Raw genomic sequence first — 55,542 nt, forward strand, 5'->3', positions numbered from 1 at the left:
TACGGCCCGCCCGCGTACACGTCCTCGACACCGGTCGGCGCGGCCCTCGAGCCGGGCGGCACGGGCAGCCGCCGGCTGCTGCTCACCGACTCGGACTCCGGCGTCCTGCACTACGCGCTGGTGACCAACGGGGCAACGTCACCGTCGGCGAGCCTGCTCGGCGCGGCCAAGTCGGAGCTGGCGACCTGGGCGGCGGCACACTTCTGACAGACGACACTCGGGCGGGCCTAACCGGGGATCTTCTCCGACACGTCCGCCCGAGGCTCGGCCTCGGCCTTGCGACCCGCGTCCCGCATGCGGCCGTACGCGTAGACGCAGCCGGCGAGCGCCAGGTCGGACAGGAGCATGAAGCCGATGGAGTAGGAGTCCTTGGCGCTGTACACGGCGCCCATCACCAGCGGCGGGACGAATCCGCCGAGGCCGCCCATCGCGCCGACGATGCCGGTCACGCTGCCCACCTGCGGCTGCGGGGTGACCCGGGCGACCAGGGCGAACACCGAGCCGCTGGCCGTGCCCAGGCCGGCGGCCATCACCAGCAGACAGATCGTCGCGGTGGGCGTGAGCGGCGGGTGGAAGGCCTGGACGATGGCCAGAAGTGCCACGACGCCCAGCGCCCAGGCGGTGACCACGGCCGGATGGATGCGGTCGGCGAGCCAGCCGCCGATCGGCCGGAACACGACGGTGATCAGCGCGAACCCGGCCGCCTTGGTGCCGGCGTCGGTGGCGCTCAGCCCGTACCAGGTCTTCAGATACGTGGGCAGATAGACGCCGAACGCGACGATGCCGCCGAAGCCGATGGCGTAGAGCGCGGACAGCTCCCAGGTCACGCGTAGTCGGCCCGCCTGGCCCAAGCGGTGCGTGAGCGGGGTGGACGGGATCGGGCGTCCGGGCTTGTCGTTGATCAGTACGGCGGCGAGCACGGCGTAGGCGGCGAGGGCCGCCGCGAGCACCAGGAAGGGGAGGTTCTCGCTGTGCTTGTACATGCGCGGCGTGAAGTACCCGGACAGCGCCACACCGCCCATGCCCATGCCGAAGACGCCCAGCGCCGCGCCCCGGTGGGCCGGCGGGAACCAGGCGTTGACCAGGGGGACGCCGATGGCGAAGGTCGTACCGCCGAGGCCGAGGACGAAGCCCACCGCGATCAGCGCGCCGTAGGAGCCCTTCGCCGGGATGAGCAGCAGTACCGGCACGATCGTCAGGGCGCTGACCAGCGGGAACATCAGCCGGGCGCCGTAGCGGTCGGTGAGGGCGCCGACCGGGACCCGACCCAGTGAGCCGACCAGGACCGGCACGGCGACCAGCAGGGACTGGGCGGAGGAGCTCAGGTGCAGCTTGTCGTCGAAGCTGCCGGCCAAGGGGGCGACGAGGTTCCAGGCCCAGAAGGTGAGGGTGAAGCCGAGCGTCGCCACCGCCAGGTTGCGCCAGGCCGCGGCGGAGGGTCTGTCCGTGACGGACGGCTGGCGGCTGGACGGACCGGTCATGGGCGCGCTCCCGGCTTCGACGTGCGGATCCCGGGGGCGGCGGTGACTCGGACGCGTCGGACCTCCGGCAACGCCTCTCATGATCGGCCGCCGCCGAGGCATCCGCATCCCGGAACCCGCCCGGCCGGCACCGGGCCGCAGGACGACGGCGCCGGACCTCGTCGTCCGGCGCCGTCGACGTCCACGGGGAGATCAGCCCGTGGGCGTACCCGACCAGTCGGCCTGCACATGCCCGAGCCGCACCCGCTGCGGATGGTCACCGACGGAGACGGACGTGACCTTCTGCCCGGTCGCGAAGTCGATCGCCGTGACCTGGTCGGCGCCGCTCTCGGAGACGATGCAGTCCTTGCCGTCGCCGCTGACCGTGGCCCAGTACGGCTTGGACGCGGTGACCAGCGGTCCCTCCTGGAGGGTGGCGCGGTCGACGACCGTCGCGTAGTCGTCCATCGTGCCCGCGACGCACAGCTTGGTGCCCGCCGGGTTCATCGAAATCCCGTGATGGCGCGAGTCGTTGACCCAGGTGGTGCGGTCCTCGCTGGTCGCCGGGTTCTTCGGCAGCGTCTTCACGCGGGTGATCTTGTCCGAGGCGACGTCGTACTCCAGGAAGCCGTTGAAGAAGGACACCTGGAAGTAGAGCTTGGACTCGTCCGGCGAGAAGACGGCCGGGCGGACGGCGTCGGAGAAGTCCGTCAGCCCGATGGCGTTCAGCCGGTCCCGCATGTCGATGACCTTGACCTGCTTGTACGTCGTCGCGTCCACGACCGTGATGCGCCGGTCGCCCTTCGTCCAGTCCCAGGCCGGGTCGTCGAGGGAGGTGTTGACGTCCCCGATGGCCATGTTCCAGATGTACTTGCCGTCCTTGGTGAAGATGTTCTCGTGCGGCTTGTCACCGGTCGCGAACGAGCCCAGCTGCTTGCCGGTGTTGATGTCCAGCACATGCACGGTGTTCGCGGTCGAGGCGGACACCGCGACCCGGGTGCCGTCGGGGGAGACCGCCATGTGGTCGGAGCGGTAACCCGACACGGGGAAGCGCCAGTTGATGCTGCCGGTGGCGAGGTCGATCGAGACCACGTCGGCGAAGCTCGGCCGGGAGACCACCACCGACTTGCCGTCCGGGGTGGTGTACATGTCGTCCACGAACTGGTCGTGGCCCTCGCCGACACCGTTGCGGATCGCCATGAAGTAGATCCACTTGATCGGGTCCGCGTTGATCTCCGCCATCCGCGCGGCCTTGTCCGGGATGACGTTGATCCGGCCGACCTTCGAGAAGTCGCCGGTGGACTTGATGACGTCCGCGGTCCCGTCCCAGTTGTTGCCGACGAACAGCACCTCGCGCAGGGCGGCGGCGGAGGAGTCCGTGGCTGCGGTGGCTGCGGTCGCGGCGGTGACGGTCAGGATGAGGGCGGCGGCTGCGGAGCAAAGGTGCCTGGGTCTGAAGGCAGGCATGAGTGCTCTCTCCTCTGTGGTGGTGGCGTGGGCATGCCAAGGCGGAAGGGCGCTGAATCCGAATCGCTGAATCTGAACAGGAGCGCGTTCAGATTGCTACTTACTGGAAAGTAAGGAAGAGGCGCCCTTCTCCACAAGACTGCGTACACGACAAAATTGACGGATCAGGCGACGGAGGAGGGTCAGTGGCGGGCAGGCTCAGGGCGCCGACCGGGCGGTACGGCGGTAAGACCGCCGCTCAGCGGCAGGCGGAGCGGCGCAGCAGATTCCTGGACGCCGCGCTCGAGCTGTTCGGCGCCGACCCCGGCTACCGGGCCACCACGGTCGCGGCACTGAGCGAGGCCGCCGGTCTGTCCACCCGTCAGTTCTACGAGGAGTTCCGCACCCTCGAGGATGTGCTGGCCGCCCTGCACCTGCAGGTCAACGACTGGGCCGAGGAAGCCGTGTTGACCGCGTTCGCTGAGGCGCGGGGGCTGCCGCTCGCCGCGCGCGTCACCGCGATCTTCCGGGCCTACGCCGCGAACGTCACCGGCGATCCGCGCCGGATCAGGATCACCTTCGTCGAGATCATCGGCGTGAGCGCCAGGCTTGAGGAACAGCGCCTGGCCCGCCGCTCCCGCTGGGTGGACCTCATCTGCGCCGAGGCCGAGACGGCCGCCTGCAACGGAGAGGCGGCCGCCCGTGACTACCGCATCGCCGCGACGGCCTTCATCGGCAGCGTCAACGGCCTGCTCCACGACTGGAGCGCGGGGTGGGTGAACGCGACGCTGGACGAGGTGGTGGACGAACTGGTCCGGCAACTGCTGGCGATACTGCGACCGCCGGGGTGGGTGGCGCCGGGCGAATGACGGACGGGTGCGGTTTTTTCGGGGGCAGTCGTGGTGTGCGCGGGTTCCGGGCGCTGAGCGGGCGGCCGGTGGGTGAGGTCAGTTGGAGGCAACAGCGCGTCTTGGCCGGCTCGAGCGGGGGCAGATGCGCGTGCCAGGGCCCGCGTCACCAACGTGCCCGAACAGCACACCTAGCCGCCCACCGTGTCCACCGCAGCCAGTACCGGAGCCACGCCGTCCTCGTCTCTGATCCGTGCCCCCAGCTTCGCCGCGCGGCGCGCGAACGCCGGGTCGCGGGTAGCCCGCAGCAGGGCCGAGGCCAGGGTGTCGGCGGTCAGCCGGCGCAGGGGCAGAGCGCGTGGGGCTACGCCCAGGGCGACCAGGCGGGCGGACCAGAAGCCCTCGTCGAACTGGATCGGGACCGGCACGGACGGCACGCCGGCGCGCAGGCCGGCCGCCGTCGTGCCCGCGCCCGCGTGGTGGACCACGGCGGCCGTGCGGGGGAAGAGGGCCGCGTGCGGAGCCTCGTCGATCGTCAGCATGTCCGCGCCGGAGGCCTCGAGGCCGGCCCAGCCCCGCTGGATCACGCCCCGCAGCCCGGCCCGGCGCAGGGCGCGTACGACAGCGGTGCTCAGCCGCTCGGGGTCGGGCACGGTCGCGCTGCCCAGGCCGACGTACACGGGTGGCGGCCCGGCGTCGAGGAAGTCCCGTAGCTCCGAGGGGAGTTGGGCCTCTCCGTCGTACGGCCACCAGTAGCCGGCCACGGTGAGGCCGGCCCGCCAGTCGTCCGGTCTCGGCACCACCAGCTCGCTGAAGCCGTGCAGCACAGGCCGCGTCTGCCGCTCCCGGGCCCGCCACGCCGCGGCGGCACTCATCCGGGGCAGCCCCAGCCGCTGCCGTACGGCGGGCAGCGCCCCGGCGAAGACCTGCTCCACGGCCAGGCCCACCCCGTGCCCGGCGATCCGGTTGCCCACCGCTCCCAGCGAGCGCACACCCAGCATCGGCGGCCCGAACTCCCTTGTGGGGGCGAGTGGTTGGAGCGGCACGTCCAGATACGGCAGGTGCAGGCCCTCGGCGATGGTGTGTCCGAGCGGGCCCACCGAGCCGGACAGCAACAGCAGATCGCTCGACCGGGCGGCCGCCACGAGGTCGTCCGTCATCCGCCCGACCAGCGCCCGCGCCATCGCCACCACCCGGACCAGCTTCACACCGGTCGCACTGCGATGCAGCCCGCGCCCGCGCGAGGACTCCAGCTCCGCCTGCGGATCCACCGGCAGCGGATGGAAACGGACCTCCGAGCCCGCCACCAGCGTCTCGAACCGGGCATGCGTGACCAGAGTGACCTCGTGCCCGGCGCGGGCGAGCCCGTCTCCGAGTCCGGTGTACGGGGCCACGTCGCCCCGGGATCCCGCCGTCATGATCGCTACGCGCACGACGGCCAGTATGGCGCCGCGGTACGCCATCGGCGACAACCACCGGTGCAGAACGGCCAGTTCACCCCTGTCACAGCCGTTGACTTCACTCTCCCGGTGGCTCTACCTTCGGCGCGCGACGCGTTCGGTTCACCGATCCTCGTTCGGTATCTCGAATAAGTGTCCTTGCCAGCCCGGGAGTTCCTCCCGCCGAAGGAGCCGCATGTATCCCCCACCGCGCACGTCCCCCGATGCTCTCGTACGACGCCTCAGAGCCGCCGCCGTACGCCTCCTCGCCCTCGCCCTGACCGCGGCCGCCGCGCTGCTCTTCGCCGCGCCCGGTCCGGCGCAGGCGGCGACGACCCGTCAGATAGCCGTGCCCACCGCGCCGATGGGCTGGGCGTCCTGGAACAGCTTCGCCGCCAAGATCGACTACAACGTCATCAAGCAGCAGGTCGACGCGTTCGTCGCGGCGGGGCTGCCGGCGGCCGGCTACAAGTACATCAACATCGACGAGGGCTGGTGGCAGGGCACGCGCGACAGTGCCGGCAACATCACCGTCGACACCAGTGAGTGGCCCGGCGGCATGAGCGCCATCGCCGACTACATCCACAGCAAGGGCCTCAAGGCCGGTATCTACACCGACGCCGGCAAGGACGGCTGCGGCTACTACTTCCCGACGGGCCGCCCCGCCGCGCCGGGCAGCGGCAGCGAGGGTCACTACGACCAGGACATGCTGCAGTTCTCCAAGTGGGGCTTCGACTTCGTGAAGGTCGACTGGTGCGGCGGTGACGCCGAGGGGCTCGACGCGGCGACGACGTACAAGTCGATCAGCGACTCGGTCGCGAAGGCGACGGCCACCACCGGCCGTCCGCTCACCCTGTCGATCTGCAACTGGGGCTACCAGAACCCCTGGAACTGGGCGCCGGGCCTGGCTCCGATGTACCGGACCAGCACCGACATCATCTACTACGGCAACAAGCCGTCGATGACGAACCTGCTGTCCAACTTCGACCAGACCCTGCACCCGACCGCGCAGCACACGGGCTACTACAACGACCCGGACATGCTGATGGTCGGCATGGACGGCTTCACCGCCGCCCAGAACCGCACCCATATGAACCTGTGGGCGATCTCCGGCGCCCCGCTCCTCGCCGGCAACGACCTGTCCACCATGACCTCCGAGACCGCCGGGATCCTCAAGAACCCCGAGGTGATCGGCGTCGACCAGGACCCGCGCGGACTGCAGGGCGTCAAGGTCGCCGAGGACACCACCGGACTGCAGGTGTACGGCAAGGTCCTCGCCGGCAGCGGCAACCGCGCCGTCGTGCTCCTCAACCGCACCTCGTCCGCGCAGAACATCACCGTGCGCTGGTCCGACCTCGGCCTGACCAACGCGTCCGCGACCGTGCGCGACCTGTGGGCGCGGGCCAACGTCGGCAGCTACGGCACGAGTTACACCACCAGCGTGCCTGCGGGCGGCTCGGTGATGCTGACGGTCACCGGGGGCACGGAGGCGTCGAGCAGCACGTACACCGGCACGTCGAGCTTCAGCGGCGTCGTCGCCGGGAGCACCGGCGTCAAGGTCGTCGACGTGTCGTACACGAACAACACGTCCAGCACCCGCGTCGGCACCGTCAAGGTCAACGGTCAGGGCACGACCGCCGTAGCCTTCCCGCCGACGGGTTCCAGCGCGGGCACCATCTCGCTGGAGGTCGGCCTGGCCAAGGGCTCGGCCAACTCGCTCACCTTCGCCGACGCCCCGACCCTCGACTCGATCACGGTCAGACCCCTGGCCGGCGCGAACGGCTCCCAGGTCGTCGGCAAGCAGTCCGGCCGTTGCCTGGACATCTACAACAACACGATCACCAACGGCACCCAGGCCGAACTGTGGGACTGCAACGGCGGCCAGAACCAGGCCTGGACGTACACCTCCCGCAAGGAACTCGTGGTGTACGGCAACAAGTGCCTGGACGCCTACAACCTCGGCACGACCAACGGCACCAAGGTCGTGATCTGGGACTGCAACGGCCAGAACAACCAGAAGTGGAACGTCAACAGCGACGGCACGATCACCAACGTCAACGCGGGCCTGTGCCTGGACGCCTACAACAACGGCACGGCCAACGGCACTTCAATGGTGCTGTGGTCCTGCGGTACGGGCGACAACCAGAAGTGGACGCTCAACTAGCGCCGTGACCGGGAGGACTCGCCGGGTCGCCCTCCGCGCCCCGGCGAGTCGGCCGCTCGGCACGGAGCCCGAGGGCGCCGCGACATTGGCGAACATCCGGCGGGCTCCCGCGTGAGCGGCTGTGCGTGGCGTCAGCGTGCGAACTTTTCGATGGCGGCCGGGGTGACGGGGGTGAAGAAGTTGACGAGGTTGCCGTCGGGGTCGCGGAACAGCAGCGACCGGTTGCCCCAGGGCATCGTGGTGGGCTCGGTGACGAAGTCGGTGACGAAGCCGGCCAGGTTCTGGTGAACGCGGTCCACGTCGTCGACGAGGAACTCGGTGATCACGCTGTGGTTGTCCGCCGGGCGGGCAGAGCCCGGGGCGAACAGCGGGACGGTGCGGGTGCCGGCGATCGCGAGGGTGGCGCCCGCGGTCTTGAGTTCGGCGAAGTCCTCGGTGGCCCACGTCGCCTGCGCCCCTGTGGCTCGCTCGTAGAACTCGACGAGGCGCGCTACGTCGCTGGTGATGATGCGGATCGAGACGAAGTCCATGGGGATCTCCTTGGCTGGGCTGGAGGCGAGGCGTGCACTGCGCAGGCTAGGAGAAATAGTGGACAGAATCGGTCCTCTATTCGCGTTAGGCTGCGGATATGCCTCGACCCACTGGCCGCGTGCTGACACTCCTGGAGCTGCTGCAGTCGGGCGGCACCCGGACGGTGGCCGAACTGGCCGGCCGGCTCGGCGTCGAAGGGCGCACCGTGCGGCGGTATGTGGACCAGCTGATCGACCTCGACGTGCCCGTGGAATCGGTGCGCGGCCGCTACGGCGGGTACCGGCTCGCCCCCGGGTACCGCTTGCCTCCGCTCATGCTCAGCGACGACGAGGCGCTGGCCGTGCTGCTCGGCCTGGTCGCCGGCCGCCGGGCAGGGCTGACGACGACGCAGCACACGGCAAACGAGACGGCATCGGCGAAGATCCGGCGGGTGCTGCCCAAGCACATCGCCCGCCGGCTCGACACACTCCTGGAATCCCTCGCCTTCACGGACCAGCCCGGAGAGTTCGACACCCCGGACGCCGGCGTCCTGCTCACCCTCGCCGATGCGGTGCGCCACCGCCGACCGGTCTCGATCCGCTACACCGACCGCGACGGACGGCGCAGCGAACGCACACTGCACGCGTACGGGATCGTCGCCCATTCGGGCCGGTGGTACGTCACGGGCCAGGACGCCCGGATCGGCGAGGACCGAACCCTCCGGCTCGATCGCATCGCGGACGCGCGGACCCTGCCGGGCTCATTCGAAGCGCCGGCGGGTCCCGGTCCGGCACAGCGCGTGTTGTCAGGCTTCGCCACGGCCGAGTACCGGCATGAGGTGACCTTGCGGATCCACGGGACGGTCGAGCAGATCCGCGCCCACCTTCCCGCCGGCGTCGCGAGCCTGGAGGAGCACGAGCCGGCGGCAGGCGAGGACCGGGCGGCCGAGCGCTGGATGCGCGTCGAGCTGCGGGCGGAGCGGCTCGACTGGTTGCCTCCGGTACTCGCCTCACTCGACCGGCCGTTCGTCATCGAGCGCCCGGATGAACTGCGCGACCTCGTCATCGCGCTCGCCGATCGCCTCGCGTCCCACGCCCGCCAAGCCTGACCGCGAGGAATCAATGTCATGAGATGGCACAGCTAAAGCAGTGGAAGCACCGCGAGCACCGTAGCCAGGAGCAGGGTGCAGCCCAGCAGGCAGACCGCCAGCAGCCGGTGGCGCAGTCGGGCGTAAGCCGCCTCGTACTCCTCGCGCAGCTGCCTGCTCCGCTCGGCCGTGCGCTGCCACGACGTGCGGGCGAGCGCGAGGTACTCGGCCTCGAACCGGCGCTCGACCTCTGCCCGTTGCCCCTCCGTCAGCCAGTCGAGCGAGGCGGTGAAACGCAGCGCGGCCGTGTGCCCCTGGTCGCGGACCGACGCGAGGAGCAGGTGCCCCTCGATCTCGTTGAGGAATGCCCGCATGTCCACGGGATGTTCGTCCATGGCGGTCACAGGGCCGTCAACTCCCTTTCCGGCGCCGGAGATCCGGGATGGTGGAGATCGAACGCAGGGGATTCGCTGCGGATCTGGGGGAGTGCGACGAAGTTGTGGCGCGGGGGCGGGCAGGAGGTCGCCCACTCCAGGGAGCGGCCGTAGCCCCACGGGTCGTCGACATCAACCTTCTCGCCGTATTTCGCGGTCTTCCAGATGTTGTAGAAGAAGGGCAACAAGGACATTCCGAGGAGGAACGAGAAGATCGTCGACACCGTGTTGAGCGTTGTGAGGCCCTCCACCGCCAGATAGTCCGGAATTCGGCGCTGCATTCCGTTCACGCCCAGCCAGTGCTGCACCAGGAAGGTGCCGTGGAAGCCGATGAACAGCGTCCAGAACGTGATCTTTCCCAGGCGCTCGTCGAGCATCTTGCCGGTGAACTTCGGCCACCAGAAGTGGAATCCGGAGAACATCGCGAAGACGACGGTGCCGAAGATGACGTAGTGGAAGTGGGCGACGACGAAGTAGGTGTCGGAGGTCGGGAAGTCCAGCGGCGGCGATGCGAGCATCACTCCGGTCAGGCCGCCGAAGACGAACGTGACCAGGAAGCCCGTCGCCCACAGCATCGGGGTCTCGAACGACAGCGACCCCTTCCACATCGTGCCGATCCAGTTGAAGAACTTCACGCCCGTCGGCACGGCGATGAGGAACGTCATGAAGGAGAAGAACGGCAGCAGTACGCCGCCGGTGACGTACATGTGATGGGCCCACACCGTGACGGACAGGCCCGCGATGGCGATCGTCGCACCGATCAGGCCCATGTAGCCGAACATCGGCTTTCGCGAGAAGACTGGAATCACTTCGCTGATGATTCCGAAGAACGGCAGTGCGATGATGTACACCTCCGGGTGGCCGAAGAACCAGAAGAGGTGCTGCCACAACAAGGCCCCGCCATTTGCCGCGTCGAAGACATGCGCACCGAACTTGCGGTCCGCCTCCAGCGCGAACAGGGCCGCGGCCAGCACCGGGAAGGCCAGCAGCACCAACACGCCCGTCAGCAAGACGTTCCAGGTGAAGATCGGCATGCGGAACATGGTCATGCCCGGCGCGCGCATACAGATGATGGTGGTGATGAAGTTGACCGCACCGAGGATGGTGCCGAAGCCGGAGAAGGCCAGACCCATGATCCACATGTCGGCGCCCACGCCTGGGGATCGGACAGCGTCCGACAGCGGGGAGTAGGCGAACCAGCCGAAGTCGGCCGCGCCTTGAGGGGTCAGAAAGCCGCCCACCGCAATCATGGAACCGAAGAGATACAGCCAGTAGGCCAGCATGTTCAGCCGCGGGAACGCCACGTCCGGCGCCCCGATCTGCAGCGGCATGATCCAGTTGGCGAAGCCGGCGAACAGCGGTGTCGCGAACATCAGCAGCATGATCGTGCCGTGCATCGTGAACGCCTGGTTGAACTGCTCGTTCGACATGATCTGCAGGCCCGGACGGGCCAGTTCGGCGCGCATGAGCAGCGCCATCACGCCACCGATGCAGAAGAACGAGAACGACGTGACCAGGTAGAGCGTCCCGATCGTCTTGTGGTCGGTGGTCGTCAGCCACTTGAGGTGCCTCATGCCCCGCCTGTGTCCGCTCCGGGCACGCCGGTCACACTCGAGTGACGCGACGAGAATCACGGAAACGGGTGTGACGATCCGGATGGTGCCGGACACGAACGGAACATGAGCAACGACGAGATCTTCGCCGCTGCCTATCGCGAGCACTACTGGTCGGTCAGCCGCTATGTCGCGCGGCGACTGGACGGGCGGGCCGGCGAGGTGGAGGAAGTGGTGGCGGAGGTGTTCACGGTCGCCTGGCGACGCCGGGCCGACCTTCCGGGGTCCCCGCTGCCCTGGCTGTACGGCGTGGCACGCAACTGCCTGTCGAACGCGGTACGCGGCTACGGACGGCGCAGGCGGCTGGTCGACCGCCTGGGCAACGACGAGACCGCGCACGGCCGGCACATCGTGGACAGCCCCGACACGGACACCCCCGGTGGCTGGGTGCACGAAGCGCTGGCCCGGCTGTCCGAGGCCGACCAGGAGGTGCTGCGCCTGACGGCATGGGAGGAACTGGGCATCGACGAGGTCGCCGTCGCCCTCGGCTGCGGCACACGGGCCGCGTCGATGCGGCTGCACCGCGCCCGGCGCCGGCTGAGAGCCGAGATAGACCGCGTGCGTCCCACCGCGACCTCCGCCGACGCGATCCCCTTGAAGGAACACGGCCATGGCTGACGAACTCGAACTCCTGCGCCGCGCCAACCCGGTGCCGGCCGACGGCCCCCACTTCGGCGAGGGCCCCCTGGACCACAACGCCGAGCGGCGGCTCGACCGGCTGCTGCACGACCGGCCCGGCCCCCGTCGCCGCACCCGGTTGGTCTGGGGCCTCGCTGCCACCGCCGTCGTCGCCGCGACCGCCCTGACGCTGACGCTCGGCGGTCCGAGCACCGCCCCGGCGGTCGCCGCACCCCGCGCACTGGTCGTCCAGGCCGACTCAACCCCCGTACCACTGGATCAACTGGCCGACCGGGCAGCACAGTTGGCTGCCAAGGAAGCCGCGTCGAAGCTGCGCAAGGGCACGCACGTGCAGTCCTGGAGCATGGGCATGAGCGATGACAAGCCCCCGGTCACCCTCCCCGAGGAGCGGGTCGTGCGCTGGAAGGCCGACGGCAGCCACACCGAACTCGTGGTCGCGACCGACCCGCGGCACCCGGGCCGGCCGGTCCTGCGCGACGACGGCGGCGATCCCCACCTGGTCGAGGACGGCCACGTCATCAGCCGGCAGACCTATCCGCCGAGCTGGAGCGACGCACCGCCCGAGTCCCCGCCGCCGCACGACACGGCACAGCTGCGGGCCTACCTGAAGGAGGCCACGTACACCCGCACGACGTTCGGCACCCCCGAACTCCTCGACGGTGTCCAGGTGTTGCTCGACCACTGGACCCTCGGCGCCCGCGAGTCCGCGACGCTCGCCCGGCTCCTGGCGGACACCGAGGGACTGCGCCCGGTCGGCCAGGTGACCGACCGGCTCGGCCGGCGCGGCCAGGCCTATGTGTACGAGGGCTCCGGCTTCCGGCGAATGCTGATCATGGACCCGTCCACCGGCGCCGTCCTCGGCCTGGAGACCGTCCTGACCGAGGCGGAGCCGGAGTACGGCGTCAAGGCCGGCGACGTCGAGGACTACAGCGCCTGGATGCGCTGATCACACCCCGAGCTGCCGGGCGGCGGCATCGACGGTCTGCTCGAGCAGCGTGGCGATCGTCATCGGACCGACCCCGCCCGGCACCGGAGTGATGAGCGAGGCCCTCTCCAACGCGGAGTCGAAGTCGACGTCGCCGACGTTGCCCGGGTTGTACCCGGCGTCGATCACGACGGCGCCGGGCTTGATGTCCTCGCCCCGGATCAGCCGCGGCCGCCCCACCGCGGCGACCACGATGTCCGCCTCCCGGACCACCGACGACAGGTCCCGGGTGCGGGAGTGGCAGTACGTCACCGTCGCGTCGCGGGCGAGCAGCAGCATGCCGACCGGCTTGCCGAGGATGGCGCTGCGGCCCACGACCACGGCCCGCTTTCCGGACGGGTCGACGTCGTACTCGTCGAGCAGCCGCATGATCCCGCCGGGGGTGCAGGAGACGAAGCCCGGCAGGCCGAAGCTCATCGTCGCGAAGGAGGCGAAGGTGACGCCGTCGACGTCCTTCTCGGGGGCGATCGCCTCGAACGCCGCCCGCTCGTCGATGTGCTCGCCCATCGGGTGCTGGAGCAGAATGCCGTGCACACCGGGGTCCTCCGACAACTCCCGCAGTTTTCCTAGGAGTTCTCCGGTGGTCGTGGCGGCGGGCAGCGCCACGTGCCGGGACTCGATGCCGGCCTTGCGGCAGCGGTTCTGCTTCATGCGGACGTACGTGACGGAGGCGGGGTCCTCGCCGACCAGCACCGTGGCCAGACAGGGGGTCGTGCCCGTGGTTTCCGTGAGGTCGGCCGCGCGCTTGGCGGTGTCCTCGACGATGCGCCGGGCGAGTGCGGTGCCGTCCATGAGCCGGGCCTGAGACATGATCCACTCCTGGGCTGGTGTGACGGGATCGCCCAGGCGCACGGCATCGACTCTGCGTGGCCGCTCCCCGGTGGTGCTCCACCTCAGCGCCAGTCACGGCCGCCACCAGCCTAACCGAGGCCGTGGATACGGCTCATCGACGCAGGATGCGCCGCCTGCGTCCACGGCCGGCATGCTGTGCCGGCGGAAGCGGGCGAGGTCGCACCGCCCGCAGCACCGACCGCAGCAGAGCGACGGACGCCAGCCCTTCCGCCGCGGAAACCCGTCCTGGCCGCCGAGGCCGGGCCGCACGCACTCGCCCCAGCGCCGCACGCGCCGAGAAGGTCCAGGTCAACCGGGTTGTGACCTGGACCCTCGCGGTTCTGCTTCCTACTCGTCCCATGCCTGGATCAGGACCTCATCTGTGATCTTCCCGTCGCGCAGCGTGATCATCGACTCGGCCAGGACACGCGTCCCGTCCGAGTACCGGCACGACTGGCTGTAGGCGGCATGGTCGCCCTGGACGATGCACTGGTCGACCTTGTGCGTCATGTCACGGCTGTAGATGTCCTCGAGAAGTGCCCCGATCTCCTCGCGACCGCGCAGGATCTTGGGCTGGCTGGGTTGGGTGTTGCGGTCCACGATGCGTATCTGCGCATCGTCCGCGTAGAGCGACAGAAGATCTGCCGCCGTGTGTGCTTCGACGCCCCGGCGCAGAGTGTCGGCGCTGAAGGCGGGCGTTGCCGCGGTGCCCATGGTGACCTCCTTCGAGGGCCGCGACCCGACAGGAGCCCGGGCCGCGAGGGGCTCACCTTCGAGACTCCTCCGCCCCGGCAGGCTCGGCAAGCGCAGCCGACCGCTGCGCCTGACGGGTGAGCGAAGCGGCACCCCCGTGTCCGCCGGGCGCCCGGTGCCGTTGCTGAATTCATGATCTCAACACGACGTATCGTCACCGCCGTTGGTCTCGCCGCAGGGCTCACCGGCCTCGTCGCGCCGCTGGCGCATGCGGACGAAGCGGCTGTCGCGAACGCGGCCGTCCCGGGCACCGACCTGCTCAACCCGATCACCACGGTCGACGCGCTCAGCGCCACCGCCGTGCCGGTGGAGCGCAAGGCACCCGAGGCGACCAGGGAGACCAAGGAGACCAAGCCGCAGGCTCCGCGGCCCGAGCAGGTGGAGCAGCTCAGGAGCATCAGGGATCTCAAGCAGTTGCACCGGGTCGCCGACATGCAGGCCAACTGGGCTGCTTGGGGCCGTTGAGCGGATCGACGCCGCATCGCGCGTCCCAAGGAGGGCCGTCCGGAGAGCCGGGCGGCCCTCCGCTTTGACGTCCGGTCTGTGAATTGACTTTCACGTGACGGACGCATCGAGGAAGTGAAAGCCTGGCGCGGGGTGCATCAGGAAATCGTGGTGGGAGATGTTCCACGCGTAGGCGCCCGCCAGCGAGAACACCACCCGGTCGCCCGCCCTGAGCCCGGGAGCCGGGACACGCCGGGCCAGGACGTCCTTCGGGGTGCACAGCTGCCCGGCCAACGTGACCCGTTCGCCCTCGGCCGCCGACCGCGGCCACGGGTGCGGCCAGGTGTCCACCGGCAGTACGGAACAGGGCTGGTCGTGTCCCTTCGTGGCGGGGGTCCGCAGATGGTGGGTGCCGCCTCGGACGACGCCGAACTCCTCGCCATGACTGTGCTTCACGTCCAGCACCTCGGTGGCGTACCAGCCGCAGTAGGCCGTCAGTGCCCGCCCCGGCTCGATGCGCAGGGTCAGCCTGGGGTGCGCCTCGGTCAGCCGGGCGAGCCCTTCGCCGTATGCCGCCCAGTCGAATCGGCGTTCGGGGGCGGTGTAGTCGACGGTCATGCCGCCGCCGACGTTCACTTCGGAGAGCGGAACGCCCAGACCCATGGCCCAGGTTACGACGGACTCGGCCACCGCCAGCTGCTCCGCCGCCTCCAGGCCGCTGGCCAAGTGGGCGTGAATTCCCCGTAGTTCGAGGTTCTGATACGTGCCGTCGGCGAGGGCCCGGACGACCTCGACCGCCCGCACCGGATCAAGACCGAACGGCGTCGGACGGCCGCCCATCGCCAGCGCACTCCCCGCCAACGACCCGTCTGTGACAGGCAGGTTGACGCGCGGCAGCACCGCCACCTGCCGCCCTGGCGCGCAGCTGCGCGCCAACTCGGCCAGCATGCGCAGCTCGTACTCGCTCTCCACATGGAAACGGTCGACGCCCAGTTCCAGTGCCGCCGTCACCTCGGCGGGGGTCTTGCCGGGACCGCCGAAGGCGAGCGGCCGGCCCGGAACCGCCTTGGCGACATGGGCGAGTTCACCGCCCGAGGAGACCTCGTACCCGTCGACGTAGGAACCGAGCGCGGCGAGGATCTCCGGCTCCGGGTTGGCCTTGGCGGCGTAGTACAGCTCGACCCGCTCGGGCAGGGCGTCCCGTACAGCGGCGGCGTGCGTGCGCAGGGCCGCCAAGTCGTAGAGGTACGCGGGCAGTTCGGCGGACGGCAGGGACAGGGCGTGGTCGCGGGCCGCGGATGTAGGGGCGGTCATCGGGGGCTTCCGTTCGAGTCGCGCAGGATGTCCTCGGCGAGCGGGGACGGCAGCCGGACGTAACCGGCGTCCCGGTCGGCCCTGCGCTCCCAGCGGGTGAGCAGGTTGGCCTTGGCGGGCAGCGGCACTCCGGCGAGCAGGGCGGCCAGGCGGGGCGGGCAGCCGTACTGGTCGGCGTGCGTTTCGAGCGTGGCGCGCACCCGGGCCCACAGCGCGGCCTCCGCCTGCGGGTACAGGTCGGCGAGGGCGGCGAGCAGCTCTGCGACGTGGTTGACCAGCAGGCAGTAGACGACCCGGTCCCAGCCGCGCTGCGCGTCGTACGTCATCGGGCCCGCGACCTCGGGCGGCAGCGCCGCCAGCGTCTCGGCGTGGTGCTCGGGGACCAGCTTGGTGCCCTCCAGGTCGCGGAAGAGCACCTGGGCGGGCCTGCCGTCGCCGTCGACGCAGATCAGGACGTTCTGGAGATGGGGTTCCAGGACCAGGCCGTGCTCGAAGTAGGCGGACAGGACGGGCGGGACCAGCAGGTCCAGATACGACGACCACCAGGCGAGGGCCGTCCGTACGTCCGCTCCCTCCAGCAGACGGGAGATGTGGGCGGCGCCGGTCGGGTACTCGTCGGCGACGGCCGCCGCGAGCAGGGGAGTGGTGCCCGGGGCGAGGCGGTGCGGGAGGCCCTCGCGGACGATGACGCCGAAGCCCTCCAGCAGCTCGCGGTCCGGGGCACCGTCCGGGCCGGGGAGGGCGAGCGTGCGGTAGGCGGGCTCGCGGAGGACCGCGCTGCCGGGGAAGCGCTCGGCCAGCTCGGCGAGGGCCGGGGCCAGGGCGCGGGTCAGGGCGACGGCGCCGGACAGCTCGTAACTGCTGTTCTTGCGCAGGCAGTTGGTGATGCGCACGTTCAGGCTGAACTTGAGGAAGGTCTCCCCGTCGTACAGCGTCCGCACCGACGCGGTGGCGGCGAAGGGTCGCCCGCCCTGGCCGAGGTCGAGAACGTCCCCGCGGTCGAGAGCGGCGCGCAGCAAGGGATGTTCGCGCAGCGCCTCGTACTGCCAGGGGTGGGCGGGCAGCAGCCGGTAGCCGTCGGGGACGTCCGAGCGCAGCCCGTCCAGCGGGGCGACGGCCGAGGCGGCGGCGCACTCCTCGGCAATCAGGCCGGCGCGGACCGCGAGGTGCCGCAGCGGGAAGGAGGCGCCGACCTCCGGGGCGTACGCGGACCAGGCGCGCGGATCGCCGGTGCGGGCCTTGGGCGTCGGGTGGAAGCGGTGGCCGAACAGGAGGGACTGCTCGGAGGCCAGGTAGGCGGAGAGCCGGTCGTCCGGGGCCGACACCGCGCGCGTGGCGGCCAGCGAGGTCGCGACGGCCTCGTGGCTGGAGGCGAGCTGCTCCAGGAACTCCTCGTTGCTCACCCCCGTACGCAGCGACAGCTCGTCGTGCGTGTACTCGGCCAGCCGCCGCCAGTCCACCTCGGTCCACTCGCCGTCGCGCTGTTCGGCGACCGGGCCGGTGAAGCGGTGCGCGCCGAGCAGTGAGGTGCGGCGCAGGGCCACGCGCAGCAGGACCCCGCGGCGGGGCAGGCGCAGCAGCAGGCGGCCGTCGGTGACGACGGACTGGTGCTCGGGTCCGGACACCTCGCGCAGCAGGCAGTTGAGGAGGGTGTGGGCCGTCGCCTCGTCGGCGGTGGGCAGGGCGGCGGGGGCGGCGGTGCTGCCGAGCGAGTCGGTCAGGGAAGGCATCAGCGGCTCCGGCGGGTGCGGTGGTTCAGGGTGGTCAGGAGGGTCGCGAGGACGGTGACGGCGGCAGCGGTGCCGCCTATCAGCACGGGTGCGGCCGGTCCGAAGCGAGCACTGCCCGCCGCCGCGGCCACGCCGGCGGCGACCGCGCCGGCCTTGGAGAAGAACTCCAGCGAGCCGAACATGCCGCCCGGCGCACGGCCCCTGGCGCAGTCGGCGGCCAGCACCGACAGACACACCAGGCCGAGCGTGAGACCGGCGCCCAGCAGCAGTCGTACGGCGATCAACGTGGTCAGCGAACCGGCGACCCCGTGCCCGGCCAGCCCGAGCGCGATACAGGCGAAGCCGAACGCGATCCCGGCCCGCGGACGGTCCCGGAACGCGGAGTGCACCGCCAGCGCCGACACCAGATAGACCAGGTGGGGCAGGGCGAACAGGACACCGGACAGCGCGGGCGAGGTTCCGGGCAGCCGGTCGTCGACCAGTGCGATCAGGTACGGGAAGGAGATGACGGTGGAGAACACGAAGGCGAACTCCAGGGCGTACAGGGTCTTCAGCGGGACCATCGGTGTCGTCCGGTCCGTCTCGGGCTCGCCCTGAGGCTGCTCGACGGGCTCCGGTTCGGGCAGCGCCGCGAGCAACAGGGCGGCCGTGAGCGGCAGTACGGCGAGCAGGGCGTACTGGCGGTGCGGCGACAGCCACCCGGACAGCGAGCCGACCACGATCGGCGCCACGACCAGCGCTGCCCGCGCGCTGCCCTGCATCAACGTGAGCGCCTTGGACAGGGCCGGACCCTGCAGGGCGGCGCCCAGGTATCCGTTGGACGCGGCGAACGTGCCGCCCAGGATGCCCTGGAGCACGAGCGCCACCGTGAAGGTGACCAGCGAGTCCGCCCAGCCGGCGAGCAGGAAGGCCACGGCGAGCCCCAACTGGGCCCGCAGCAGCAGTCGTTTACGGCCGTAGCGATCCGCCAGCCGCCCCCACAGCGGGGCACCGAGTGCCCCGAACACGGTCGGCACGACGTAGAGCACGCCCGCCCAGCGGGCCCGGTGATCGCCCAACTCCGGCAGGATCTCGGTGAGATACGGCGGCAGTCCGAGCGCCGCGAAGGACGCCACGAAGTAGCAGCCGGCCACCGCGTGCACATGACCGCGGCCGAACCCGGACCGCGGCATCCGCAGGGCCTGAGTGCTCATACCGAACCACCGCCGGACAGCAGGTAGTTGGGGCCGGTGGTGTAGTGCTTGTTGATGTCGGCGGCACCCGAGCGTTCCTTGGAGAGCAGCGTGCCGGCCGTCACCATCGCCTTCACCGGCAACCGCGGCGCGTTCAGCACGCGGGCGCGCAGGACGGCTCCCGCGTCGCCACCGAGCCGGTCCACCGACTCCGTCAACCGGGTGCGTATGAGACGAAGCACGGCCTCGCGCTGCTTCGGCAGCCCGAATGCGTAGGCGCCCGCGCACAGATGGACCGTGATCGTCGCGAACACGTCGGCCACCGGCCCGTCGTCCGTACCGAAGATCCGCGCGTCGTCGAAGCCCCACGGCCCCGGGAGTACGGCATCCAGTCGCACGGAGTTGATGCGCGGCCCGTCGTTGTCCTTGAACAGCAGTCGCAGCTCACCCGGCCGCAGCACCACCGAGATGTTCTGCTGGTGCGACTCCAGCGCGATGGCGTAGCCGAAGAGCGTGGTCTGCCAGTCGAACAGCAGCGTCAGGAGGGCGTCCAGCAGGGCGAGCGGGTCGCCGCCGTAGAAGCGGTCGGCGAGGTGGTCGACGACCTGCCGCCCGTCGGGCGCCTCGGCGAGGAGGGCGGCCAGCGGCACGACCGCCGCGTCGTCGAGGCCGGCCGGGTAGCGGCGGCACAGGACGGCCAGCAGCTCGTGACCGGCATGTGCGTACGTCGTCTCGTCGGCGTGCAGGATCGTGTCACGGAAGCGCGGCTCGCGGGCGATCACCGCCTCCAGCAGCCGCTGCCCCGCCGCCCCGTCGACGAGGGTGCCGGGCTTGACGGTCCGCTTGTTGCGCAGGCCCAACGTCGCCGTGGCCAGGGGGAGTTTGAGATGCAGCGACGGGTCCGCGACCGTGGCGACCGTGCGCATCGACAGGGTGGGTACGACGTCCAGGTGGGTGCGGTCGGCGAGGACCGCTCCGTCCGGGAGACCGGCGGCCGACAGGGCCTCGACGGTCAACGGATGGACGGGCAGCGGCACATGGGTGTCCCGCAGCGCATCCAGGCCGAGCGTCGCGGGCATGGGCCAGACCTCCGGGAGGTTGCCGGTCAGGGTGACCGCCTCCCGGGGCACGGCGAGCCAGCGCAGCGCGAAGCGCGGGTGGAACTCCGGTGCGTAGGCGCGCAGTTGATCCTCGGTGAGTCCCGAGCGGCCGCGCGCGGTCGGATAGACGGGATGGTCGAGACGGGCGGCGAGCGTGTCGTATACCAGGCCGCCGCCCAGGCCGGTGGCCAGGTCTCCGAGTCCGGCCAGGACCTCCGCCCGCGTCGCCGTGTGCAGCCGCAGAGTGGCCAGCGTCTGCCGGCACTCCTCGGCGAAGGCGTCGAAGCCGCTCCGGTCCTCCGGCTCGGCGAGCGCCCGCAGCACGCCGAGCACCACGTCGTACGAGGTCAGCTCGCAGCCGTCGGACTCGCGGACGAGCAGGGGCAGCCGGGCCGCGTACTCGCACTGGTAGCCGTCCTCGGCGACCGGGAGCAACAGGGCGTCCTGCCCGGCGGGCAGCCGCAGCCAGTCGCCGTCCGGCCGGCGCAGGAGTGTGCTGCGGGTGCGCAGGCCGACCACGTCCTCGCGCAGCAGGGCGCTCAGCACGCGCGTGACCAGCTCCGCCTCGCAGCCGTCCGTCACGGTCGGTGCGGTCACGGCTGGATCTCCCAGCGCTGCGCGCCCAGGAAGTCGGCCGACATCCGGGCGACCGTCGCCTGGTCGGTGCCGACGGCCCGCAGGACGCCGAGGTAGTCGCGGTTGGTGCGGTAGAGCTCGTGGCGTTCGCCCACCTCGCGCAGCGGACGGTACGTCAGATGCACGTCGGCGACGGTGAGTTCTGCGGCGACAGGGGCGTGCGTCAGGGTTCCGGCGCGGTCGGCGCACGGGTACTCCAGGCGCGCGGCGCCGTCGCCGCGGGCGCCCAGGTCGGCGGGGAGCGGCTCGCCCAGGTGGGTGCGCAGGATCAGCTCGAAGAGCGGTATCCGCAGCAGCCGGGCCAGCAGCAGGTCGCACTGGTCGCCGATGGCACGGTAGTTGACCTCGATGATCCGCGCCCGGCCGTCGTGCACCACGAACTCGGTGTGGCAGGCGCCGAATCCGACGCCCAGGGAGTCCAGTTGGGCGAGGACCTGCGCGACGACCGGCTCGGGGTGGGCGGGGACGTAGGTGAGGCGTTCCTCGATGAAGTACGGCGGCGGCGACAGCTCGGTGTGGAAACCGCCCAGGACATGGCGGACTTGTCCGTCGCCGAGGGTCTCCAGGGTGTACAGCTCGCCGGGGAGGTACTCCTCGACGACCAGGACGGCGCCTGGGCGCCGCTCGAGGATCTCCTTGGCGTGAGCCACGAGCTCTTCCGGGCCGTCGACGAGGACGACGTCCTCGCTGGCCACGCCCTCGCGCGGCTTGAGCACACATGGGTACGGCGTCTCGTCCGGCGCGACCGCCTCGGTCAGCTCGGCCGACCAGACCGTGTCCACGCCGGCCGCGGCGAGCCGGCGCCGCATCTCGGCCTTGTCCTTGGTGCGCAGGGCGGCCCGCCAGTCCTTGCCGGGAAGCCCGAAGTAGTCGGCGGCAAGGGCGGCCTGGGTCTGGAGGTGGTCGCTGTTGGTGAAGACGGCGTCGGGGCGGTGGTGCGTCGAGATCCGGGTGATGACCGCCCGGTGGTCGCGGACGTCGCACGCCAGGACCTCGATGTCCGGGTACGTGCGGCGGTGCGCGTCGGGCTGGTCGGTGAGGACGGTTACGTCCAGGCCCATCTGGGCGGCGGCGGGCAGGAAGCCTTCGGTGACGGAGTCGGTCGGGTTGAGGGCAAGCAGGTACAGACGCATGGGTGAGGAACAACTTCCGCTGGCGGGTGGGGGGTTGGGGGCGGGCCGAGGCCGTGCCGGGTGCGACCCGCCCCGAAAGAGCGGGAGTTACTTCTTCGGGAGCTCCACGCCGGTGGCCTTCGCCACGTCCTTGAGCATCTGCTCGGCGGCCTGGACGCCGATGCCGGACATCCAGGTCTCGTCCGGGACCTCGTAGACCTTGCCGTCCTTGACGGCCGGCAGGGACTTCCAGACCGGGTTGGAGGTGACCTGCTTCTTCTGGGTCTTGTCGTCGACGTCGGCCGAGGTGACGAAGACCAGGTCGGCGTCGGCCTGGTCGATCTCCTCCGGGCTGACGTCCTTCATCGTGACGTCGGGGTCGTCGGAGACCTGGGACTTGGGCCGCTTGAAGCCGATGTCGTTCAGGACGACACCGCTGTAGGAGTTGGACTGGTACAGACGGGTCGGACCGGCGATGAAGCGGACCACGGACGCGGTCGGCATGGTGCCGCCGTCCTTCTTCTTGATCGCCGCACCCAGCGCCTTGGCCTGTGTCTCGTACTCCTTGAGCTTCGCCGCGGCCTCCTTCTCCAGGCCCAGCGCCTCGGCGTGCACCTTCAGGTTCTGCTTCCAGACACCGCCGGTGGTCTCGGTGAAGACGGTCGGGGCGATGGCGCTGAGCTTGTCGTAGACCTTCTCGTGGCGGACCTTGGAGGACAGGATCAGATCGGGCTTGAGCGAGGCGATCTTCTCCAGGTTGGGCTCGAGCAGCGGACCGACGTCGGCGGTGCCGCTCAACTCGCCCTTCAGATACCTCGGGAAGCCGCCCTCGGTCTTGAAGTGCGGGGCGACCGCGCCGACCGGGTCGATGCCGAGCAGGGTGACGTCGTCCAGTTCACCGGTGTCGAGCACGACGACCCGCTTGGGCTTCGACGGGATCTTGACGTCGCCCATCACGGTCTTGAGGGTGCGCGGGAAGCCGGCCGACGAGGAGCCGGAGGCCTTCGCGGTGTCGGCCGCGTCGGTCTTCTCGCTGCCGCAGGCGGCCAGTACGGCCGTACCGAGCACGACGGACAGCAGCACGGCGATCAGCCGGCCGATTCCGCGCAGGGGAGAGCGCTTGAACATGGGGGGTTGGTCCTTCTGGTAGGGGTGTTACGGGTCAGGCGGGCGCGGCGGTGTGCCGCACCGCACTGCTCTTCGGAACGATCAGCGGGGTGCCGGTCTCCGGGTCGGGGATCACCCGGCAGTCCACCTCGAACACGGACCTGACCAGGTCCGCGTCCAGTACGTCGGCCGGGGCGCCGGCGGCGGCGAGACGGCCGTCCTTGAGGACCACCATGTGGTCGGCGTAGCGGGCGGCCTGTCCGAGGTCGTGCAGCACCATCACCACGGTGCGGCCCGCCTCGGCGTGCAGGGCGGCGACCAGGTCGAGCACGTCGAGCTGGTGCCTGAGGTCGAGGAAGGTGGTCGGTTCGTCGAGCAGGAGCAGCTCGGTGTCCTGCGCCAACGCCAGCGCGATCCAGGCGCGTTGACGCTGACCGCCGGAGAGCCGGTCGACGGGATGGTCGCGCAGGGCCGCGGTGCCGGTGCGCTCCAGGGCGGCCTCCACCGCCTGCTGGTCGGCGGCCGACCAGGGACTGAGCAGCCGCTGGTGCGGATAGCGGCCCAGGCGTACGAGCGCCTCCACGGTGATCGCCTCCGGTGTGACCGGTTGCTGTGGCAGCAGTCCCATCCGGCGGGCCAGGGTGCGGGCGGGCATCCGGTGGATGTCGGCGCCGTCGAGTGTGACACTGCCGGCGGACGGCGCCAGCAGGCGGCTCAGACCGCGCAACAGGGTCGACTTTCCACAGGCGTTGGGCCCGACGATCGCGGTGACGGCGCCGCCAGGCAGCGTCAGGTCGAGCCCGCCGACGACGACCCGGTCGCCGTAGCGCAGATCGAGGCCTCGGGTTTCGAGCTGGTTGGTCATGTGCGGCTCCTGATGCGCTTGCTGTGCTCCGGCCGTACGTGGTTCGTGGCCCGTCTTCGATACGCCGGTCATGCGTGACTCCTCTGCACGGGCGAGCTCTGCCGGAACATCAGGACCAGCAGCCAGGGCGCCCCGAGCGTGGCCGTGACCGCGCCCACCGGAAGTCCCTCGACGGGCAGCAGATGCTGCACCACCAGGTCGGAAGCGAGCAGCAGCACCGCTCCGGTGAGACTCGCCAGGCCCAGCGAGGCGGCGGTCGGCGGCCCGGTCACGAACCGCACGATGTGCGGCACCGCGAGCGCCACGAACGTCACCGGACCGGCGAGCGCGGCGGCCAGCGACGCCAACGCCACGGCGACGAAGAGGAGTTGGAGACGTGCGGCCGACGTCCTGACTCCCAGCGCGCCCGCCGAGTCGTCCCCGAGGTCCAGCACGGCCAGCCTGCGGTGCAGTACCAGGGCGACGGTGAGCGCGAGCACCATGGCGCCGCCCGCGCCCCACACCTCCGTCCACGTCCGCCCGTACACCGAACCGGTCGTCCACTGCAGCGCCGACCCGGCGAGCTCGGCCGGGAAGCGCACGATCATCAGGTTCACGGCGGCGGCAAGGCCGGCCTGCACGGCGAGCCCGGTCAGCACCAGCCGGGTCACGGCGAGCCCGGACCGCCAGGCGAACACGCCCAGCAGCAGCGCCGCGAGCAGCCCCCCGCCCAGCGCCCCGACCGGGATCAGCAGCTGCGAGGCCCCGGCGGCGACCAGCGCGACCGCGCCCAGCGACGCCCCGCCTGTCACGCCCATGACATCCGGGGACGCCAGGGGATTGCGGAACAACCGTTGCAGCACACAGCCCGCCGCGCCCAGCCCGGCTCCGGCGACGATCGCCGCCACCGCCCGCGGCGCCCGGAACTGCTGCACCACCAGCACATCCCCCGAATCCCCGAGGCCGACCAGCGCACGCAGCGCGGTGGTCGCGGGCATCGGCATCTCACCCGTCGTCAGGGACACGGTGAGCAGCACGAACAGCGCGACGAGACCGGTCGCGGCGAACAACAGGACGCGGTGACGCACCGGGACCCGGGAAGCGGACTTCGTACGGAGGCCTGCGGCAGCGGCGGTCATCGGGCCACCTTCCGCGCAAGGAGCGCCAGCAGGGGCGCGCCCAGGAACGCAGTCACGATGCCGACCTCCAGCTCCGAGGGCCGGATCACCATTCGGCCGAGCACGTCGGCCGACAGCAGCAGCAACGGTCCCGCGATGAGACAGCCGGGCACCAGCAGTCGGTGGTCGCCGCCCAGCAGCGGTCGTACGAGATGGGGTGCGGCGAGGCCGATGAAGGCGATCGGACCGGCCACGGCGACCGCCGACCCGGCGAGCAGCACGACCGCGAGGCCGCCGGCCAGCCGGATGCGGGCCACCGGGACGCCGAGTGCCTGGGCCGAATCGTCGCCCAGGGCAAGGGCGTTGAGGGCGGGGGAGACCGCCAGGGCGACCACCAGGCCGAGCAGCAGGGTCGGCAGCACCGGCCACAGCACGTCCAGCGGCCTGCCGGACAGGGAGCCGGCCAGCCAGAAGCGGGCCTCGTCGAGCGTGCGCTGGTTCAGCAGCATCACGGCCGACGTCCAGGACAGCAGCACGAGTTGGAGGACGGTGCCGCCGAGCGCGAGCCGTACGGGATCGATGTCCCCCGCGCGGCGGGCGAGCGCCTGGGCGAACAGGGCCGCGCCCGCGGCGCCGGCGAACGCGAACCACACATACTGCACTGGGTCGTTGAGCTTCAGCGCGTAGATCGCGACCACCACCGCGAAACCGGCGCCCGCGTTGATGCCGAGGGTGGTCGGCGACGCGAGCGGGTTGCGGGTGATGCCCTGGGCCACGGCCCCGGCGACCCCGAGTGCCGCCCCGACCGCCAGACCGATGACGGTCCGCGGCAGCCGCAGCCCGGTCACCACCAGCGCCTCCCGGCCGTGGGTGTGGCCGAACAGCGCGTCGGCCACCGTCGACAGGGGCACCGAACGTGCGCCGAGAGCGAGGCTCAGCGCCGTGCAGAGCGCCAGGGCGGTGAGGCCGACGAGGAACAGGGGGAGATGTCTGAGGGCGTGGAAGGGCACACCGCTGGGTGCACCCGGTGGGGTGGCGGTCACAAGCCGTGAGCTTAGGTGAGCCTTCCTTTACTTTTCAAGCGACCATGTGGTCGCTGTGACGTGGGGATTTCGCGATCGCATGCCGCGAGGGGCTCATTGATCAATCTCACCAGGTGTGAAGTAAGGTAAGCCTTGCCTTTCCAGTAGTCTTTGAAACCCCTGTGTGGGAGCGCCCATGTCCGTCGCCCTGAAGACCCTGCCGTCGAGTGCCGTCACGCATACCCTGGGCGATGTGTACCGGCGGTTGGCGGACGTCTGCGAAGGGTTGACCGTGCGGGTCGCGGAACCGGGCGACGAGGTGACCCAAGTCGGCTTCACGGCCGCCGAGTTGGTGTCGGACCCGGAGGCCCTGGACGCCTTCGTCGACGCCGAGGCGGCCCGCATCCAGAACCGCTACGACGTCGCCGCGCGCCGTGACGTCGCCGCCTCGCGCGCTCTGCACGACTACGCCTGGACCGTGGGTCTGTTGATGGGCGGCGCCTGGTACCTCGAGCGCAGGGTGCCGAGGATCCGGCCGGAGGATCTGCGGCTGGACCTCGACGCGGGGGCATATGTGATCACACCCGGGACCGAGCTGGCCTGCCTGGCCGGTGACCCCTTCGCCGGCTTCCCCGGAGTGCTGACGCTGTCTCAGGAAGAGCCGCTGCGGGCCGCGTTGCGCATGGCGGTCGCCGATCACATGCGTCCGCTGCTGGCCGCGATCGGTCCCGTGGCGCGACGGCGGGCGCGCGCCCTGTGGGGCATGGTCGGCGACGACCTCGTCTCCGGCATCTGGTATCTCGGCCGGATGCTCGGCCAGGAGGGCGCCGCCGTCCGGGCGGCCACCGAGGTGCTGCCGATCGCCGTCCCGCCGTATCCGGACGGCGCCGACTTCCGGTACCTGGTCGGCGAGGACTCCCGGCGCCACGCCACCAGAACGCGCACCGGGTGCTGCATGTTCTACGCCATCCGGCCCGCCGAGGCCTGCGCGACCTGCCCCCGCACCTGCGACGCGGAGCGACTGCGCCGACTCGGGAGCTGAGCGGGGTCAGTCGGCCGTCGCCAGGAACTGCGTGGCCGCCAGCTCGGCGTAGAGCGGGTCGGCGGCCACGAGTTCGCGATGGGTGCCCACCGCGCGGACCCGGCCCGCGTCCATGACCACGATCCGGTCGGCCATCGTCACCGTGGACAGCCGGTGCGCGACGACGAGCACCGTGGTCGTACGGGAGACATCGGCGACCGTGTCGCGCAGCGCCGCCTCGTTCACCGCGTCGAGCTGCGAGGTGGCCTCGTCCAGGAGCAGCAGCCGCGGGCGGCGCAGCAGGGCGCGGGCGATGGCGACGCGCTGGCGTTCACCGCCCGACAGCTTGGTGCCGCGGTGCCCCACCAGCGTGTCGACGCCGCGCGGCAGCCGGGAGACCAGACCGTCCAGGCGGGTCGTCTTGAGCACGCGGGTGAGGGTGTCGTCCCCCGCCTCCGGGTTGCCCAGCAGCAGGTTGTCCCGCAGCGACCCCGACAGCACCGGCGCGTCCTGCTCCACATAGCCGATCGCGGACCGGAGTTGAGCCAGCTCCCACTCCTCCAGCGCGCGCCCGTCCAGCGTGATCGCACCGGACTCGGGGTCGTAGAAGCGCTCGATGAGCGAGAAGACCGTGGTCTTGCCCGCGCCGGACGGTCCGACGAACGCCGTCATGCCCCGGGCCGGCACCGCGAACGTCACGCCGTGATGGACGTACGGCAGATCGTCGGCGTACCGGAAGCGCACGTCGTCGAAGGCGAGCGCGGCCGGTTCGGCGCCGGGGGAGGGCAACGGGGCGGGCCGGGCCGCCGGTTCGGCGGGCAGGCTCAGCGCCTCCTCGATGCGGGCGAGGGCGGCGGCGCCCGTCTGGTACTGCGTGATCGCGCCGACCACCTGCTGGATCGGCGACATCAGATAGAAGACGTACAGCAGGAACGCGACCAGCGTGCCGACCCCGATGGCGCCGGTCGCGACCCGCGCCCCGCCCACCGCGAGGACCGTGATGAACGCGATCTGCATCGCGAGACCGGCCGTATTGCCCGCCGCCGCCGACCACTTGGCGGCCCGCACGCTCTGCCGCCACGACTCCTCGGCGGCCGCGTGCAGGGTCTCCTCCTCCCGGTGCTCGGCACCGGACGCCTTCACCGTGCGCAGCGCGCCGAGAATCCGTTCCAGCGAGGCGCCCATGACCCCGACCGCGTCCTGCGCCTGCCGACTCGCCCGGTTGATGCGCGGCACGATCACACCGAGCACCGTGCCCGCACCGGCGATCACCGCCAGCGTGACCGCGAGCAGCACCGGCTCCACCAGGCCCATCATCACCACGGTCGCGATGAGCGTGAGCCCGCCGGTGCCCAGACCGACCAGCGAATCGGTGGTGACCTCGCGCAGCAGCGTGGTGTCCGAGGTGATACGGGCCATCAGATCGCCCGGCTCGCTGCGGTCCACCGCCGTGATCCGCAGCCGCAGCAGATACGACGACAGGGCGCGCCGCGCGCCGAGCACCACCGACTCGGCGGTGCGCCGCAGCACGTACGAGCCCAGCGCGCCCAGCGCCGCGTTGGCGACCACGAGGGCCGACATGGCGAGCAGAGCGCCCGTGATGGCCCGGTCGTGCGACAGGTCGTCGATCAGCCCCCGCGCCACCAGCGGCAGCAGCAGCCCGGTGGCGCCCGTGACCAGCGAGAGCAGGGCGCCCGCGAGCAGCGTCCACCGGTGCGGCCGTACGTATTCGAGCAGGAGCCGCCAGGCGGGCCGGCCGGTCCGGGTCTCTGCGATGGTCACGGCGCTCCTCAGCAGTGGTGCGGAGCATTCAGGCTACGTCCGCCGTCTCTCGCACGGCCTGCCGTTTGCGCTGCAGGGGCGGTGTGAGGGGCTGTCGGCGGGAGCGTCGATGCCGTTACCGATCAGTCACCCGTAGGGTCGGGAGGGACGGACCGAGGCTGACGGAAGGGTTCTACACCATGGCGCAGGAAGTACGGGGCGTGATCGCACCGGGCAAGGGTGAGCCGGTGCGGGTGGAGACGATCGTCGTGCCCGACCCGGGTCCGGGCGAAGCCGTGGTGAAGATCCAGGCCTGCGGGGTGTGTCACACCGACCTGCACTACAAGCAGGGCGGCATCAGCGACGACTTCCCCTTCCTGCTCGGCCACGAGGCGGCCGGCGTCGTGGAGTCCGTGGGGGAGGGGGTCACGGACGTGGCGCCCGGTGACTTCGTGATCCTCAACTGGCGTGCGGTGTGCGGGCAGTGCCGGGCCTGTCTGCGCGGGCGGCCCTGGTACTGCTTCAACACCCACAACGCCAAGCAGAAGATGACCCTCGCCTCGACCGGTCAGGAGCTCTCCCCGGCGCTGGGCATCGGCGCCTTCGCGGACAAGACCCTGGTCGCGGCCGGCCAGTGCACCAAGGTCGACGCGGGCGTGGCGCCGCAGGTGGCCGGGCTGCTCGGCTGCGGGGTGATGGCGGGCATCGGCGCCGCCATCAACACCGGCAGCGTCGGCCGCGGCGACACGGTCGCCGTGATCGGCTGCGGCGGGGTGGGCGATGCGGCCGTCGCAGGGTCGCGGCTGGCCGGCGCCGCGAAGATCATCGCGGTGGACATCGACGCGAACAAGCTGGCCAAGGCCCGCGAGATGGGTGCCACCCACACCGTCAACTCGCGCGAGAGCGACCCGGTGGAGGCGATCCGTGAGCTGACCGGCGGTTTCGGCGCGGACGTCGTCATCGAGGCGGTCGGCCGCCCGGAAACCTACAAGCAGGCCTTCTACGCTCGCGACCTGGCCGGCACCGTCGTCCTGGTCGGCGTGCCGACTCCGGAAATGAAGCTCGAACTGCCGCTGCTGGACGTCTTCGGCCGGGGCGGGGCGCTGAAGTCGTCCTGGTACGGCGACTGCCTGCCCTCCCGGGACTTCCCGATGCTCATCGACCTGCACCTGCAAGGCCGCCTGGACCTGGCCGCGTTCGTCACCGAGACCATCGAACTCGACGCGGTGGAGAAGGCCTTCGAGCGGATGCACCACGGCGACGTGCTGCGCTCGGTGGTGGTGCTGTGATGACCGCACGGATCGAACGCCTTGTCACCTCGGGCCGGTTCAGCCTGGACGGCGGCACCTGGGACGTGGACAACAACGTGTGGCTGGTCGGCGACGACCACGAGGTGATCGTCATCGACGCCGCGCACGACGCCGACGCCATCGCCGCAGCCGTCGGCGAGCGGCGGCTGACGGCCATCGTGTGCACCCACGCCCACAACGACCACATCGACGCCGCACCCGCCCTCGCCGACCGCACCGGCGCCACCATCTGGCTGCACCCCGACGACCTGCCGTTGTGGAAGCAGACGCACCCCGACCGCGACCCCGACGCCCATCTGGTCGACGGCCAGGTCATCGAGGCGGCGGGGGCCGACCTGACGGTGATCCACACTCCTGGCCACGCGCCGGGCGCGGTCTGCCTCCACGATCCCGGCCTCGGCGTCGTCTTCACCGGAGACACCCTCTTCCAGGGCGGCCCCGGTGCCACGGGACGGTCGTACTCGCACTTCCCGACCATCATCGACTCGATCCGGGACCGCCTGCTCAGCCTCCCGCCCGAGACCAGAGTCCTTACCGGACACGGGGATCCGACCACCATCGGCGCCGAGGCCCCGCACTTGGAGGAGTGGATCACCCGGGGGCACTGAGGCCGGAACCTGCCGGACCGGAAAAGCCGTGGTCGCGGGCGTGACGCGACCGTACGATCACGCCCCATGACCACCAACACGCTCGTGACCCTGCATGACGTACGCGTCCTGCGCCTGGCTTCCGACGGCCCGTTGCTGGACGGTGAGCGCGCCGCGCTCGATCTGATCGGCGACGCGATGGGCCAGGACGCCGAGCTGGTTGCCGTGCCTGCCGAGCGGGTGGCCGACGAGTTCTTCCGGCTGCGGTCGGGGGTCGCGGGCGCGGTCATGCAGAAGTTCGTCAACTACCGGGTGCGCCTCGCCGTGGTGGGGGACGTGTCCCGGCACGTCACCGAGAGCTCCGCCCTGCGCGACTTCGTGCACGAGACCAACCAGGGCAGGCAGGTCTGGATCCTGGCGGACTTCGACGAACTCGAGGCGAAACTCCGGCTCCGCAACTGATCATCGGGGGAGTAGCCCCCTGAAGAAGACGCGCCCGTAAAGACGACAGAAGATGTCCGGCTTACCCGGCAGTGTGAAGGTGACAAACGCGTTCAACGGGAGGCCGGACATGTCACAGCCGCTGAAGGGCAAGGTCGCGCTGGTAGCCGGAGCGACACGCGGCGCGGGCCGCGGGATCGCCGTGGAGCTCGGCGCGGCCGGCGCCACCGTCTACGTCACCGGACGCAGCACCCGCGCACAGCGCTCCGAGTACGACCGCCCCGAGACCATCGAGGACACCGCCGACCTCGTCACCGAGGCGGGTGGCCAGGGCATCGCGGTCCCCACCGACCACCTCGACCCCGCCCAGGTCCGCGCCCTCGTGGACCGCATCGCGGACGAGCAGGGTCGCCTCGACGTCCTCGTCAACGACATCTGGGGCGGCGAGAAGCTCTTCGAGTGGGACAGCCCCGTCTGGGAGCACGACCTCGACAACGGGCTCAGGCTGCTCCGGCTCGCCGTCGAGACCCACGCGATCACCTGCCACCACGCCCTGCCGCTGCTCCTGCGCCGTCCTGGCGGACTGGTCGTGGAGATGACCGACGGCACGGACGACTACAACCGCGCGAACTACCGCAACTCCTTCTTCTACGACCTGGCCAAGGCCTCCGTCCTGCGCATGGCCTTCGCCCTCGGCCGTGAACTCGGGCCCCGCGGCGCCACCGCCGTCGCCCTGACCCCGGGCTGGCTGCGCTCGGAGATGATGCTCGACAACTTCGGCGTGCGCGAGGACAACTGGCGCGACGCCCTCGACCGCGTCCCCCACTTCGCCATCTCCGAGACCCCGCGCTACGTCGGCCGGGCCGTCGCCGCCCTCGCCGCCGACCCGGACCTGGCCCGCTGGAACGGCGAGTCCCTCTCCAGCGGCTCCCTCGCCCAGGAGTACGGCTTCACGGACCTGGACGGCAGCCGCCCGGACGCCTGGCGCTACGTCGTCGAGGTGCAGGACGCGGGGAAGCCGGCGGACACGACCGGCTACCGCTGAGGCGACACCGGGTCCGCAGCGGGGAAAGCCCAGCGTGCCGAATGGCCGGGCGGGAGGCCGAGGTCCTCCCGTACGGCCGTGTAGTAGCCCTCACGTCCGACGCGCTGCCGCTCCAGCAATGCCTGCCAGGCCTCCGGATCCCGCGTGCCCTCGCGCACGAACCGTTCCATCTCCATGGCCGTCATGACCCATGCCCGTGCCTTGTCCACCACCGCGGGGCTGCCCAGCATGATCAGGGCCTCGCCCGAGGGGTCCCGGCCGGTGGTCGCCTCGGCCAGCAGCGGCTTGGCCTCTTCGAGGGTGAGGGGATCGGGATGCGGGTCGTTGCCGTGCTCGGCGGCGACCCGGTACGTCACCGTGACCGTCGCCTTCACCGACCGTGCGTAGTCGCCGTACACCGCCAGCCGTCTCTCCTCCCACCGCGCCGCCTGCTCGCGCCGGAATCTCGCCCGGTCGCCCCGCACCACGGCCAGATACGAGCCCAGCGCACCGATGACGACACCGATCAGCGCGGGAAGTTGCTGTATGAACGCTGACATGAGCGCACCGTATCTGCCCAGATGATCGTTCCGGGAGTAGGTTCGGCCCATGGCTGACACCAAGCGCTTCGAGGGATACGGAGTTCTCGTCACCGGCGCCGCCCGCGGCATCGGCGCCGCCGTCGCCCGGCGGCTCGCCGAAGAGGGGGCGCGGGTCCTGGTGACCGACGTCGATCCGCCGGAGGCGGAGAAGACCGCGGCCGCTCTGCGTGAACTGGGGCTGACCGCCGAGGCGTTGGCGTGCGACGTGGCCGACCGGGCATCCGTGGAGGCGGCCGTCGCGCACGCAGTCGACGCGTTCGGCTCGCTGGAGGTTCTGGTCAACAGCGCGGGGCGCTGCACCCCCGACACCCCGCTCTTCGAGGACGGCCCGGACGACGTCTGGGACCTCGACCTCGACATCACCCTGAGCGGCACCTACCGCTGCTGCCGCGCCGCCCTCCCGCACCTGGCCGCCACCGGCCGCGGCGCCATCGTCAACATCGGCTCGGTCAACGCCCTGCAGGACTTCGGCAACCACGCCTACAGCGCCGCGAAGGCCGGCCTCGGCTCGCTGACCCGCACCATGGCCGCGCACGTCGCCGCCCGCGGTGTCCGCGTCAACCTCGTGGTGCCCGGCACGGTACGCACCTCGGCCTGGGAGGGCCGCGACGACGAGCTCGAGGCCATGCGCAGCCTGTATCCCCTGGGCCGGGTCGGCGAGCCGGACGACATCGCCGCCGCCGTCGCCTTCCTCGCGTCCCGCGACGCGTCCTGGATCACCGGCACCGCCCTCACGGTCGACGGCGGCGTCACCGCGGTGAACACGGGATTCCTGAGGGCGACGCGCCAGAACAGGGACGTCTGAGCATTTCTGCGGCAATGATCACGCTGTGACCTGGGGCACTGCGAATGTCACCGTTTCGTCGCATCGTGAGTGAGCCCTGCAACCGATCGCGCCGGATGCCGGTCTAGCTGGCAGGTATCGCAGATCAGACGTCCATTCCGCACGAAAGGCAAGGCCGGCCATGGGGGACATACGCAGACGGGGCGCCGTCGCGCTCGGCATCACCGGACTGGTGGCACCGCTCACGCTCGCACTGGGCACCGCGCCCGCACATGCGGCCACGGGCTGCACCACGAGTACCGGGCCGTACCAGAAGCAGGTGGAGAAGTTCCTCGGCCTGACGGTCGACGGCAAGCAGTCCGCCACCGACTGCAGGGCCATCAAGGCCTTCCAGACCAAGCACGGCATCACGCCGAACATCGGCTACGCCGGGTCCGTCACCTGGGGCGTGATGGATCTCATGAACAAGCAGAAGGCCGTCGGGAACAACCCGAACAAGGACGGCAAGTGCCCGACCAACAAGGGCCGCATCGCCTGCGTGAACCTCACCCTCCAGCTCAGCTGGATCCAGGACGGCAGCAGGCTCGTCTACGGCCCCGTCCCGGTCCGCACCGGCCGCGACCACTACGAGACCCGCACCGGCCTGAAGAAGATCTACTGGCGTGACATCGACCACGTCTCGAACATCTACAACGTGCCGATGCCGTACAGCCAGTTCTTCGACGGCGGCCAGGCCTTCCACTCGGTCAACCTCAGCATGTGGAACCCGCCGGGCTCGCACGGCTGCGTCAACATGACCCCTACCACGGCGAAGAAGTACTGGTCGCTGCTGAAGACGGGCGACGACGTCTTCGTCTACGGCCGCAAGCCGGGCACCTGACGCAGCACAGGCACCCGGCTCACGACGTCGGGCTGATCCGAGCCGGGCCCTACGCCTCGGGTGCGTCCCCGAAGTCCGGGATCTCCAGCCTGGTCCCGCCCTGCCGTGCCGAATCGTGCGCGACGATGCCCGGCAGGGTGTAGCGGGCGGCCACCCACGCGTTCACCGACGGCAGCGACCGCGTGTTCACGGCGGTCACGAAGTCGTCGACCAGGAAGTGGTGGCTGCCCTCGTGTCCGTTGTGCAGGTTGTCGAACTCCCGCGGCAGCCGCGCCCGGTCGTGCACCGGCGCCGATCCCGAGGTGAAGGCGGCCCGGAGTTCCGGTGCGATGTGCTGGAGTGACGGATCGTCAGGAGGCATGGTGGGCTTGGGCTCCAGCAGCTCGCTGATGTCCTGCACCCCCTTCTTGTCCTGCCACAGCGCGACCGTCGCGAGCTGCTCCATGCTCGCGTCGGTGCCGAAGAACCGGAAACGCGACTCCCGGATGTGCGAGGGGTAGCCGACCCGCCGGAACTCGTTCGTACGGAACGAACCGCCGCCCGCCACCTCGAACAGCGCGGTCGCGTTGGAGAAGTCGTTGCCGAACTGGCTGACGTCCTTGTCGAAGACACCGTCACCGCGCTCGTCGACCACACCGATCGCCGACACGCTCACCGCGTGCGTCTGCCAGGCGCCGAGCACGCCGCCCACCGAGTGCGTGGGGTAGAGCAGCGGCGGATAGCTGGCGGTCTGCTTCCAGTTCTCGCCGCCGCTGTACTGGTAGGCCTCGTAGAACCCCAGGTCCATGTCGTGGACGTAGTCGCCCTCGGCGTAGAAGATCCGCCCGAACGCGCCCTTGGCGATCTGGTTGCGGGCGTGCACGGTCGCCGGGTTGTACTGACTGGTCTCGCCCATCATGTACGTCAGCCCGGTCGCCTTGACCGCGTCGATGATGGCGGCGATCTCCTCCGTGGCGATCGCCATGGGGACCGCGGAGTACACGTGCTTGCCCGCGTTGAGGCCCTGCAGGACCAGCGGACCGTGGGTCCAGCGCTGCGTGAAGATGGCGACCGCGTCGACGGCCGGGGACTCCAGCATGGCCTCGTACGAGGGGAAGGTGCCCGCCAGCCCCTGTGCGGCGGCGAGTTGTTCGGCCCGTTCGGGCAGCAGGTCGGTGACGTAGACGTCGCCGACACCGGGGTGGGCCTGGAACAGCGTGGCGAACTGGCCGGAGAACTGACCGGCGCCGACGATGCCGAGGGAGAACGTCATGTAAGGCATACCCTTCATGGGTCGAGTGACAGGTCGACTCACTGGTCGAGAATCAGGTTGATCTGGCTGTTGGTCTGGTTCAGGCTGCTCACGGACTTGCCGTTGCCGTAGATGTCCTGCATGGCCGGGTGCATCAATGCGAACACGTCGGCCGCGTAGTTGGTGATCGGATAGGAGAAGGTCGTGAAGTCCTTCTTGTCGGCGACCGGCCTGGTGAACGCCGAGACGTCGATGCCCTTCTTCTTGTACGCCGCCACCGCGGCCTGCGTGCCGTCGGGCGTGGCCGGGAAGACGATGCCGTAACTGCCCACCGTCCTCTGGCACTCGTCCGACGACAGGTACCTGACCCACTTCTTCGCGCCCGCCTTGTTGCCGGCGTTCTTGGTGACGGAGTCGGCGAGGCCGTTCATCATCGTGGCGCGCTTGCCGGTGGGGCCCTCGGGGGTGAGAGCGGTGGCGATCTTCATGCCCTTGAAGCCGGCGTACGTGGAGATCATCCACGCCCCGTCGAACGTGGCCGCCGCCTTGCCCGCGGCCACCTGCGCATTGCCCGGACTGGACTGGGAGTTGTAGGCGGTGAAGGGCGCCATATAGCCCTTCCTCGCCAGCCCGAAGTACCACTTGATGGCCGACTGGAAGGTCTTGGAGTCGTACTGGTACTTGGTGCCCCACCGCTTCTTGTCGGTGTAGGTCCAGCCCGCGGAGGCGGCGAAGTTGCTCCACTGCGTCTGGCCGTCGCCGTCACCGCCGCCGTTGCTGGCCAGGCCGTAGGTCTTGACGTTGTTCCTGTCGAAGCCCGGCTCGTCGCCCCGCTTGCCGTTCTTGTCGACGGTCAGGTGCGCAAGGGCCTTCTCGAAGGTGCCGCCGTCCTTGGGGTTCCAGGACAGGTTGTTGAGCTCCTCGGCGGTGAGGCCGGCCGCCTCGGCCGCCTTCTCGTTGTAGAAGAGGGCGACCGTGTCCCAGTCCTTGGGGGCGCCGTACCGGTGGCCGTCCTGGCCGATCCAGTTGGCGGCGAGGCCGGGCTGGTAGGCGGAGTCGTCGATGCCCAGGTCGTCCAGCGGCTCCAGGACCTTCAGGTCCGCGAACTGGCCGAACTTCTGGATGTGGTCGGTGAACACGTCCGGCTGGGTGCCGGCGATGAAGCTCGCGGTGAGCTTGGTCCAGTAGTCGTCCCAGCCCATCTGCGTGATCTTCACGTGCAGGCCCGGGTTCTGTTTCTCGAAGCCCTTCGCACAGGCCTGGTAGGCGGGCAGCTGGTTGGCGTCCCACAGCCAGTACGTCACCGTGTTCGCCGACGACCCGGCGCCCCCGCCCTTTGCGCAGCCGCTCACCAGGGACAGCGCCAGCGCTCCGGTCAGTGCCGCGACCGTACGCATCCGAACTCGCATGTCCGTCCCCTTACTTGATGCCGGTGAAGCTGATGGAGCCGACGATGCGGCGCGCGAAGAACCCGAACAGCGCGAGCATCGGCAGGGCCGCGATGAGCGTCGCCGCCATCAGGCCCGACCAGTCGGTGCCGGTCTGCGGGGTCTGCGCCCGGAAGATGGCCAGCGCCACGGTGAGCACGCGCGAGCTGTCGCTGTAGGACACCATCAGCGGCCAGAAGTAGTCGTTCCAGGCGGTGATGTACGTCAGCACGGCCAGCGTCAGGATCGGCGTGGACGCCATCGGCAGCAGCACCCGGAAGAAGATCCGCACCTTGCCCGCGCCGTCGAGCAGCGCCGCCTCCTCCACCTCGGAGGGGATGTTCATGAAGAACTGCCGCAGGAAGAACACCGCGAACGGCGTCATGAACATCGTCGGCAGGGCGATCCCCAACAGCGTGTCCACCAGGCCGAGTTGCTTGATGAGCACGAAGTTCGGCAGCAGGGTGAAGATGGTCGGCACCATCAGCCCGGCGAGGAACAGCCCGAACACCTTGTCCCGGCCGCGCCAGCGCAGCCGCGCGAAGGCGTACGCGGCCATCGAGGAGAAGAAGATCTGGCAGAAGGTGATCAGCGTCGAGACGATCACCGAGTTGAGCAGATAGCGCCAGAACTTCAGCCCGCCGCCCGCCCCGCCCTGCGCGATCGCCTCCTTGGTCGACTGCAGACCGAGCGCCCGCTCGAAACCGCCGGCGGTCACATCGACCGGCAGCGGGTGGCCCGGGTGGGCGGCCAGGCCGCTGTTGGTGGACAGCGCGGTGCGCAGGATCCAGTAGAACGGCAGCAGGGTGACGAGCACGATCGCGGCCATCGCCGCCCAGGCCACGACCCGTCCGAAGGAGGGCCGGCGCCTTGCGGGCCGTATGTGTGTCGTTGCAGTGGTGGTCACGGCAGCCATGTCGGTGTCTCCCTTCCGTCAGCCGAGGTCGCTCTGCCCGGCCCGGGTGAGCCGGTACTGCAGGACGGTGATCGCGCTCAGCACGACGAGCAGGGCCACGGACATCGCCGAGGCGTAGCCGAACTGGAAGCGGCCGAACGCGGCGCCGTAGATGTAGAACTGCAGCACGTTGGTGGCGTTCGCCGGGCCGCCCGCGGTCGTCACGGCGACCGTGTCGAACACCTGGAACGAACCGATCACCGTCATGATCAGCACCACCGCGAGCACCGGCCGCAGCAGCGGCATCGTGATCCGCCAGAACATCCGCCACTCGCTCGCGCCGTCCACCTTGGCGGCCTCGTACACGTCGTTCGGGATCGCCTGCAGTCCGGCGAACAGCAGCAGCGCGGTGTACCCGACGTGCCGCCACACATTGATCAGCGCGATCGTCGGGATGGCCCAGGTCTCGTCCGCCAGGAAGGGGATGCGGTCGAACCCGATCGCCGAGATGATCTCGTTGCCGATGCCCAGCTGGGTGTCCAGGATCCACAGCCAGACGATGCCGGCCACGACGTTCGACATCAGATACGGCGTGAGCACGATCCCGCGCAGCACCGCCGACTGCGTCAGCCGCTGCAGCAGCACGGCGATCGCGAGGGCGGAGACCGTCTGGATGCCGATGTTGATGAACACGTACTCGACGGTGACCTTCAACGAGTCCCAGAAGATCGGGTCGTGGACCATCCGCACGTAGTTGTCGAACCCCACCCACTCCGCCGGGGTGAGCAGGTTGAAGCGGGTGAAGCTCAGGTAGATGCCCCGCAGCGTCGGCCAGAGCAGGAAGACCGTGAAGCCCAGCAGCGCCGGCGCGATGAACACCGCGGCAAGCCGCCCGTCGCCTCCGCTCTCACGGGCCCTGGCCCGTCCCGTCCGCTGCTTGGTCCCTGCCCCCTCCGCGCCGCTCAGCGGCAGACGCGACGGAGGGCTGCTGGAGGCGATGGTCATCGGGAGACTCCCTCGTCTGCGGCGGCTCGTCCTCGGCCACTTACTTTTGTTGCGAAAGAATCGAGCCGTCAAGGGGCTTGCAGACATCATTTGGATGGCCCGTTGAGCGCGCTACTCTGACCTGGTTGCTTTTACGGCGAAAGAAATCATGTGGGAGTCTGACCTTCATGACCACAGTTGCCGCCAGCTGGCTTCCGCTGAGCCCCGGTGAGCGCTCGGTGGCGATCGAGGTGCTCGTGGGCGGCCCGCTGTCGCGCACCGAACTCGCCCGACGGCTCGACCTGTCCCAGGGCAGCCTCACCCGGCTCACCAAACCCCTGATCGAGTCGGGCCTCCTGATCGAGGTCACCGAGGCCGGCACCCCCGCGGAGGTGCGGCAGGGCCGCCCCTCGCAGCCGCTCGACGTCGTCGCCGAGTCCCGCTCCTTCATCGGCTACAAGATCACCGACGACATGGTCTACGGCGTCGTCACCACCCTCCGCAGCGACATCGTCGCCCGCTACGACCGCCCGCTGACCAGTCACGACCCGGCCGAGGTCGCCGACCTGCTCGCGGAGATGACGGACGAGCTCGCCCGCGTGCATCCGCGTCTCGCCGGCATCGGCATCGGCGTGGGCGGCCTGATCGAGGACCGTGCCGTGGTGGGGGAGTCACCCTTCCTGCACTGGCGGGACGTCCCGCTGGCCGGACTCGTCGAGGAGCGGACCGGGCTGCCCGTGGTCGTCGAGAACGACGTCGCCGCGCTCGTCGAGGCCGAGACCTGGTTCGGGGCCGGCCGCGGCCTTGACCGCTTCGTCGTCCTCACCATCGGCGCCGGCATCGGCTACGGCCTGGTCCTGGGCGGCAAGCGGGTGCCCTGCGCCGAGGAGGACCGCGGCTTCGGTCGCCACTGGATCGTCAACCCCGACGGGCCGCTCACCCCCGAAGGGGAACGCGGCAGCGCCGTCTCGCTGCTGACCATCTCCAGCATCCGCTACCAGATCCGGGCAGCCACCGGCCGCGACCACAGCTACGAGGAGATCCTCGCCCTGGCCGCCGCCGGCGAGCCCATGCCGACCCGCGTCATCGACGAGGCGGCGCGCGCCCTCGGCACCCTGGTCGCCCAGATCGCCAACTTCGCCATGCCGCAGAAGATCCTCCTCGCGGGGGAGGGGGTCGGGCTGATGGACGTGGCCGGGGACACAGTGCAGGAGACGATCCGGACCAACCGGCATCCGATGGCCGCCCCGGTCGCGTTGGAAACCAAGGTGTCCGACTTTCACGACTGGGCCCGCGGCGCCGCCGTCCTGGCCATCCAGGTGCTGGTCCTGGGGGCGGCGGAAGCGTGAACTCGCCGACGGATCTTGACAGATGGACGTGATCAGCAACACGTCCGATAGGTCCGATTCGTGTCAGCTTACTCACAGCGCCTTCACCCCCGGAGCCGTATGCTTCACAGCATGTCCACCACTGTTGAACCCCGCTCCGATCGTTCGGCGGCCGAGGTCAACGAGGAGATCCGGGCCCTGTGGCGCCGGTCGGGCGGGACACTGAGCGGCGAGCAGCGCGAGGAGTACCAGCGCCTCGTCCTGGAGTGGGCCGCCGCGGCCCCGCAGCCCGCGCGGGCCGCCTGAGCAGTACCGGCTGAGGCCCGCCGCCGTGCATCGGCGCCCCGCTCCGGGGCACCCCTGACCGGATGGGCCCCCTCCTCGCACTGGCCTCGGCCGTCGGCTACGGCATCGTCGACTTCGTCGGCGGGCTACTGTCCCGCCGCGCGCCCCACACCTCGATCACCTTCCTCGGCCAGCTCGGCGGCCTGGTCCTCGCCTGCGCCGCCGCGTTCCTTGTGACTGCCGACACCGTGCGCGCATCCGACCTGTTCTGAGGTGAGCGTCGTCGTGCCTGTCAGCGCGGTGACCGGTGCCGCCCTGTCCGTGCTGTGCGGCGTGCCGGCCCTCGGCTGCTGCCCACCGCGATGCGGCACGGACGGTGCCTGAGGCTGCCGGGAGGACTCACGGTCCAGGCGCTGCTCGCCGTCGCCGTGGTCCTCGCCTCCCTCTACCCGGCCCTCCCGGTCGTCCTCAGCCGGCTCAGCCCCAAGTCGCCGAGTAGTAACGCCGATACGCCTTGCGGTCCTGTTCGGCGCGGATGTAGCGGGTGGCCACCAGAGCGAGCAGGCTGCCGCCGATGACCAGCATCCCGGGGCCGATGTTCCTGGGGTTCGTCAGCCGGGCCAGCAGGGTCGAACCGTCGGCGATGCCCGTCACGGGAGCCGAGGAGCCGGGGGAGGTGGAGCCCGGTGCGATCGCGCTGTGCGTGGCGGAGGCGGACGGCGCGGGCGTCGGCGAGGCGCTCTGCCCGGCGGCTGCCTGCTTCGACACGATCATCTGGACGCCGAGTGCCTGCATCGCCTTCGTCACCGGCTGGAAGAACGTCGTGCCGCCCGAGGTGCAGTCCCCGCTGCCACCCGAGGTCACCCCCAGCGCGATGCCGTCGGAGAACATCGGGCCGCCGCTGTCCCCGGGCTCGGCGCACACGTTCGTCTCGATGAGGCCGGTGACGGTGCCCTCCGGATAGTTGACGGTGGCGTCGAGCCCCTTGACCTCGCCGTCGTGCAGACCGCTGGTGCTGCCGCTGCGGAACACGCGCTGCCCGACGGCCGGATCACCGACACCCGTGATGCGCACCCCGTTGCCGTTGCCGATGGCCACGATGTCGGCGCCCTGGCCGGCCGAGCCGCTCGCGTACTGGACCAGGGAGAAGTCGCTGCCGGGGAAGTTCTGCTGGACCGTCTTGCCCAGCTGCTGGTTGCCCTGGTTGTCCGCGAACCACGTCGACCCGGTGGGTCCGCAGTGCCCGGCGGTGAGGATGAAGTCGCTCTGCCCGTTGGTCACGTTGAAGCCCGCCGAGCAGCGTCCGCCGGTCGACAGGATCGGCTGCGCCCCGTTGAGCCGGGTCGTGAACTTGCCCTGCGTGCGCTCCATACGGACGTAGGAGCCGATACCGCTCGCAACCTTGGTCATGCTCGACCAGTCGCCGGCCGAGACGGTGCTGTCGGCCTGCACCACCACCTGGTTCGTCTGGTAGTCCATGACCCAGGCCGTGCCGGCCACCCGGGGCGCCGAGCGCAGCGTCTTGGTGGCCGCCTTCAGCTCGTTCATGCTGTGGCCGACCATCTTCGCCTCGACGCCCGCGCGCGCGGCCTGGGCGGCCGCCTCCTTGTCGGTCACCGCGACGACCGGACGCCCGTCGGCGCCGATCCAGGTGCCCGCCGTACGGGAGGTGCCGAGCTGGGAGACAAGCGCGGCGCCGGGGTTGTCCGAGGTCCCGGAGGCGCTGAACGGCAGCGCGGAGGTGCCGGGGGTCTCGCTCGCCATGGCGGCCTGCGTGACCATCGCTCCTCCGAGGAGGAGTCCGCCGACGGCCGCCAGCCGCGTCACTCGCCGGACGATCCGTCGTCGTGCGTGCCTCATGCATGGCTCCCGTACCCGAACGCGCGGTTCAACACCGCGGGGCACTCCGGTCGTTGAGCGCCCTCTCTCCATACGTGTCCGGGGGCGTCCGCGTTCAGCGAACGGACGATCTTCTACCTCTTGCGGCCCACTCCGCCGTGGATGGCCACTTCCGGCACGTCCGGACGCTCCGCCCGCCAGTGCGAGCACGACACCACCCCGGGATTCAGCAGCTCCAGTCCGTCGAAGAACCGGGCGACGTCCTCGGGGGTGCGCTGGGTCAGCGTCGGTGTGCCGTGCTCGTTCCAGAACCGGACCGCCTCGTCCACCTCGGGCAGCGCCGGACTCGTGATGGTGTGGGACAGCACGAGATGACTGCCGGACGGCAGCGCGTCCATGAGCCGCCGCACCACGCCGTACGGGTCCTCGTCGTCGCCGAGGAAGATGACCACCCCGAGCAGCATCAGCGCGACCGGCCGGCTGAGGTCCAGCGTCTCGGCGGCGCGCTCCAGGATCGCCTCGGGCTCGCGCAGATCCGCGTCCAGGTGGTCCGTACGGCCCTCGGGCGTGCTGGTGAGCAGCGCACGGGCGTGGGCCAGGACCAGCGGGTCGTTGTCGACGTAGACGACCCTGGCGTCCGGGGACAGCCGCTGGGCGACCTCGTGCGTGTTGTCGGCCGTGGGCAGCCCGGTGCCTATGTCGAGGAACTGCCGTATGCCGACGTCGGTGACCAGATGGTGCACGGCGCGTCCCAGGAACAGCCGGTCGGCGAGGGCGTACTCGCCGATGTCCGGGTGCAGTTCGCGGATCCGGTCACCGGCGACCCGGTCGACCTCGTAGTAGTCACCGCCACCCAGCCAGTAGTTCCAGATCCGGGCCGTGTGCGGGCGCAGTGTGTCGATACGTCTGCGCAGTGCCGCGGCGGGTTCTTCCGTGGCTGCCGGTTTCTCCGTCACGGGCTCAGCTCCTGGAGTGCCTGGTGGTGCGATCGTACGACGACAACCGGCAATCTAGACGGCGGAGTTGATGTCTGCCGAGGGGGCGGAGCGGGTGTTTTCTGACCTGTTTTCTCCCCCGAGCATCGCCCAGCTGGCCTCGTCGCCCCACACGGACGCCGTATCCACGTACGGGCGCAGCAGCGCGGTCAGTGCCGGGTCCGCCCGGCGGTTCAGTTCGTCGGAGGCGAGTTTGCGGGCGATTCCGGCGAGGAAGTCGGCCAGTTGCACCCGCGGATCGAGCCGGGCCTGCACGAGCCGCATTCCGTCGAGCCCGATTCCGGCCAGCCGCGCCGTCTCCTCGATCCAGGCGATGCGCTCCGGCGTCAGCATGTTCTGCCGGTCGTGCACCAGATGGACGGGGCGGCCGCCCGCACTCCAGTAGGCGGCGGTTTTGACGATGGCGGGCAGCAGCGGATTGAGCACCGGAACCAGGGTCGGACCGGCGACAATCGCGGCCCGGTAGGAATCGGCGCGAGAACGGGTCGCCGCCAGCCTTTCCAGGACCGGCGCGACTTCCGTACCGGAATGCGCGCGCCGCAAATCGTCCACCGTACGGAAGAAGACGTCTGCGGGCTGCGACGGTTCCCCGTCGTTCCTGACCCGCAGAAGCTGGTTGGCCGCCTCCAGGAATTCCTGCCATTGCTCGTCCCCGAACACCCGCCGCCCCTCGCGGAACAGCACCAGGGCCGCGGCACTCTCACCGAGCAGCAGATCGGTGGCCCGGTCCACGACGAAGAACGCCTTCTCCGTCAGATGCACATGGGCGGCCCCGTGTATCGGCCCCTCGGGCGCGAGCAGCCATTCCAGCACCGCCCGATGCTTCTCCCGGAGCAGGTGATTGGCCTTGTACTCCGACGCGGGGGAGCGAATCCGGTCCCGGACCTCCTGTACATATCCGGCCGCGGAATCGACGGGCAGCCGCACACTGGCGTGCGCGAACACATCGGTGTTCCCGCCGGTCAGGTTCTCGCCGTCCGACCCCGACTCGTCGCAGCCGACTTCCAGGACGTTCCAGGTCACACCACGGCCCCCTATCTTGTGCCCCATGACCAGCATCCCGCACGACACGTCCGGTGAACCGAATCCCCTGCGCGCACTCTCCCTCGACCGTCTGCGATGTCGTACGAGCATGAAATGGCGCACCTACCCGGCCGACGTGCTGCCACTGTGGGTGGCCGAAATGGACGTACCCCTCGCCGAACCCGTCGTCACCGCAGTCAACCAGGCACTCGAGGCCGGGGACACCGGATATCCCGCGGGCACCGCCTACGCCGAGGCGCTGGCCGGCTTCGCGGACAAGCGGTGGGGGTGGGGCGGGCTCGCGGTGGAGCGCACCGCGATCGTGCCGGACGTCATGCTGGGTGTTGTCGAGATGCTCAGGCTGGTCACCGGGCACGGGGACCCGGTGGTCGTCAACTCGCCCGTGTATCCGCCGTTCTTCCAGTTCGTCGAGCACATGGACCGGCAGGTCCTCGAGGCTCCGCTCGGTGCGGACCTGCGCATCGACTTCGGCACGCTGGAGGCGGCCTTCCAGCAGGCCGTCGCGGGCGGCCGCCGGGCCGCCTACCTGCTGTGCAGCCCGCACAACCCGACCGGCACCGTGCACACCGCCGAGGAACTGGCAGCCGTCGCCGCCCTCGCCGACCGGTACGGCGTGCGGGTGGTCGCCGACGAGATCCACGGGCCGCTGACCGCGGCGGGCGTCGACTTCGTGCCGTATCTGAGCGTCCCCGGCGCGCAGAGCGGTCTGTCCCTCATGTCCGCGTCGAAGGCGTGGAATCTGGCGGGGCTCAAGGCCGCGGTCGCGATCGCGGGCCCCGAGGCCGCCGCCGACCTCGCCCGGCTGCCCGAGGAGGTCAGCCACGGGCCCAGCCACGTCGGCGTCATCGCCCACACCGCCGCCCTCCGGGACGGCACCGCCTGGCTCGATGCCCTGCTCGCCGGCCTCGACGACAACCGGCGCCTGCTCACCGACCTCCTTGCCCGACACCTCCCCGCCCTCACCCACCGGCCGGGCGAGGGCACGTACTTCGCCTGGCTCGACTGCCGCACGCTCGGCCTCGGCGACGACCCCGCCGAGGTCTTCCTGGAGCGCGGACGGGTGGCGCTGAACTCCGGGATCCCCTTCGGGACGGGAGGGGCCGGGTACGTACGCCTGAACCTGGCGACCTCACCCGAGGTGCTCACCGAGGGCGTACGGCGGATGGCGGCGGCGCTCGGCTGAGCGCGGCGGTCGTGCTGGACGCCGGGGTCGGGTGTCATGGACACGTGACAGCGCTGCATGATGGGCCCATGCGTGTGCTGATGCCCGTCCCCGACCACGACTTCGACGTCACCGAGGTGGCCGTGCCCTGGCGGCTGCTCACCGACGCCGGGCACGAGGTCGTCTTCGCCACCGAGCGCGCCGGCACCCGGCCCGCGGCCGATCCCCGCCTGCTGACCGGCGTGCTCTTCGGGCAGCTCGGAGCGGCGGACGAGCCCAAACGCTGCTACGAACAGCTCACCCGGGCACCGGAGTTCGCCGCCACGGCCGCCTGGGCCGACGTCGACGTCTCGGCGTACGACGGACTGCTGCTGCCGGGCGGACACGCGCCCGGCATGCGGCAGTACCTCGGATCCGCCGAGCTGCAGCAACAGGTGGCCCGGTTCTGGGCGCTCGGCCGGCCGGTCGGCGCGATCTGCCACGGCGTGCTGGTCCTGGCCCGCACCCAGGACCCCGGCACCGGGCGCAGTGTCCTGGCCGACCGCCGCACCACCTGCCTGCCCAAGTACATGGAACGCACCGCCTACCTGACCACCGCCTGGCGCCTCGGCCGCTACTACCGCACGTACCCGGCGTACGTGGAGGACGAGGTGCGCTCGGCCCTCGCCGACCCGGCCGCCCAGTTCGAACGCGGCCCCCGGGTCCTCACCCAGCGCGGCACCGAGACGGACGACACCCACGCCTTCGTCGTCCGGGACGGCACCTATGTGTCGGCGCGCTGGCCCGGGGACGCCTACCTCTTCGCCCGCCGCTACCTCGAACTCCTCCGGAAGCCGACGGGTGCCTAGACTTCTGTCATGGACAACACGGTGTTGGAGCGGCTCGGCGCGGGCAAGTATCTGCTGGTCACCAGCTACCGCAAGAGCGGCACCCCGGTCGCCACACCGGTGTGGGTGGTGCGCGACGGGGACACGCTCGGCGTGTGGACGACCGCCGACTCCTGGAAGGTGAAGCGCATCCGGGCCCGCGGCGACATCCTCGTCGGCCCCTGCGACCTGCGCGGCAACCCGACCGGCGCCCAGAACCCCGCCACTGCCGAGATCACCGACGAGGCGACCGTCGCGCGCTATCGCGAGCTGATCGCCCGCAAGTACGGCATCGTCGGCCGTCTGACCCTTCTCGGCAGCCGACTGCGCCGCGGCCTGAAGGGGACCGTCGGGATCCGCGTGACCCTGGACCCGACCGCATGACGAACCGCGCGGCCCTCCGAGGAGAACCGCGCGGTCGTCACACCCTTCGATCCCGGCCTACGAGGCGTCCAGCACCGTGCCGCTCAGTACGGGCCCGCCCGGCTGCGGATTCCCGTTGTCGTCGGTCAGCTGGAAGCGGACGGACTCGGCAGGCTCGGTCACCTGGTCCTTGACCGTGGGCAGGCTCACCTCCGCGCTCGGCTTCCCCGCAGGTACCTCCGCGAACAGGGTCAGGTACTTCACCTGGGACAGCGGCCGCTCCGGATCCGGCGTCTCACCCGAGACGGAGTCGAGCCACGCCGGGTCGACGTCCTTCGTGGACAGCTCCGGACCACCGGTGACCGGCTGGACGACGAAGTACGGATAGATGTCCACATCCGCGGCCTCGGACAGCGTCACCTTCCACTTCAGGGGTTGCCCCTCGGCCACCCGGTCCGCCACCGGCGTCACGCCGATCGTCGGCATGGGGTCGTCGTTCTCCACGGTGACGCCGCCGCGGTAAGAGCCGATGACAGCGCCCCGCACGGCCTTCACGAGCACCGTGTTGTCCACGTCGTAGGAGAAGCGCGTGTTGCCCTTCACCTGCACCGGTACGTCGATGTCGTGGCCGCCCGGACGCACCGTGACCAGGTGTTGCTTCGTCTTGCCGGTGGCCGGGTCGACGACGTACACCCGCACCTGTCCGCCGCCCTGGCCGGACACCTGCACCGGCACCTGGTACGTACGGACGCCCGAGTCGCCCTCCTTGACCGTCGTACGGCCGATGTCGACTCGCGGCAGCGCGGCCTCCCGCACCGCCGGGGTGCCCGGGCGCCAGCCCCAGGCGTCCATCAGCCAGGCCTGTCCCTTGGTCGAACGCGGCGTCAGTTCAAGGGACTTGACGTGCTTGAGGTCGAGTCCGGCACGGGACGCGGCGGTCAGCGGGACGCGGACTTCGCGCGCCCAGTAGGAGGCCGTGCGCCCGGTGCCCGGCAGTCCGTCGACCCGGACGCGGCCGAGGCCGGCCCGCTTGCCGTGGGTGTCGGTGAGGGACACGTCGAGCTTGGTGCCGGTCGAGTTGGGCGGCACGATCACCCGCAGGGCGAGGTCCTTGGAACCGGTGAGTGCGACGGGGGTTCCCGGACGCAGCTTCACGGCGGATCCGGGCGCCGACCAGTTCAGCGCGACCGCGCGTCGGCCGACCTCGCGTTCCGTCTCCCACTGCGCGAAGTGCGGGGAGGCCCCCTTCGCCCCGGATCCGAGGCAGGCCACGTGGTTGTCCGGGTCCACGGCCGAGCACAGCCGTCCGCCGGTCACCGTGAACTTGCCGTCCGGCAGGAAGCCGCCGCCGCGGTTCGCGCCGACAGCGTGGGTGAGCACCCGCGCCGGGTCGGCCGAGGGCGCCCGCTTGCCCGAGCCGTCGAGCAGCGGCCGTACACGGTCGTCACCGGCGACGAACAGCCGCGCCGCCGCGGCGATGTACGTGCTGCCCGCCTTGTGCTGCTGGTTCGCGGTCAGCCGGGTCGCGGTGCCCGGCGAGCACACCGGGTCCCGGTGCTCGGGGTCGTTGTAGAAGTCGTCGTCCGAGGGCGCCTGGGCCTGTCCCGGAGTCCACTCCGTGTTGAAGAAGTTGTGGTTCGCGCCGACCACGTACACGGCACTGTGCAGAGCCTTGCCGCTGCTGACCGAGCGGGTGCCGTCGACGAACACCTCGCCCTGGAGGTCGGACACGTCGCCGTCGCACCCCGGCAGGATCGTCGCCGACGGCACGTCCGCGACCGGATTCTGGCCGAAGATCGTCGGTCCGATCAGGACGGTGCCGCGAATGTGCCAGCGCACCGGGCCGTGGTACCCGTCCTGCGCGGCCGGCGCCGGGTAGAGGCTGTCCATGGCCGCGCGGTTCACGCCCTCGCCGCCGCGCGAGTGGCCGACGAGCAGGACCCGGGACAGGTCCGCCTTCGGCGCGTTGCGTACGACCGCGGGTGCAGAGGCCGGGTGGGCGGCCCAGTCGGCCCAGCGGGCCAGGTGCTGCCGTACCAGCGAGGAGCGGGCCTGGGCGCCGCCGTCCTCGGCGGCGTAGTCCTGGGCGTTGATGCCGTTGGCGGAGATCGACACCGTCATATAGCCCTGGGAGGCCAGGAGTTGCTGGTCGCGCAGATAGCCCCGGTAGCTCGGGATCGGCTTGGTGCCGGCCGGGCAGGGCCAGTCGCCGGTGACGTCGTCGCCCTTGTAGCAGGTGGAGTGGCGGCCGTGCAGGAACAGGGCGAGCGGCCGGGGCCCGGTGGCGCCCTTGGGCGCGACCACCACGGCACGCATCTCGACCGGCTCGGGGAAGCCGGGCAGCTTCACCGGGTCGAGGTCGTACTCCCCGGTGGCCGTGCGGTACGAGCCCGGCTTGCCGGGGTCGACCGAGTTCGCCGGGAGCGGGGCGGGCGGCTGCGCGGCTGCCGCCGCGCTCCGGCCGCGCGGAGTCTCGGTGCGGCCTGCGGCATCCAACTGGCGCCCGCCCGCGCGTATATGAAGATCCGTCAGCTGGCCTGCCACCTGGGCCCGTTCGAGGTCGAGGCGGTACGTGCGCCCGTCCTTTCCGGGGGTCGGGTGGCCGAGCAGCCGGTCCCCGGCGTAGAAGTCGACGCGCGCGTCCCCCATCGCGACCGGCGCCGTCGAGCGCCAGACGAGCTGCCGTGCGTCACCTCCCCCGGTGATCCGCCAGCCCGGCGGCAGACCGCCGTCGTCGTCGGCCGCCGCCGTCGGTCTGGCGTCCGACGGCGGTGCCGCCTGTGCCAGCCCTGGCGATCCCCCCGCCATCGCGAGCACCGCCAGAGCGGTGACCCATATTCGCCGGGCACGGAACAAGGTTGCCCTCCTCAAGTCATGAGCACAGGCGCCCCGTTGGTCAGCGGGGGCCTCTTGCGTCTCGGAGGACGGCAACGGGAGTCTGTGGGTTGCCTGTGTCCGGGCAACCGGCGGGTGTCCGGGGATGCGATCAGGCCAACCCGGCCGAGGAGGCATGCACGCCCGGTCCCGGGGATAGGGCACCCGCATGAGCCGAACCCCGTTGCGCGCCGCGATCGTCGGCACCGGCCACCGTGCCCAGACCTTCACCCGCGGCCTCGCCGCACGCCCCGCCCACCGCGTGGCCGCCCTGTGCGACCCGAACCCGACCCGAATGGCCTTCCACAACAGGCTGTTGACCGCCGCCGGCGAACCCGCCGCCACGACCTGGGAGCCGGACGGCTTCGCCGACCTGCTCGCCAAGGAGGACATCGACGAGGTCGTCGTCACCACCGTCGACGCGGCCCACGACCGCTATATCGTCCCGGCCCTGCAGGCGGGCTGCCGCGTGGTCACCGAGAAGCCGATGACCGTCGACGCGGCCCGCTGCGCCCGCATCCTCGACACGGTGCGGGCCACCGGCAACTCACTCACCGTCGCCTTCAACTACCGCTTCAACCCGGTCCACGAGAAGGTGCGCGCCCTGCTCGCCGACGGCGCGATCGGCGAGATCCTCTCCGTCCACTTCGAGTGGGTCCTCGACGTGCGGCACGGCGCCGACTACTTCCGCCGCTGGCACCGCGAGAAGAACAACAGCGGCGGCCTGATGGTCCACAAGTCCAGCCACCACTTCGACCTGGTCAACTGGTGGCTCGCCGACGAGCCGCACGAGGTCTTCGGCTACGGACGCCTCGGCTTCTACGGCCGCGCGGCGGGCGAACGCCACGGACTGCGCCGGGACTACGACCGCGCCCACGGCGCCGAACCGGCCGCCGACGACCCCTTCGCGCTGGACCTGGCCGCCAACGACACCCTGCGCGCCCTCTACCTCGACGCCGAGCAGGACGACGGCTACCTCCGTGACCGCAACGTCTTCGGCGGCCCGGTCACCATCGAGGACGACATGGCGGTCCTGGTCCGCTACACGCGCGGGGCGACGATGACGTACCACCTCACCGCCTACTCCCCGTGGGAGGGCTACCGGGTCATGTTCAACGGCAGCGCCGGCCGTCTGGAGCTGGAGGTCGAGGAGAGCCGCTGGGCGCAGCCGCAGACTCGCGTCGCCTCGGACAGCGGAGCCCTGCACGGCGACACGGCCGCGGAACACGCGGGCGGCGCCCGGCTCACCCTGCGCCCGCTGTGGCGACCGCCGGTCGAGGTCCCGCTCGACGTCGCCCACGAGGCCCACGGCGGGGGAGACCCCCGCATGCTCGACGCACTGTTCGGACCCGTGGACTCCGGTGCGGCCGATGCGGGTGGGGCGGATCAGGGCGGGGCTGCGCATCCCACGGCCACCGAACGCGACGGCGCCCTGGCCCTGGCGGTGGGCCTCGCCGCCAACCGGTGCTTCGACACGGGGCGTCCCGTGGCCGTACGGGATGTGGTGCCCGGGGTGGCGGAGCGTCAGGTCCAGGCGCGGTAGGGCTCGTCGACCAGCTGGAAGACCGGCTCGCCGCGGACCGGGTCCTTGGCCGTCGACAGCCGTACCCGGTCACCGCTGTGGATGCCGATCGGCGGGCCCATGACCCGACCGCGTACGACGAAGCCCTCGGTCATCTCGACGAGCGACACATTGCGCGCGGCGGGAGTGTTGCGGTGCACGATCGTCGAGTGGCGGACCGTGCCCACGCCCTCGCTGCGCTCCGTCCGCAGGTCACCGCCCTGGCAGACCGGACACAGCAGCCGGTGGTACATGGCGGTGCCGCACCAGGTGCAGCGCTGGAAGAGGATGGCGTCCGAGTCGGACTTCGCGGCGTCGAGCAGCCCCGTCGCGGAGCCGGCTGCCTCACGAACAACGCTTCCTGAGTGGTGGTACACGCTGGTCAACTCCCTGCGCTCGGCCGGAATCCCGCGTGCGCGGGTGCCCGTGCACGCACGTGCGCGGTTCGCCGTGCCACCGTGCACGACCTCAATGTATGGCACTCAGTGCCACAGGTAAAGGCACTGCGTACCCTCAATTCCGACCAAGAGCGGACTCGATTTCCTGGACGACCCGCCACAGGGGTGTGTCGCGCCGGGAGACGACGACCACCACGTCCTCGGGCTCCTCGCCGCCGCGGTGCGCGGGCGGCGCGCCGAAGGCCGACTGCACATAGCCCAGGGCGTGGTCGACCGCGGCCTCGGAGTCGCCCTCGCCGTCCGAACGCAGCCAGGACCGCAGTGCGTTGTTGTGCGCCGCCACCACCGCGGCCGCGATCACGTCGGCCTGCAGGGTGCCGCCGCGCCGGGCGGCGAAGCGGGCGCGCAGATACTCGGCGAGGGCGCGCTCGTAGCGCCACACCACCGACAGCTCGTACGCCCGCAGCCCGGGCACCTTCTTGGTCAGCCGGTAGCGCTGCACGGAGAAGGTCGGGTTCTCGGCGTACATCCGCAGCACCAGCCGGGCCGCGTCGCAGACCCGCTGCACGGGCTCGTCCTCGTCCGCGCTTTCGGCGAGGAACGCCGTCATGTCGGCCAGGCAGCGCTCGTGGTCGGGGAAGACCACGTCCTCCTTGGAGGGGAAGTAGCGGAAGAACGACCGCCGTCCCACGCCGGCCAGCGCCACGATGTCGTCGACGGTCGTCTGCTCGTAGCCCCGCTCCAGGAACAGCTGGAACGCCGCCGCCACCAGTGCGTCCCGCATCGGTGGCTTCCCGGCCGCCGCCTCCGTCTTCATGGACGGGAACGTAGCACCCCAAACGCACTGATGGCACTCAGTGCACCGCTGGCAGGGAACTCAGTGCTCCCGTCGGGGCTGAAGAGTCCTCACACCAACGTGACGGTGATCCTCTGCGTGACGCCCGCCGTCGTGCTCAGGTCGCCGAAGGTGAGCTGCAGTGCGGAGCCCGTCGTCGCCGAGGTCAGGGTGGGCGGCTGTGAGATCACCGCGGAGACCGCCCGGTTCCAGGTGAGCGTCAGGCTCGTCCGCATCCGCGTCGGATCGCTGACGCAGATCACCGCCGTGCCGTCGCTCCGCTCGCTGATCATCACGCAGCACGGATCGCTCGCGACGAGCGCTCCGACCGTGCCGCCGGACCAGAAGTTGACGCCGGTGAAGCCGAGCGGGGGCACACCGATCCCCTGCTGGTCGTCGGTGTTGGCGAGGACGGTCAGCCAGGTCGTGTCGGCGGCCCGTGCCGCGGTCTGTGCGGAGCTCGCGCCGGGCAGCAGGACGTAGGCGTACGTCGCGTTCGCCGGGTCGGTGCCGTGGTCGACGTACATCGTCAGGTACTTGCGGTTCAGGACGGCTGTCGAACCCCCCGTGTTGATCGAGTTCCAGCTGCCGTCCCGCGCGTCGCGCAGCGCCTCCACGGCCGCGCCGCCGGGAAACACATAGCCGCCGTGACCGCCGATGTGCGCCCACTCGGCGCCGGTGAGCGACTCCGACCAGGGGTAGGTCGCCGGCTTGGCGGTGCCGTCCACGATGAAGGGTGCGTTGCCGGTCGGGCCGAGGTTGCGGTTCTCCACCGTCGACTCCACGGCCGTCCCGTCGGTGCACCTGATCCCGGCGCCGAGACAGACGATCGCGTCGTCCAGACAGAACCACGACTTCTTCGCCGTCAGCGTGGACAGCAGGCCCTTCAGATGCTGGCCGATCGCCGCCCGCTGCCCGTCCGTCGCCCCGCCCACCCAGTCGACGTCCGGCACCGGGGCGCCCCAGTCACCGCCCGCCGCGTCCGCGAGGACCTTGCGCGAGGCCGTGATGCCGGGCAGGCGGTACGGGTCGACGGTGGGCCAGAACGCGTCGCTGTACTGGCCGTTGGCGAACGTGTCGCCCCACCAGTAGAGCATGCCGGAACCGGTGTGCCAGCCGTGCAGGTTCTCGCCGCCGCCCGTCTCGTAGTACGTGATCCGTCGGTCGGCCATGCTCAGCGACGCGGCCCAGCCGGCTCGGCGGTGCGTGGCCCGCGCCATGCTGGTGAACAGCCGGTGCGCGGTCGGCTCGGCGATCGGGGTGACCGAGGTGTCGTCCAGGACCGTCTTGAGACGGGCCAGAGCAGGGAGGGTGATCGAGCGGTCGTCCATCGGCGGGCTGTAGTAGTCCCGCTGCAGCCAGCCCTTCACCAGGCCGCGCCAGCGCGCGTTCTCCGTCGTACTCGCGCCCTGCCCGAGCAGCATGATCGCGGCGAGGACCGGATGACCGCGGAGATGGTCGTCCTGTTGGATCGTGCCGGACGTGGACAGGCCGCGGCTGATCGCCCGGCCCGACACGCAGTCCATCACCAGCCCGTTGTAGAGGAACGGCGCCCATGCGTTCTCCACCGCGTCGAACACGATCTGCCGGTTCGGGTCGGTGATCTCCCAGCTGGACGAGGCGAGCAACGCGAACAGCATCCCGAGCCCGCGGAGCAGGACCATGCCGTAGGTGCCGGTGTAGGGCACGGTGGTGTGCTGGATGAACGACCCGTCGGTGTAGAGCCCGTCGCCGCTGGTGACGTACGGGAAGACGGGGGAGAGCGCGTCCCGCGCCAGCGCGATCTTGGCGGCGTTCGAGCCGACCACCCCGCGCAGTGCGAGCACCCGGCACAGGTCGACCCGGTTGGCGCCGGTGCTGTTGCCGCTGTAACTGCCCACCGCGGAGTCGGGCACGAAGTGGTCGACGGCGGCCAGATAGCCCGCGATCTGCGCCGCCGACAGCTCGTCGAACATCAGCACACACACGTCGAGCAGGGCCTGAGGGGCGCCGATCTGCCAGTTGTACCAGTTGCCGTAGAAGGTCTGGGTGTCGTTGTAGACCTCGGCGTGGAGGTGATCGAGGCCGGTCCGGACCGTGTCCCGCAGGTTCGTGTCGCCGGTCAGGCCCGTGCCCTGCTGGGAGTACGCCTGCGCGAGTGTGCTGAGGCGGTTGTAACTGGTGTTCATGTTGGCGGAGTAGCCGGCCGACTCCTGGTCCGTGTCCGGCTCGGGATCCGCGTACACCAGATCGGGCCACAGCGAACCGGGGGCCGGTGCCATGGAGGACTGGAACCGGCTCGCGGTGGTGCCCAGTTGGGCGAGCCGGCTCCTGAACGGCTCGGCGGTGGGGCTGAACCCCTCCCCGAGGGTGAGCGCCCGCCACTTGGCCCGCAGGGTCGCGAACTCGTCCGCCGCCGCGAAGCTCGAGCGGGCGGGGAGGCCGAGGGCGAAAGCGGTGCCGGTGCTTGCGGTCAGAAAGCCGCGACGTGACCAACAAGTCGTCATGACGGCGCTTTCTAGCATGCATCGCTTCAAATATTCAGTAAATACACCAAATTGGGCATGTCGATCGTTCGGCAGGTGCGGGGAGCGCTGAACTCCCGGGGCGGTGGCCGCGTATCACTCCTCGGGGAAGGCGGAGAGTCCCGTCAGCACGGGACGGAAGGAGAACACAGTGCCCACACCGCCCGGATCCGGGTCGCACGACCGTCCACCGCTGGAGCCCATCGTCGTCCTGCGCCCACGCCGCACCGACGCCCTGGCGGAGCTGTTCAAGGAGATGGAGCAGGGCGCCGGCGACCTCGAGTCCGTCGCCGTGCCGGACTCGCGGTCCTGGGACGAGGGCGAGACGCAGGAACTGCCGCCCGTGCGCGTGGACGACCGCAACTCACGGCTCCCCGAAGGCCGGTTCGGCTTCGGGCCGGGGCTGCGCCGCGCCGCCATCACGATCGGTGTCGCCGCGGCCGCCGTCGTCGGCTTCGGCTCCGCCCTCCTGCTGGTCGCCAGGAACGACGACGCAGCCGCGCAGCCGCCCCACCCGACGGCGTCCGCCGAGCCGACCCCGACCGCCACCGCCACGGGCGCCTCGGACCCCGACGGTGAAGGCACCCTGCGCGAGGGCGACAGCGGCCCCGCGGTGACCGACCTGCAAGAACGCCTGCTGCGCATCCCGAATGTCTACGACAACGGCTCCACCAGCGGCACCTACGACGCCACCCTCAAGGCCGCGGTGGCCCGCTTCCAGCTCTGGTACGGC

General features: G+C 70.7%; 52 protein-coding genes and 1 riboswitch (2 of these 53 only partly in view). Of the genes, 22 read left to right on the forward strand and 30 right to left on the reverse strand.

What is annotated here, in order from left to right; genetic code table 11:
- Positions 1-207, forward strand: partial view of a cellulase family glycosylhydrolase gene (locus ACFY1L_RS31695; RefSeq protein WP_388831665.1) — the 3' portion only. It extends 1,650 nt beyond the left edge of the window; only the last 207 of its 1,857 coding nucleotides appear in the window; its start codon lies beyond the left edge, outside the window; its stop codon occupies positions 205-207.
- A 20-nt stretch (positions 208-227) separates the two neighbouring features.
- Here the strand turns inward: ACFY1L_RS31695 and ACFY1L_RS31700 are convergent, their stop codons facing one another.
- The gene (locus ACFY1L_RS31700; RefSeq protein WP_388831666.1) at positions 228-1,481 is read right to left on the reverse strand and encodes a nitrate/nitrite transporter; all 1,254 of its coding nucleotides are present in this window, start codon (positions 1,479-1,481) and stop codon (positions 228-230) included.
- A 192-nt stretch (positions 1,482-1,673) separates the two neighbouring features.
- The gene (locus ACFY1L_RS31705; RefSeq protein WP_388831668.1) at positions 1,674-2,927 is read right to left on the reverse strand and encodes a YncE family protein; all 1,254 of its coding nucleotides are present in this window, start codon (positions 2,925-2,927) and stop codon (positions 1,674-1,676) included.
- Positions 2,928-3,112: 185 nt separating this feature from the next.
- On the opposite strand from ACFY1L_RS31705, the gene ACFY1L_RS31710 reads away from it, so the two are divergent.
- Positions 3,113-3,775: a TetR/AcrR family transcriptional regulator gene (locus ACFY1L_RS31710; protein WP_388831670.1), complete on the forward strand. Its 663-nt coding sequence runs from the start codon at positions 3,113-3,115 to the stop codon at positions 3,773-3,775.
- Between the two features lie 170 nt (positions 3,776-3,945).
- On the opposite strand, the gene ACFY1L_RS31715 is transcribed toward ACFY1L_RS31710, so the two are convergent.
- Positions 3,946-5,172: a glycosyltransferase gene (locus tag ACFY1L_RS31715; protein WP_388831888.1), complete on the reverse strand. Its 1,227-nt coding sequence runs from the start codon at positions 5,170-5,172 to the stop codon at positions 3,946-3,948.
- 217 nt (positions 5,173-5,389) lie between these two features.
- Here ACFY1L_RS31715 and ACFY1L_RS31720 point away from each other — a divergent pair, with 217 nt between their 5' ends.
- Positions 5,390-7,357, forward strand: a complete 1,968-nt coding sequence (locus ACFY1L_RS31720) for an RICIN domain-containing protein (protein ID WP_388831672.1) — start codon at positions 5,390-5,392, stop codon at positions 7,355-7,357.
- Between the two features lie 131 nt (positions 7,358-7,488).
- On the opposite strand, the gene ACFY1L_RS31725 is transcribed toward ACFY1L_RS31720, so the two are convergent.
- Positions 7,489-7,887, reverse strand: a complete 399-nt coding sequence (locus ACFY1L_RS31725; RefSeq protein ID WP_388831674.1) for a VOC family protein — start codon at positions 7,885-7,887, stop codon at positions 7,489-7,491.
- A gap of 98 nt (positions 7,888-7,985) precedes the next feature.
- On the opposite strand from ACFY1L_RS31725, the gene ACFY1L_RS31730 reads away from it, so the two are divergent.
- A complete protein-coding gene (locus ACFY1L_RS31730) occupies positions 7,986-8,975 on the forward strand; it encodes a helix-turn-helix transcriptional regulator (protein WP_388831676.1) in 990 nt (329 codons plus the stop codon).
- A 32-nt stretch (positions 8,976-9,007) separates the two neighbouring features.
- On the opposite strand, the gene ACFY1L_RS31735 is transcribed toward ACFY1L_RS31730, so the two are convergent.
- Both ACFY1L_RS31735 and ctaD read right to left on the reverse strand, forming a co-directional pair.
- Positions 9,008-9,349 carry a hypothetical protein gene (locus ACFY1L_RS31735; RefSeq protein ID WP_388831890.1) on the reverse strand — a complete coding sequence of 114 codons (342 nt, stop codon included), beginning with the start codon at positions 9,347-9,349 and terminating at the stop codon, positions 9,008-9,010.
- 5 nt (positions 9,350-9,354) lie between these two features.
- Positions 9,355-10,962, reverse strand: coding sequence for a cytochrome c oxidase subunit I (gene ctaD, locus ACFY1L_RS31740; protein ID WP_388831678.1), 1,608 nt, complete (start codon positions 10,960-10,962; stop codon positions 9,355-9,357).
- A gap of 105 nt (positions 10,963-11,067) precedes the next feature.
- Here ctaD and ACFY1L_RS31745 point away from each other — a divergent pair, with 105 nt between their 5' ends.
- Complete coding sequence (locus tag ACFY1L_RS31745; RefSeq protein ID WP_388831680.1) at positions 11,068-11,619, forward strand: RNA polymerase sigma factor; 552 nt, start codon at positions 11,068-11,070, stop codon at positions 11,617-11,619.
- Positions 11,612-12,586 (forward strand): CU044_5270 family protein, encoded by a 975-nt coding sequence (locus tag ACFY1L_RS31750; protein ID WP_388831682.1) that lies wholly within the window; start codon positions 11,612-11,614, stop codon positions 12,584-12,586. Before ACFY1L_RS31745 ends, ACFY1L_RS31750 begins: the two co-directional genes overlap by 8 nt.
- Here the strand turns inward: ACFY1L_RS31750 and ACFY1L_RS31755 are convergent, their stop codons facing one another.
- Both ACFY1L_RS31755 and ACFY1L_RS31760 read right to left on the reverse strand, forming a co-directional pair.
- Complete coding sequence (locus ACFY1L_RS31755; RefSeq protein WP_388831684.1) at positions 12,587-13,435, reverse strand: bifunctional 5,10-methylenetetrahydrofolate dehydrogenase/5,10-methenyltetrahydrofolate cyclohydrolase; 849 nt, start codon at positions 13,433-13,435, stop codon at positions 12,587-12,589.
- A 23-nt stretch (positions 13,436-13,458) separates the two neighbouring features.
- Positions 13,459-13,542, reverse strand: a riboswitch (ZMP/ZTP riboswitch).
- Between the two features lie 262 nt (positions 13,543-13,804).
- Entirely contained in the window at positions 13,805-14,170 is a 366-nt protein-coding gene (locus tag ACFY1L_RS31760) for a nuclear transport factor 2 family protein (RefSeq protein ID WP_388831686.1), read from the reverse strand.
- Positions 14,171-14,341: 171 nt separating this feature from the next.
- Here ACFY1L_RS31760 and ACFY1L_RS31765 point away from each other — a divergent pair, with 171 nt between their 5' ends.
- Positions 14,342-14,674, forward strand: a complete 333-nt coding sequence (locus tag ACFY1L_RS31765; protein WP_388831688.1) for a hypothetical protein — start codon at positions 14,342-14,344, stop codon at positions 14,672-14,674.
- Positions 14,675-14,764: 90 nt separating this feature from the next.
- Here ACFY1L_RS31765 and ACFY1L_RS31770 read toward each other — a convergent pair whose 3' ends face one another.
- The 9 genes from ACFY1L_RS31770 to ACFY1L_RS31810 all read right to left on the reverse strand — a co-directional run bounded on the left by ACFY1L_RS31770 (position 14,765) and on the right by ACFY1L_RS31810 (position 25,796).
- Positions 14,765-15,967, reverse strand: coding sequence for a type III PLP-dependent enzyme (locus tag ACFY1L_RS31770; protein ID WP_388831690.1), 1,203 nt, complete (start codon positions 15,965-15,967; stop codon positions 14,765-14,767).
- Positions 15,964-17,697, reverse strand: coding sequence for an IucA/IucC family protein (locus tag ACFY1L_RS31775; protein ID WP_388831692.1), 1,734 nt, complete (start codon positions 17,695-17,697; stop codon positions 15,964-15,966). The genes ACFY1L_RS31770 and ACFY1L_RS31775 overlap by 4 nt, the downstream gene beginning before the upstream one ends.
- A complete protein-coding gene (locus ACFY1L_RS31780; protein WP_388831693.1) occupies positions 17,697-18,890 on the reverse strand; it encodes an MFS transporter in 1,194 nt (397 codons plus the stop codon). Before ACFY1L_RS31780 ends, ACFY1L_RS31775 begins: the two co-directional genes overlap by 1 nt.
- Entirely contained in the window at positions 18,887-20,566 is a 1,680-nt protein-coding gene (locus ACFY1L_RS31785) for an IucA/IucC family protein (protein ID WP_388831695.1), read from the reverse strand. The genes ACFY1L_RS31780 and ACFY1L_RS31785 overlap by 4 nt, the downstream gene beginning before the upstream one ends.
- Positions 20,563-21,738, reverse strand: a complete 1,176-nt coding sequence (locus ACFY1L_RS31790) for an acetyl-CoA carboxylase biotin carboxylase subunit family protein (protein ID WP_388831697.1) — start codon at positions 21,736-21,738, stop codon at positions 20,563-20,565. Before ACFY1L_RS31790 ends, ACFY1L_RS31785 begins: the two co-directional genes overlap by 4 nt.
- 87 nt (positions 21,739-21,825) lie before the next feature.
- Positions 21,826-22,845 carry an ABC transporter substrate-binding protein gene (locus ACFY1L_RS31795; protein ID WP_388831699.1) on the reverse strand — a complete coding sequence of 340 codons (1,020 nt, stop codon included), beginning with the start codon at positions 22,843-22,845 and terminating at the stop codon, positions 21,826-21,828.
- A 34-nt stretch (positions 22,846-22,879) separates the two neighbouring features.
- Positions 22,880-23,689 (reverse strand): ABC transporter ATP-binding protein, encoded by an 810-nt coding sequence (locus ACFY1L_RS31800; RefSeq protein ID WP_388831701.1) that lies wholly within the window; start codon positions 23,687-23,689, stop codon positions 22,880-22,882.
- A gap of 68 nt (positions 23,690-23,757) precedes the next feature.
- A complete protein-coding gene (locus tag ACFY1L_RS31805; RefSeq protein WP_388831703.1) occupies positions 23,758-24,807 on the reverse strand; it encodes a FecCD family ABC transporter permease in 1,050 nt (349 codons plus the stop codon).
- A complete protein-coding gene (locus tag ACFY1L_RS31810; RefSeq protein WP_388831892.1) occupies positions 24,804-25,796 on the reverse strand; it encodes a FecCD family ABC transporter permease in 993 nt (330 codons plus the stop codon). Before ACFY1L_RS31810 ends, ACFY1L_RS31805 begins: the two co-directional genes overlap by 4 nt.
- Positions 25,797-26,004: 208 nt before the next feature.
- Between ACFY1L_RS31810 and ACFY1L_RS31815 the strand changes: the two genes are divergently transcribed.
- Positions 26,005-26,850 carry a (2Fe-2S)-binding protein gene (locus ACFY1L_RS31815; protein ID WP_388831705.1) on the forward strand — a complete coding sequence of 282 codons (846 nt, stop codon included), beginning with the start codon at positions 26,005-26,007 and terminating at the stop codon, positions 26,848-26,850.
- Between the two features lie 6 nt (positions 26,851-26,856).
- Here the strand turns inward: ACFY1L_RS31815 and ACFY1L_RS31820 are convergent, their stop codons facing one another.
- Positions 26,857-28,611: an ABC transporter ATP-binding protein gene (locus ACFY1L_RS31820; protein WP_388831707.1), complete on the reverse strand. Its 1,755-nt coding sequence runs from the start codon at positions 28,609-28,611 to the stop codon at positions 26,857-26,859.
- A gap of 179 nt (positions 28,612-28,790) precedes the next feature.
- Between ACFY1L_RS31820 and ACFY1L_RS31825 the strand changes: the two genes are divergently transcribed.
- The 4 genes from ACFY1L_RS31825 (at position 28,791) to ACFY1L_RS31840 (ending at position 31,973) form a co-directional block, all read left to right on the forward strand.
- The gene (locus ACFY1L_RS31825) at positions 28,791-29,879 is read left to right on the forward strand and encodes an S-(hydroxymethyl)mycothiol dehydrogenase (RefSeq protein WP_388831709.1); all 1,089 of its coding nucleotides are present in this window, start codon (positions 28,791-28,793) and stop codon (positions 29,877-29,879) included.
- Positions 29,879-30,508: an MBL fold metallo-hydrolase gene (locus ACFY1L_RS31830; protein WP_388831711.1), complete on the forward strand. Its 630-nt coding sequence runs from the start codon at positions 29,879-29,881 to the stop codon at positions 30,506-30,508. The genes ACFY1L_RS31825 and ACFY1L_RS31830 overlap by 1 nt, the downstream gene beginning before the upstream one ends.
- A 66-nt stretch (positions 30,509-30,574) precedes the next feature.
- Positions 30,575-30,949, forward strand: coding sequence for a DUF4180 domain-containing protein (locus ACFY1L_RS31835; RefSeq protein WP_388831713.1), 375 nt, complete (start codon positions 30,575-30,577; stop codon positions 30,947-30,949).
- A gap of 109 nt (positions 30,950-31,058) precedes the next feature.
- The gene (locus ACFY1L_RS31840) at positions 31,059-31,973 is read left to right on the forward strand and encodes an SDR family oxidoreductase (RefSeq protein WP_388831715.1); all 915 of its coding nucleotides are present in this window, start codon (positions 31,059-31,061) and stop codon (positions 31,971-31,973) included.
- Here ACFY1L_RS31840 and ACFY1L_RS31845 read toward each other — a convergent pair.
- Positions 31,964-32,512 carry a hypothetical protein gene (locus ACFY1L_RS31845; RefSeq protein WP_388831717.1) on the reverse strand — a complete coding sequence of 183 codons (549 nt, stop codon included), beginning with the start codon at positions 32,510-32,512 and terminating at the stop codon, positions 31,964-31,966. The two genes, ACFY1L_RS31840 and ACFY1L_RS31845, sit on opposite strands and share 10 nt — an antisense overlap.
- A 49-nt stretch (positions 32,513-32,561) precedes the next feature.
- Here ACFY1L_RS31845 and ACFY1L_RS31850 point away from each other — a divergent pair, with 49 nt between their 5' ends.
- Both ACFY1L_RS31850 and ACFY1L_RS31855 read left to right on the forward strand, forming a co-directional pair.
- On the forward strand, positions 32,562-33,359 hold the full coding sequence (locus tag ACFY1L_RS31850) for an SDR family NAD(P)-dependent oxidoreductase (RefSeq protein WP_388831719.1): 798 nt from the start codon (positions 32,562-32,564) through the stop codon (positions 33,357-33,359).
- Positions 33,360-33,519: 160 nt separating this feature from the next.
- Positions 33,520-34,218 carry a L,D-transpeptidase family protein gene (locus tag ACFY1L_RS31855; RefSeq protein WP_388831721.1) on the forward strand — a complete coding sequence of 233 codons (699 nt, stop codon included), beginning with the start codon at positions 33,520-33,522 and terminating at the stop codon, positions 34,216-34,218.
- A 49-nt stretch (positions 34,219-34,267) separates the two neighbouring features.
- Here ACFY1L_RS31855 and ACFY1L_RS31860 read toward each other — a convergent pair whose 3' ends face one another.
- Genes ACFY1L_RS31860 through ACFY1L_RS31875 form a run of 4 tightly spaced genes read right to left on the reverse strand, consistent with a single transcriptional unit; the run spans position 34,268 to position 38,776 of the window.
- Positions 34,268-35,470 (reverse strand): Gfo/Idh/MocA family protein, encoded by a 1,203-nt coding sequence (locus tag ACFY1L_RS31860; RefSeq protein ID WP_388831723.1) that lies wholly within the window; start codon positions 35,468-35,470, stop codon positions 34,268-34,270.
- Between the two features lie 38 nt (positions 35,471-35,508).
- Positions 35,509-36,858, reverse strand: a complete 1,350-nt coding sequence (locus ACFY1L_RS31865; protein ID WP_388831725.1) for an ABC transporter substrate-binding protein — start codon at positions 36,856-36,858, stop codon at positions 35,509-35,511.
- 10 nt (positions 36,859-36,868) lie between these two features.
- The gene (locus tag ACFY1L_RS31870) at positions 36,869-37,792 is read right to left on the reverse strand and encodes a carbohydrate ABC transporter permease (protein WP_388831727.1); all 924 of its coding nucleotides are present in this window, start codon (positions 37,790-37,792) and stop codon (positions 36,869-36,871) included.
- Positions 37,793-37,810: 18 nt separating this feature from the next.
- Complete coding sequence (locus ACFY1L_RS31875) at positions 37,811-38,776, reverse strand: carbohydrate ABC transporter permease (protein ID WP_388831729.1); 966 nt, start codon at positions 38,774-38,776, stop codon at positions 37,811-37,813.
- A 167-nt stretch (positions 38,777-38,943) separates the two neighbouring features.
- Here ACFY1L_RS31875 and ACFY1L_RS31880 point away from each other — a divergent pair, with 167 nt between their 5' ends.
- The 3 genes from ACFY1L_RS31880 to ACFY1L_RS31890 all read left to right on the forward strand — a co-directional run bounded on the left by ACFY1L_RS31880 (position 38,944) and on the right by ACFY1L_RS31890 (position 40,640).
- Positions 38,944-40,104 (forward strand): ROK family protein, encoded by a 1,161-nt coding sequence (locus ACFY1L_RS31880; protein WP_388831731.1) that lies wholly within the window; start codon positions 38,944-38,946, stop codon positions 40,102-40,104.
- A 99-nt stretch (positions 40,105-40,203) separates the two neighbouring features.
- Complete coding sequence (locus ACFY1L_RS31885) at positions 40,204-40,389, forward strand: hypothetical protein (RefSeq protein ID WP_388831733.1); 186 nt, start codon at positions 40,204-40,206, stop codon at positions 40,387-40,389.
- A 62-nt stretch (positions 40,390-40,451) separates the two neighbouring features.
- Positions 40,452-40,640 (forward strand): hypothetical protein, encoded by a 189-nt coding sequence (locus ACFY1L_RS31890; RefSeq protein ID WP_388831735.1) that lies wholly within the window; start codon positions 40,452-40,454, stop codon positions 40,638-40,640.
- A 205-nt stretch (positions 40,641-40,845) separates the two neighbouring features.
- Here the strand turns inward: ACFY1L_RS31890 and ACFY1L_RS31895 are convergent, their stop codons facing one another.
- The 3 genes from ACFY1L_RS31895 to ACFY1L_RS31905 form a co-directional block, all read right to left on the reverse strand.
- Entirely contained in the window at positions 40,846-42,228 is a 1,383-nt protein-coding gene (locus tag ACFY1L_RS31895) for a S1 family peptidase (protein ID WP_388831737.1), read from the reverse strand.
- A 113-nt stretch (positions 42,229-42,341) separates the two neighbouring features.
- Positions 42,342-43,163 carry an SAM-dependent methyltransferase gene (locus tag ACFY1L_RS31900; RefSeq protein ID WP_388831739.1) on the reverse strand — a complete coding sequence of 274 codons (822 nt, stop codon included), beginning with the start codon at positions 43,161-43,163 and terminating at the stop codon, positions 42,342-42,344.
- Between the two features lie 54 nt (positions 43,164-43,217).
- Positions 43,218-44,225 carry a hypothetical protein gene (locus tag ACFY1L_RS31905; protein WP_388831741.1) on the reverse strand — a complete coding sequence of 336 codons (1,008 nt, stop codon included), beginning with the start codon at positions 44,223-44,225 and terminating at the stop codon, positions 43,218-43,220.
- Between the two features lie 25 nt (positions 44,226-44,250).
- On the opposite strand from ACFY1L_RS31905, the gene ACFY1L_RS31910 reads away from it, so the two are divergent.
- The 3 genes from ACFY1L_RS31910 to ACFY1L_RS31920 all read left to right on the forward strand — a co-directional run bounded on the left by ACFY1L_RS31910 (position 44,251) and on the right by ACFY1L_RS31920 (position 46,658).
- Positions 44,251-45,429 carry a MalY/PatB family protein gene (locus tag ACFY1L_RS31910; protein ID WP_388831743.1) on the forward strand — a complete coding sequence of 393 codons (1,179 nt, stop codon included), beginning with the start codon at positions 44,251-44,253 and terminating at the stop codon, positions 45,427-45,429.
- Positions 45,430-45,497: 68 nt separating this feature from the next.
- Positions 45,498-46,256, forward strand: a complete 759-nt coding sequence (locus ACFY1L_RS31915; protein WP_388831745.1) for a type 1 glutamine amidotransferase domain-containing protein — start codon at positions 45,498-45,500, stop codon at positions 46,254-46,256.
- A 9-nt stretch (positions 46,257-46,265) separates the two neighbouring features.
- Positions 46,266-46,658 carry a PPOX class F420-dependent oxidoreductase gene (locus tag ACFY1L_RS31920; protein ID WP_388831747.1) on the forward strand — a complete coding sequence of 131 codons (393 nt, stop codon included), beginning with the start codon at positions 46,266-46,268 and terminating at the stop codon, positions 46,656-46,658.
- Between the two features lie 57 nt (positions 46,659-46,715).
- Here ACFY1L_RS31920 and ACFY1L_RS31925 read toward each other — a convergent pair whose 3' ends face one another.
- Positions 46,716-49,493, reverse strand: a complete 2,778-nt coding sequence (locus ACFY1L_RS31925) for an alpha/beta hydrolase family protein (protein WP_388831749.1) — start codon at positions 49,491-49,493, stop codon at positions 46,716-46,718.
- A gap of 187 nt (positions 49,494-49,680) precedes the next feature.
- Here ACFY1L_RS31925 and ACFY1L_RS31930 point away from each other — a divergent pair, with 187 nt between their 5' ends.
- Positions 49,681-51,054 carry a Gfo/Idh/MocA family protein gene (locus ACFY1L_RS31930; RefSeq protein ID WP_388831751.1) on the forward strand — a complete coding sequence of 458 codons (1,374 nt, stop codon included), beginning with the start codon at positions 49,681-49,683 and terminating at the stop codon, positions 51,052-51,054.
- Here the strand turns inward: ACFY1L_RS31930 and ACFY1L_RS31935 are convergent.
- From ACFY1L_RS31935 to ACFY1L_RS31945, 3 genes are all read right to left on the reverse strand, one after another.
- Entirely contained in the window at positions 51,036-51,449 is a 414-nt protein-coding gene (locus ACFY1L_RS31935; protein WP_388831894.1) for a Zn-ribbon domain-containing OB-fold protein, read from the reverse strand. The genes ACFY1L_RS31930 and ACFY1L_RS31935 overlap by 19 nt on opposite strands.
- Before the next feature lie 136 nt (positions 51,450-51,585).
- Entirely contained in the window at positions 51,586-52,254 is a 669-nt protein-coding gene (locus ACFY1L_RS31940) for a TetR family transcriptional regulator (protein ID WP_388831896.1), read from the reverse strand.
- Positions 52,255-52,376: 122 nt separating this feature from the next.
- Positions 52,377-54,791: a polysaccharide lyase 8 family protein gene (locus tag ACFY1L_RS31945; protein WP_388831753.1), complete on the reverse strand. Its 2,415-nt coding sequence runs from the start codon at positions 54,789-54,791 to the stop codon at positions 52,377-52,379.
- A 169-nt stretch (positions 54,792-54,960) separates the two neighbouring features.
- On the opposite strand from ACFY1L_RS31945, the gene ACFY1L_RS31950 reads away from it, so the two are divergent.
- Positions 54,961-55,542: the 5' portion of a peptidoglycan-binding protein gene (locus ACFY1L_RS31950; RefSeq protein WP_388831755.1), read on the forward strand. Its footprint extends 81 nt past the window's final position; 582 of the gene's 663 nt are visible here — the first part of the coding sequence; it begins with the start codon at positions 54,961-54,963; its stop codon lies beyond the right edge, outside the window.

The organism is Streptomyces sp. NPDC001663, from assembly GCF_042893105.1.
GTDB lineage: Bacteria > Actinomycetota > Actinomycetes > Streptomycetales > Streptomycetaceae > Streptomyces.

Bases quoted from the DNA above. Each gene is read 5' to 3' on its own strand.
- ACFY1L_RS31700 (WP_388831666.1), bottom strand. From the start codon at position 1,481: ATGACCGGTCCGTCCAGCCGCCAGCCGTCCGTCACGGACAGACCCTCC.
- ACFY1L_RS31705 (WP_388831668.1), bottom strand. From the start codon at position 2,927: ATGCCTGCCTTCAGACCCAGGCACCTTTGCTCCGCAGCCGCCGCCCTC.
- ACFY1L_RS31715 (WP_388831888.1), bottom strand. From the start codon at position 5,172: ATGACGGCGGGATCCCGGGGCGACGTGGCCCCGTACACCGGACTCGGA.
- ACFY1L_RS31720 (WP_388831672.1), top strand. From the start codon at position 5,390: ATGTATCCCCCACCGCGCACGTCCCCCGATGCTCTCGTACGACGCCTC.
- ACFY1L_RS31725 (WP_388831674.1), bottom strand. From the start codon at position 7,887: ATGGACTTCGTCTCGATCCGCATCATCACCAGCGACGTAGCGCGCCTC.
- ACFY1L_RS31730 (WP_388831676.1), top strand. From the start codon at position 7,986: ATGCCTCGACCCACTGGCCGCGTGCTGACACTCCTGGAGCTGCTGCAG.
- ACFY1L_RS31735 (WP_388831890.1), bottom strand. From the start codon at position 9,349: ATGGACGAACATCCCGTGGACATGCGGGCATTCCTCAACGAGATCGAG.
- ctaD (WP_388831678.1), bottom strand. From the start codon at position 10,962: ATGAGGCACCTCAAGTGGCTGACGACCACCGACCACAAGACGATCGGG.
- ACFY1L_RS31745 (WP_388831680.1), top strand. From the start codon at position 11,068: ATGAGCAACGACGAGATCTTCGCCGCTGCCTATCGCGAGCACTACTGG.
- ACFY1L_RS31750 (WP_388831682.1), top strand. From the start codon at position 11,612: ATGGCTGACGAACTCGAACTCCTGCGCCGCGCCAACCCGGTGCCGGCC.
- ACFY1L_RS31755 (WP_388831684.1), bottom strand. From the start codon at position 13,435: ATGTCTCAGGCCCGGCTCATGGACGGCACCGCACTCGCCCGGCGCATC.
- ACFY1L_RS31760 (WP_388831686.1), bottom strand. From the start codon at position 14,170: ATGGGCACCGCGGCAACGCCCGCCTTCAGCGCCGACACTCTGCGCCGG.
- ACFY1L_RS31765 (WP_388831688.1), top strand. From the start codon at position 14,342: ATGATCTCAACACGACGTATCGTCACCGCCGTTGGTCTCGCCGCAGGG.
- ACFY1L_RS31770 (WP_388831690.1), bottom strand. From the start codon at position 15,967: ATGACCGCCCCTACATCCGCGGCCCGCGACCACGCCCTGTCCCTGCCG.
- ACFY1L_RS31775 (WP_388831692.1), bottom strand. From the start codon at position 17,697: ATGCCTTCCCTGACCGACTCGCTCGGCAGCACCGCCGCCCCCGCCGCC.
- ACFY1L_RS31780 (WP_388831693.1), bottom strand. From the start codon at position 18,890: ATGAGCACTCAGGCCCTGCGGATGCCGCGGTCCGGGTTCGGCCGCGGT.
- ACFY1L_RS31790 (WP_388831697.1), bottom strand. From the start codon at position 21,738: ATGCGTCTGTACCTGCTTGCCCTCAACCCGACCGACTCCGTCACCGAA.
- ACFY1L_RS31795 (WP_388831699.1), bottom strand. From the start codon at position 22,845: ATGTTCAAGCGCTCTCCCCTGCGCGGAATCGGCCGGCTGATCGCCGTG.
- ACFY1L_RS31800 (WP_388831701.1), bottom strand. From the start codon at position 23,689: ATGACCAACCAGCTCGAAACCCGAGGCCTCGATCTGCGCTACGGCGAC.
- ACFY1L_RS31805 (WP_388831703.1), bottom strand. From the start codon at position 24,807: ATGACCGCCGCTGCCGCAGGCCTCCGTACGAAGTCCGCTTCCCGGGTC.
- ACFY1L_RS31815 (WP_388831705.1), top strand. From the start codon at position 26,005: ATGTCCGTCGCCCTGAAGACCCTGCCGTCGAGTGCCGTCACGCATACC.
- ACFY1L_RS31825 (WP_388831709.1), top strand. From the start codon at position 28,791: ATGGCGCAGGAAGTACGGGGCGTGATCGCACCGGGCAAGGGTGAGCCG.
- ACFY1L_RS31830 (WP_388831711.1), top strand. From the start codon at position 29,879: ATGACCGCACGGATCGAACGCCTTGTCACCTCGGGCCGGTTCAGCCTG.
- ACFY1L_RS31835 (WP_388831713.1), top strand. From the start codon at position 30,575: ATGACCACCAACACGCTCGTGACCCTGCATGACGTACGCGTCCTGCGC.
- ACFY1L_RS31840 (WP_388831715.1), top strand. From the start codon at position 31,059: ATGTCACAGCCGCTGAAGGGCAAGGTCGCGCTGGTAGCCGGAGCGACA.
- ACFY1L_RS31845 (WP_388831717.1), bottom strand. From the start codon at position 32,512: ATGTCAGCGTTCATACAGCAACTTCCCGCGCTGATCGGTGTCGTCATC.
- ACFY1L_RS31850 (WP_388831719.1), top strand. From the start codon at position 32,562: ATGGCTGACACCAAGCGCTTCGAGGGATACGGAGTTCTCGTCACCGGC.
- ACFY1L_RS31855 (WP_388831721.1), top strand. From the start codon at position 33,520: ATGGGGGACATACGCAGACGGGGCGCCGTCGCGCTCGGCATCACCGGA.
- ACFY1L_RS31860 (WP_388831723.1), bottom strand. From the start codon at position 35,470: ATGACGTTCTCCCTCGGCATCGTCGGCGCCGGTCAGTTCTCCGGCCAG.
- ACFY1L_RS31865 (WP_388831725.1), bottom strand. From the start codon at position 36,858: ATGCGAGTTCGGATGCGTACGGTCGCGGCACTGACCGGAGCGCTGGCG.
- ACFY1L_RS31870 (WP_388831727.1), bottom strand. From the start codon at position 37,792: ATGGCTGCCGTGACCACCACTGCAACGACACACATACGGCCCGCAAGG.
- ACFY1L_RS31875 (WP_388831729.1), bottom strand. From the start codon at position 38,776: ATGACCATCGCCTCCAGCAGCCCTCCGTCGCGTCTGCCGCTGAGCGGC.
- ACFY1L_RS31880 (WP_388831731.1), top strand. From the start codon at position 38,944: ATGACCACAGTTGCCGCCAGCTGGCTTCCGCTGAGCCCCGGTGAGCGC.
- ACFY1L_RS31885 (WP_388831733.1), top strand. From the start codon at position 40,204: ATGCTTCACAGCATGTCCACCACTGTTGAACCCCGCTCCGATCGTTCG.
- ACFY1L_RS31890 (WP_388831735.1), top strand. From the start codon at position 40,452: ATGGGCCCCCTCCTCGCACTGGCCTCGGCCGTCGGCTACGGCATCGTC.
- ACFY1L_RS31895 (WP_388831737.1), bottom strand. From the start codon at position 42,228: ATGAGGCACGCACGACGACGGATCGTCCGGCGAGTGACGCGGCTGGCG.
- ACFY1L_RS31910 (WP_388831743.1), top strand. From the start codon at position 44,251: ATGACCAGCATCCCGCACGACACGTCCGGTGAACCGAATCCCCTGCGC.
- ACFY1L_RS31915 (WP_388831745.1), top strand. From the start codon at position 45,498: ATGCGTGTGCTGATGCCCGTCCCCGACCACGACTTCGACGTCACCGAG.
- ACFY1L_RS31920 (WP_388831747.1), top strand. From the start codon at position 46,266: ATGGACAACACGGTGTTGGAGCGGCTCGGCGCGGGCAAGTATCTGCTG.
- ACFY1L_RS31930 (WP_388831751.1), top strand. From the start codon at position 49,681: ATGAGCCGAACCCCGTTGCGCGCCGCGATCGTCGGCACCGGCCACCGT.
- ACFY1L_RS31940 (WP_388831896.1), bottom strand. From the start codon at position 52,254: ATGCGGGACGCACTGGTGGCGGCGGCGTTCCAGCTGTTCCTGGAGCGG.
- ACFY1L_RS31945 (WP_388831753.1), bottom strand. From the start codon at position 54,791: ATGACGACTTGTTGGTCACGTCGCGGCTTTCTGACCGCAAGCACCGGC.